Below are 57,671 nucleotides of genomic sequence, written 5' to 3'. Positions count from 1 at the left end.
GTCCCGGTCCGGCGGCACGTCGAACTTCCCGCCGAACAGATCGTCCGGAACCGGCTCCGGAGAGTGATCGTCCTCGGGTGGCGGCGGGGGCTCGTCCGCAGGGCCCCGCTGGGCCTGGAGGTCCGCCAGGAAGCTGTCGTCAAAGAGGCTGCTCATCGCTCTCCGAGTCTAGGGCGCCCCACTGACAGCCCGCCGCCGCCCTGAGAACATCGCCGGAATGACCCCCTCGTCACCCTGCACCCCCGCATGGTCACAGCCTGCTATGGCCGTCACAATTATGACGAAGTCGTGACCAACCCCCCTCCACCGATGCCTCTCGGCGACGCTCTCGGGTAAGGTCACGAAAATGTATCGGGCATATCGCCCATCAACCTTCACAAGGGCCACACGAGTTGGCTACCGTGCGGGCAGGCCGCACGACCCCCACCGGCGAACGTCGCCGGGCCGCGCGGCCTCCGCCGAGTCCGGTATGCCGTAGCGGCAGCCGGAGCCGGGGACCCAACCGAGAACTCTGGGGTGAATCGGCCCGACTCCCTTTGCGGAGACGGCCGTAGGGCAACCCTTCCGATGTACCCGCCCGAACCCGACAGCTAACCCGGTAGGCGGAGCACGGAAGGAGTCGCCTCCCTTGGCGTCGCACCGCAAGTCGCGTCCCGCAGGTACGCGCGTCGCAGGCATACGGACCCCCGCCCTCGCAACGGCGGCCCTCACGTCCGTGGCCCTGCTCTCCCAGTCGGCCAACGCAGCCCCCGAGGCCGACGGCAAGCCGAGCCTGGAGGAAGTCGAGAAGAAGGTCGACGACCTCTACCGCCAGGCAGAGTCGGCCACCGACAAGTACAACGCGGCCAAGGAGAAGACCGCGAAGCAGCGCAAGCGCGTCGACACCCTCCTCGACGGCGTCGCGCAGCGCACCCAGAAGCTCAACGAGGCGCGGGAGAAACTGGGTTCCTTCGCCGCCGCCCAGTACCGCACCGGCGCCTCCGTCCCGGACACGGCGACGTTCCTGCTCGCGGACACCCCGCAGGACTACTTCGACCGGACCCAGCTGATGGACCGGATGACCGGCCGTCAGAAGGAAGCGGTCGACGACTACGTCACCCAGCAGTCCGAGACGATGAAGGAGCGCCAGGAGGCCACCGAGAGCCTCGAGACGCTCAACGAGACTCAGGGCGACCTGAAGACGGCCAAGGCCACCGTCCAGCGCAAGCTCGCCGACGCGCGCGAACTGCTGTCGAAGCTGACCGCCGAGGAGAAGGCGCGGCTCGCGGCGATCGAGAGGGAGAAGCAGCAGGAGGCCGCCCGCAAGGCCGACGAGCTGGCCCGGCAGCAGGCCGCGCAGCAGCAGGCGCAGGAGGAGGAGGCCGCCCAGCAGCAGGACAGCGGTTCCTCGTCGGCGGGCTCCGGCTCGTCCACCTCGACGGCCCCGGCCGACTCCTCGTACGCCACCAAGGCCGAGAAGGCGCTCGCCTTCGCCCGCGCCCAGATCGGCAAGCCGTACGTCTGGGGCGCCGTCGGCCCCGGCTCCTACGACTGCTCCGGCCTCACCCAGGCCGCGTGGAAGGCCGCCGGGGTGACCCTGCCGCGCACGACCTACGACCAGGTCGACGCCGGCACCACGGTCCCCGTCTCCCAGGCCCAGCCCGGTGACCTGGTCTTCTTCTACGACGACATCACCCACGTCGGCATCTACATCGGCAACGGGATGATGATCCACGCCCCGAAGCCCGGCACCTATGTGCGCGAGGAGTCGATCTACTACGACGGCGAGTCGTCGATCCACAGCGTGGTGCGGCCGGCCTGAGGGCCCGTACGTCACCGAGGGCACGCACGCGTGGTGGTACTCGCGTGTTTTCGAGGCGCACGCGTGCGTGCCCCGCTCGTCACGCGCGCGGCGCCTCCTAGCCTTGGCCACATGCCCGGCCCCTCCCCCTCCACCGCCTGGTGGGCGCAGCGAGCGCCGTCCGCCAGTGCCGCCGTGCTGGCGACCGGCACCCTGTCGGTCGGTCTGGATCTGGCGGGGTACGACGTCCTCTCGCGCATCGCCATCGGTCTGGCCTGCGCGGCTTGGCTGATGCTCGCCGCGGACTTCACCCTGCGGCTGCTGCTCGCCGGCACCAGGTGGCGGGCGTACGCGGGGGTGCCGGGCCTCCTGGACACCGTGGCGACGGCCGCCCTCACCACCGTGGCGGCGACGGCCGTCCTGGGCGCCGGCTTCTCGGCGTCCGGCTCGCAGTCTCTGGCAGCCGCACTGCTGGTGCTGGCCGTACTGCTCTGGCCGCTGCCGCTCGCCCTCCCCGCGCAGGACGGGGAGCGGCGCGGGCCCGGGACGGTGTTCGCGCGCTGCATGGCCACCCAGGGCCTCGCCGTGCTCGCCGCCACGCTCGCCGCGGAGGAGTCGGCGGCCTGGCTCGCGCACGCGGCGCTGGTGCTGTTCTGGCTCGGGCTCGTGCTGTATGTCCTCGCCCTGGCCCGTTTCGATGTGCGGCAGGTGGCCGAGGGGCGCGGCGACCACTGGCTCGCGGGCGGGGCGCTCGCCATCTCGGCGCTGGCCGGGGCGCGGCTCATCAGCTCCGACAGCGCACGCCTGTACCTGTGGAACGACGACGACCGCGGCGTCCTGCGCCATGTGACCGCCGTGCTGCTCGTGCTCGCACTGGCCTGCTACGCCGTCCTGCTCGCCGCCGAGTTCCTACGGCCCCGGCCCCGCACCGACATCCGCCGCTGGGCGACCGTGTTCACCTGGGCCAAGACGGCGGCGGCCGCACTGGCCGTCGCCGCCACCTTCGACGTCTCCTGGCTCGACGGCCTCGGGGAGGTCCTGCTGTGGGTCGCGGTGGCCGCGTGGCTCGGGACCACCGCCTGGGCGGTCGCCTCGGCCCGGGCCTACGTCCTGCCCGGCCGGGTCAGGTCCAGAGAACGGCGATGAAGACGTTCGCCGTGGTCAGCGCCCCGACCAGGCCGAACAGACCCTTGTCCACCTTCTCGTCGTCCCGTTTCACGTAGACCAGACCGAGGATCACTATCAGCAGCGCCAGCTTCACGCCGATCTTGATGTTGTTCACGGACTGGTCGTCGGCCTGGTTGAGGCCGACCAGGATCACACCGGTGACCAGCATCGTCAGCGCGCCGTGCAGCATCGCGGGGGTGTAGCGGGCGGTGCCCTCGCCCATCGCCTTCATCTGGGTGAGGAAACCGCCCAGGAGGGATGCGATGCCGATGATGTGGAGGCCGACGAAGAGGTGGATGAGTACGTCCATGAGGCCGGAGCCTAATCAGGGGCTCCACACCCCCCCGGCACCGGCCCGTCGGATGCATATATGCGCCCCATAGCACCCGCCCGCCCTCCCGCGCCCGCGAATCGGCGCATTGGTCATCACGCTGAGTTAAGTCGACGGCGGCGAGACGAGATCACGGTCGCATACGGTCACCGTCGGTCCTCTCGGGACACTTCCGCGCACCCGCCCCCGGGCCGCCGCGGCGAGGCTTAGCGTCCTCCACCAGGTGCCCGGCTCCCACCGCCGCCCGGGCCAGGGGCGGCAGTCGGACACCACCGCCGAGAAGGTCCGGCGGCGGTCCGCTTCCCCTGTGCGGGCCGTCGCCGGACGCGCAGGCCGCCCGTCCGCCCCCCTGGCGGCCGTACGCACCCGTCGGCGGTCGCAGGAAAGGACGTGGCCCCCAGGTGGCAGCGCACCGCAAGCCCCGCCAGCGCTCCGTTAGCGGCAACAAGGCCCGTACGGCCGCCACGATCGCCCTCGCGGGCGCGGCGACCGCGACGGGCTTCGACGGCACCGGACACGCCGAACCTGAGCTCACCACCGGCCAGGTCAAGGCCAAGGTGGACGAGCTGTACCAGGAGGCGGAGGTCGCCACCGAGAAGTACAACGGCGCGAAGGAGAGGGCCGAGGCGGCCGGACAGCGGCTGAAGGACCTCCAGGACCAGGCGGCACGCAAGGAGGAACGGCTCAACTCCGCCCGCGAGGAACTGGGTGCGGTCGCCGCCGCCCAGTACCGCGGGGGCGGCCTCGACCCCGCGGTGCAGCTAGCCCTGTCCGACGATCCCGACCGGTACCTGAAGAACGCCGAGTTCGTCGAGCGGGCCGGAAACCGGCAGAACGCCGCCGTCACGCGCGTACGCAAGCAGCTGAGGGAGATCGAGCAGCTGCGGGGCGCCGCCCACATCGAGCTGACGTCCCTGAAGTCGCGGCAGACGGAACTGAAGCGGCACAAGAAGACCGTCACCGGCAAGCTGGGTTCCGCGCGGCAGCTGCTGTCCCGGCTCAGCGCGCAGGAACGTTCCGGGCTCGGCGAAGCGCCAGGCACGGACCGCGCCTCACGCTCTTCCACGGGCCCGCGCGGCACCCTGGCCGCCCCGGGATCCGCCGCCGCCCAGGCGCCCAACTCCCGCGCGGCCGCCGCCGTGTCCTACGCCTACCAGAAGCTCGGCAGCCCCTACGTCTGGGGCGCGACCGGCCCGAACGCCTTCGACTGCTCGGGCCTCGTCCAGGCCGCGTACCGCTCCGCGGGCGTCTCCCTGCCCCGCACGACGTACTCCCAGATCGACGCGGGCCGCCGCGTCTCCCGCTCCGAACTGCTCCCCGGTGACCTGGTGTTCTTCTACGCCGGCATCAGTCATGTCGGCATCTATGTGGGCAACGGCCGCATGATCCACGCCCCGAACCCCTCCGCCCCGGTCCGGGTCGCCCCGCTCGACGAGATGCCGTTCACGGGCGCCACCCGGGTGGTCTGACCGGGCGCGGCGTCACACCAGCCGGCGAGCCGTCGCCCACCGCGTCAGCTCGTGCCGGTTGGAGAGCTGGAGCTTGCGGAGGACCGCCGAGACATGCGATTCGACCGTCTTCACGGAGATGAACAGCTGCTTGGCGATCTCCTTGTACGCGTACCCCCGGGCGATGAGCCGCAGCACCTCGCGCTCGCGCTGGGTGAGGCGGTCCAGGTCCTCGTCGACCGGCGGCGCGTCCGTGGAGGCGAAGGCGTCGAGGACGAACCCGGCCAGCCGCGGGGAGAAGACCGCGTCGCCCTCCTGGACTCGGAAGACGGAGTCGACGAGGTCCGTGCCGGTGATCGTCTTGGTGACGTATCCGCGGGCCCCGCCGCGGATCACGCCGATCACGTCCTCCGCGGCGTCCGACACGGACAGCGCGAGGAAGCGGACGGGCTGCTCGGCGTCGGCCATCAACGGGGCGCAGCGGCGCAGCACTTCGACACCACCGCCACCCGGCAGGTGCACGTCGAGGAGGACGACCTCGGGCCGGGTCGCGGTGATGACCGTGACCGCCTGGTCGACGTCCGCTGCCTCGCCTACGACCTCGACACCGGTCTGCTCGGTCTGGCCGATCTCGGCCTGGACCCCCGTACGGAACATGCGGTGGTCGTCCACGAGGACCACGCGCACGCGACGCCCCGGGCCGCCGCCCGACTCCGCGGGCCCGGCCGCCTCCGCCGATCCCGCCGTACCGTTCGCCTCGGTCGGGTCGCTCATGACGTCTTCTCCGCCCTCTCCATCTCCAGCTCGACCTCCGTGCCGCCGTCCGGCACCGCGCGCAGCCGCGCCGTACCGCCGTTGCGCTCCATGCGGCCGATGATCGATTCTCTGACACCCATCCGGTCGGCGGGTATCGAGTCGAGGTCGAAGCCGGGGCCGCGGTCCCGAACGGACACGAAGACCGTCTTGCCCTCGACCTCGGCGTAGACCTGTACGGCGCCGCCCTCGCCACCGTACTTGGCGGCGTTCACCATTGCTTCGCGCGCGGCCTGCATCTGTGCGGCGATTCTCTCGTCGAGCGGGCAGTCGCCCACGACCACGACCTCGATGGGCACGCCGTGCTTGTCCTCCACCTCGGCCGCGTTGCGCCGCACGGCGTCGGCGAGCGTGGTGGGTTCGTCGGCCTCGTCCTTGCCGGTGCCCTCCGGCTTGTACAGCCAGGTGCGCAGGTCGCGCTCCTGGGCGCGGGCGAGGCGGCGCACCTCGCTGGCGTTCTCCGCGTTGCGCTGGATCAGGGTGAGGGTGTGCAGCACCGAGTCGTGCACATGCGCGGCGACCTCCGCGCGCTCCTGGGCGCGGATGCGCATCAGGCGCTCCTCGGAAAGGTCTTGCGTCATGCGCACCAGATACGGCCCGGCGAGAAGCGTTATCCCGACGAGGACCGCGAGCGCCGCCTGCAGGACGGAGCCGAGGTGGGCGGCGGAGCCCTGCAGGACGAAGATGCCGGAGACGCCGGCCGTCACCAGCAGCACACCGCCCACCGAGCGCAGCAGCGTGACCGTGCGCCGGCGGCGGCCGACCTCGACCCAGCGGGCCCGGCGGGCGTTGTCCGCCTGCCGCCAGACCAGGGCGACGCCCGCGCCGACGAGCACCGTCGGCCACAGATAGGCCCTGGCCCCACCGCTGAGGTTCACATTGCCCACGAACACCATGGCCACGACGACCATCAGGAGCAGGGCCACCATCTGGCCCTTGTCGGGCCTGCGGGCGACGAGTCTGCGGCGGCCGTCGGGAGACGTCTCCGAAGAGACCAGCGACGGCGGCTTCTGCGCCTCGACTCCGCCGACGCCGAGCGGGACGAAGAACCAGAACGCGGCGTACAGCAGCGCACCGAGGCCGTCGGCCATGAACAGGCCGACGAAGACGAGCCGTACCCAGATCACGGGCAGCCCGAGGTGCCCGGCGAGCCCCCGCGCCACACCACCGAGCCAGCGTCCGTCACTGCTGCGGTAGAGCTTGCGCGGCGGCCGCGGCTCGGCGAGTGGCGCTGCTGCGGCTTCCGACATGCCATTGATGGTCACACGGCCGGAAGGCCGGAGCATCAGGGTCGACCCCGGATACTCCCCTGATCTCCGGACCCCGGCCCTCGAACGCTTCCCGAGCCGTCCCTCAGGGCCGATATCAGGGTCCGGCCAGGGTCATTCCGACTGCCGCCGCACCGCCGCGCCCGTCACCATGGACCCATGACCGATCACGACCACGCCGCGACGGGTCCGGGACCCGGCTCCGGCCCGCGCCCCGCACCGGGCGCCGGGCCGCAGGATGCCGCGCCCGCCGCGGACGCCGCCCCCGCCGGCTCCCCCGCGCCCCCGGGCGCGCACGGGCACGCGGAAGCGGGAGAGCAGCGAGGAGGTTCGCCCGAGGCGACCGACCCGGCAGGGGAAGCCATCCCGCCCGGACCACCGCACAGATTCCGGCGCGACCGCCGCCACAAGGTCCTGGCCGGCGTCTGCGCCGGGCTCGGACGGCAGTGCGACATGGACCCGGTGATCTTCCGGATCACCCTCGCGGTGCTCTCCGCCACCGGCGGCATCGGCCTCCTCTTCTACGGCTTCGCCTGGCTCTTCGTCCCGTACGACGACGAGGACGAGAACGAGGTGCGCAAGCTGCTGACCGGCCGCGTCGACGGCCAGGCCCTGACGGCCGTGCTGTTCGCGCTGGTCGGCTGCGGAGTGTTCCTGACCATGCTGCGCAACGGCGGGGTGCTGACCTTCGCCGTCGTCCTGTCCCTCCTCCTCGCGGGCGCCGGTTACTGGTCGCGCCAGCGCGGCGCACCCAGCCCCGACCTTCTGGCCGCCCAGGCCGTCGCCGACGCACCGCCGGAGCCCCAGGCGCCGCCGGTCTTCCTCACGTTCCCCTCCTGGTGGCGCGACCCCATCGTCAAGGACGGCACCCACATCGGCGGCACGGGCTATCTCTGGGGCCCCCGCGACTCCCGCGACCTGGACGTCGAGGCAGCCATCAATATCAGCCTCGGCGTCCAGTCCCGCGACCGCGAGGACATACCCGCCCCCCACACCCGGCCGCCCGAGCCGCGCGGCCCCCGCTGGATCGGCGGCTGGGTCTTCCTGCTGGCCCTGCTGGCGGGTGCCCTGGGCACGAGCCTGACCTGGGACCGGCATCCGCTCGGCACGAGTCTCCAGACCGGTCTGTCCTGCGCGCTCGCCGTCCTGGGCCTGGGCATAGCGGTCAGCGCCTTCCTGGGGCGGACCGGCGCCGGCTCGATCCTCCTGGCGATCATCACGGCCGGCCTGCTCGCCGGCTCGGCGGCAGTGCCCAAGGACATCGGCACGCATTGGACCCGCACGACCTGGCAGCCCACCACGGCGGCGGACGTACGCCGGCAGTACGACCTGGGCACGGGCGTCGGCACGCTGGACCTGACGAGGCTGGAGGTGGACCGGGGCCAGACCGTCACTACACGCGCCGACGTCGGCGTGGGCCAGGTGAAGGTGCTCGTGCCCGAGGGCGTGACCGTGCGGCTGAACGTCGAGGTGGGGATCGGAGACCTCCAACTGCCGGGCGACGACAAGAAGGACGTGGACGTGGAACCGGGCCAGCACAAGGAGATAACCCTCTCCCCCGCCCAGGGCGTCAAGAGGTCGGGCACCGTCGACCTGGACCTCCAGGTCGGCATGGGACAGGCGGAGGTGGCCCGTGCTGCGTCATGAACTCCAACCCGGGAAGCTGGTCGCCGGCACCGTCCTCGTCCTGGCGGGCGTCCTCTATGCCGGTGACGCGGGCGGCGCCTGGCAGATCCCGTGGTTCGTGGCGATACCCCTCGTCACGGGCGGGTTGTGCCTGGCCGGCGTGGTGGGGTTCCTGACGGGCCGTATACGCCGACGCCGCACGTCGGGCCGTACCACCACCGACGAGCCCGGCCCGGACATGACCGCCTGACGACGCGCAACGCCCGCCGCTCAGCCCACTGTCGCTCGCTACCTGTAACCCCCTGCCCTCTCCCGTCGCCGTGACCGCAAGGCGGCATCCACGGAGAGCAGGGGAGCGCCCGCGAGCACGAGGGGGATCCAGGACATGAGGTAGGCGAGGTCGTTGCCGTAGTAGTACGGGTCGGAGGCCCAGCTCACGGTCAGCCACAGGCTGAGGGAGATCAGCGCGCCGCCGAGTGCGGCGAGACGGGCGAGCAGACCGAGCAGGGTGCCGATGCCGACGGCCAGTTCTCCGAAGGCGATGGCGTAGCCGAAGCCGACGGGGCTCTTCAGAGAGAGGTCGACCAGGGCGGGGATGGCGGAGGAGTCGCGGACGGCACGCATCATGTCGCCGACCGAGCCCGAACCGGCGTCCTTCATGAAGGCGCTGTCGGTGAGCTTGTCCAGGCCGGCGTAGATGAAGGTGACACCGAGGAAGACCCGTAGGGGAAGGAGGGCGTAACGGACGGCGGTGTCCCGCCAGTCTCCATCCCGACCGAAGTGGGGGGTGTGCGTGTCCGTTCTCATACCGTGAGTCATCGCTGCTAGCCGCCTCTCGCCCGCCGGTGCCGAGACCCCCTCAACAGACCATACGTATGACAAACCGGCCCGGCTCAATCCTGCGCGGCGGCTTTTGTTACCGGGGAGCCGGGCAACCGGCGTTTCCAGGTGCTCGGAGGTTGTGCTGGGGCCGGGTGGGTCCGCAGCCCGGCGGAAACAGGCTCAGGCAGCAGCAGACACAGCCGGGCCTCACTCCGTCACATCAACCGCGTACCGGTTCGTCTCCACCCCGGCCGCGGTCACCACCTGCACCTCAACCCGCCCCGGCTCCACATCCGCCGGCACCGGCACAGTCAGCAGCGTGTCCGTCGGGTTGCTGAAACCCCCGGGCACCGGCACCAACGGGACGTGCACATGCACGGCACCGACCCGGACGACCATGCGGGCCAGCCGGTCCGCCCCCTGCGCGCCCGGCGGCACGAACCCGGCACCCCGGATCTCGATGTCGTCACCCGTGCGGATCGGCCCGTCCAGGTCCCCCGCCTCCCGCGACCGTACGACGGAGAGGATGACCGGCCGGCCGCCCTCCGCGTACTTGCCGGCCAGGTACGTCGCCGCCGACACCAGGACCACCACCGCCAGCCCCCACGGCAGATCCGGCAACTGGTCCGGCCGCCTGGCCAGCCGTACCGCCGCGAAGACCAGGGCGACAGCGCTGATCACGACGTACTGGATGTCGGCGAAGGTGCCCCGGCCCGCGTCGTCGGTCAGCAGGTCGGCGGCTCGCGGCCGGTCGGCGGGCACCTTCTGGAGCCGCTGCCCCAGTACCCGCAGCCCGACCACCCGCCGCACGAGCACGGCGATCCCGCACACCACGGCGAGCACGGTCACGACCCCTGCTCCGCGGGCGAGTTCCAGCCCGGAGAGCAGCGCGTCCCGGTCGGCGTGCCGGGAGGCGCCGGCCAGCCGCCCGGCGAGCACGAGCACCGAGTAGGCCACGAAGAGCACCCACGCCCCGGCGACCGTACGGGAGGTGGACAGCCGGTTGTCCTCACCGATGACGGGCGCCAGCGCACCACCCTTCGCCCGGTGGAACCACGACGCCGCCGTCAGCGCCCCGGCGACCACCAGCGCGGCGGCCAGCCCGGCCGTACGGGCCGCCGTCCAGCCCGCGCCGACCGCGGTGAGGGACTGCCCGAGCAGCAACAGCACGACGGCCGCCCACACCACACCCGCCGTGCGGCGCCACAGGCCGGCCAGCCAGGCCTGGCCCTCGGCCCGGCCGCGCTCGGCGACGAGTTCCGCGGACTGCGCCAGTTCCTCCGAGACCCACTGGCGGGAAGCCGAGGCGGAGTGCGCCACCGCGGCCGGCAGCCCCTGCCCGGCCGCGAACTCGTCGCGCCTGCGCAGAAACGCGGCGACGGCCCGCCGGTGCCCCTCACGCGCCCCGTGCGGACAGTCCCCACAGGCGCACCCGCCTCCATGCACACCTCCGGGCGCACCCGCGTGCATGCCTCCGTGCACACCGCCGTGCCCGCCCGCATACCCACCGGCATACGCACCCGCGGCCCCACCGGTGTACCGCCCCGCATACGCACCCGCGTCCGCATACGCACTCGCGTCCGCGCCGCCCTGTCCCGTCTCGCGCACCGTCACGCCCGACGCCCGCCTTCCCGCGACCCAACCACCGTCGGTCTTCCGGACCCCGGAAACACCGCTGTACAACTCCCGTGCGACGACAGCGGATTATCCCTTCACCACCCGGTCCGCGTCCGCCCGGTCCGGTCAGCACGGGTGAATTTTGGCGCGCACTGTTGACCTGGCTGCGAGAATTCCCTTATGGCCGAGATCATCCAGCGTGACGGGACCTGGGCCTTCGACGGCAGCACGATCCGGATCACGCCCGGTCTGCACCGCTCCGTGCCGCTGTTCCGGCAGACGTACGGAGAGATCGCCGTGCCGCTGGAGGCGGTCTCGGGTGTCGTCCTCGAACCCGAACGCAAGCGCGGACGGCTCCGGTTGCGGTTGCGGGAGGGCGCAGATCCGCTGCTCCAGGCGACCGGCGGGCGGCTGCCGGACGCGGCCGATCCGTACCGGCTGGCGGTGGACGCCGACCGGACGGGGGTCGCCGAGTACGTCGCCGAGGAGATCCGCCGCGCGCTGCTTCTCGACCAGATCCCGAAGGAGCCGGCGAAGGCCTACCTGCTGCCCGGCCCGCCGGTTCCGGTATCGGTGCGCTCGTCCGACGGGACGGTCTCCTTCGACGGCACCCGGGTACGGATCGACTGGGCCGACACCTCCGAGCGGGTCAAACGCGCCACCGGCCCGCGCGTCATCAACCTGGGTGACCTGGTCCAGGTCGAGTGGCTGCCGAACTCCGGCCACGAGGACGGCTTCCTGCGTTTCGTCACCCGCGAGACGGTGTTCTCGAAACTGCCGCCGGAGAAGGACCCGTACGCCCTCGATCTGTGGGGCAGCGCCCGCCGCGACCTGCTGACCGCGCTCGTCGCGACGGCGGTCACCGCCCGGCTGCCGCACCCGTCCACCCGCGCCGCGGCCGACAGCCACGAGGCCGACGCGCACGGCCCCCGCCCGGCACCCGCCGTACCGCTAGCGGCCGACCACCACGACGTACTGCTGCGCCGCCTGCGCGAGTTGGGCGAGCTGCACCGGGACGGTGTGCTCACCGACGAGGAGTTCGCCATGACGAAGGCAGCAGTGCTCCGCGGCTTCTGACGGGCCGGCCGCTCAGCTCAGCAGATCCGGCTCACTCCGGCTGACCTCCTGCCACATCGGCTGGTAGTTGATCCACGCCACCAGGTCGCCCCCCAACTGCTCCCGCGTCGCCACCGCCATCCGGTGGTCGATGCGGACCGGCCGCCCGGCCGCCTGCGCCGTCAGCTGCACCTGGCAGGACCGTTCCATCGACACGAACCACCAGGCGGCCGCGTCCACCGAGTCGCCGACGGTCAGCAGCCCGTGGTTGCGCAGCACGAGCGCCTTGCGGGAGCCGAGCGTGGCCGCGATGCGCCGCCCCTCCTCGGCGTCGACGGCGACGCCGGTGTAGGCGTCGTAGAGGACGTGGTCCTCGTAGAAGGCGCAGCTCTCCTGGGTGATCGGCTCCAGCAGCTCGCCGAGGGCCGCGAGCGCCCGGCCGTGCACCGAGTGGCAGTGCGCGACGGCGACCACGTCGGGGCGGGCGGCGTGGACCTGGGCGTGCACGGTGAAGGCGGCCTGGTTGACGTGGTAGGCGCCGTCGACGACCTGACCGTCCTGGTTGGCGAGGACCAGGTCGCTCACGGTGACGTGCCGGAAGGGCATCCCGAACGGGTTGACCCAGAAGCAGTCGCTGTACTCGGGGTCGCGGGCGGTGATGTGCCCGGAGACGCCGTCCTCGTAGCCGAGCCGCCCGAAGATCCGCAGGGCGCCGGCGAGCCGTTCCTTGCGGTGCCGGCGCTCGTCCTCGACCGACTCGTGCATCGGCGGCATCGCGAACCGCAGCCGGTCGGTGGGCAGGGGCAGGGGCGGGGTGGGCCCGTGCATAGGTCCTCCAGCGCTGGTTCTACGTACGGGGCGGAAGCTACCGCCGGTCGGGCGGGGAAGAACAGAACCGTTTCGTGAAGATGAGACGAGTGCCCCGGCGAACGCCCCGTGAGCACCCATGCGCACCCGTGCGCACCCCTTTCGCCCCCGGTCTCCCCGATCCCACGAATAGCCGACAGAGGATGTCGGGTTTCGGCGCCAGACTCTGACGTATGACAGCGAACTGGGAGGCTTTCGCCACCGCCGAACCGGATCTGGCCGGCACCGTCGAGAAGCGCTTCGGCGCCTACACCCATCACATCCTCGCCACCCTCCGGAAGGACGGCTCGCCCCGCACCAGCGGCCTGGAGGTGCGGTTCCTGAACGGCGAACTGTGGCTAGGCATGATGCCCGACTCACTCAAGGCGCTCGACCTGCGCCGCGACCCGCGCTTCACGCTCCAGGCGAACCCCGGGGAGGGCACCGGCATGGGCGGCGGCGACGTCCGGATCAGCGGCCGGGCGATCGAGGTCGACGACGTGGAGACGAAGGCCGGATACGTCGAAGAGGTGGAACCGCCGGAGCCGTTCCACCTCTTTCGCACCGAGCTCACTCAGGTCGTACGGACCTACGTCGAGGACGACAAATACCTCGTCGTCCAGGTATGGAAGCCCGGCGAGCCCCTGCGCACGATCAAGCGCACGTAGGGGTCACTCCCACTCGATGGTCCCCGGCGGCTTCGAGGTCACGTCGAGGACGACGCGGTTGACGTCACGCACCTCGTTGGTGATCCGGGTCGAGATCCTCGCGAGGACGTCGTACGGCAGGCGCGACCAGTCGGCGGTCATCGCGTCCTCGGAGGAGACGGGCCGCAGGACGATCGGGTGGCCGTACGTACGGCCGTCGCCCTGGACGCCGACGCTGCGGACGTCCGCGAGCAGGACCACCGGGCACTGCCAGATGTCCCGGTCGAGGCCGGCCGCCGTGAGCTCCTCGCGGGCGATGGCGTCGGCCTCGCGCAGCAGGTCCAGGCGCTCCTTGGTGGCCTCGCCGACGATACGGATGCCGAGGCCGGGGCCGGGGAACGGCTGGCGCTGGACGATCTCGTCCGGCAGGCCGAGCTCCTGGCCGACCATGCGGACCTCGTCCTTGAAGAGCTTGCGCAGCGGCTCGATCAGCTTGAACTCGAGGTCCTCGGGCAGGCCGCCCACGTTGTGGTGGGACTTGATGTTGGCGGTGCCGGTGCCGCCGCCGGACTCCACCACGTCCGGGTAGAGGGTGCCCTGGACGAGGAACTCCACCGCCGGGCCCTCGTCGGCGATGATCTCGGCCTGGGCCTGCTCGAAGACGCGGATGAACTCGCGGCCGATGATCTTCCGCTTCTCCTCGGGGTCGGAGACCCCGGCGAGTGCCTTGAGGAACCGCTCCTCGGCGTCCACGACCTTCAGCTGCACGCCGGTCGCGGCGACGAAGTCCTTCTCGACCTGCTCGGTCTCGCCCTTGCGCATCAGGCCGTGGTCGACGTACACGCAGGTCAGCTGGGAGCCGATGGCCTTCTGCACGAGGGCGGCGGCGACGGCGGAGTCCACACCGCCGGACAGCCCGCAGATGGCGCGCCTGTCGCCGACCTGCTCACGGATCGCGGCGACCTGCTCCTCGATCACGCTGCCCGTGGTCCAGGACGGGGTCAGGCCCGCGCCCCGGTACAGGAAGTGCTCCAGCACCTGCTGCCCGTGCGTGGAGTGCATCACCTCGGGGTGGTACTGGACGCCGTACAGCTTCTTCTCGTCGTTCTCGAACGCGGCGACCGGCACGACGTCCGTGGAGGCCGTGACGGAGAAGCCCTCGGGGGCGGCGGAGCAGGCGTCGCCGTGCGACATCCAGACGGCCTGCTCGGCGGGGGTGCCCTCGAAGAGGGTGGAGGACGACTTGGAGACGTGCAGGTCGGTGCGGCCGTACTCGCGGGCTCCGGTGTTGTCGACGGTGCCGCCGAGGGTCCGCGCCATCAGCTGGAAGCCGTAGCACATGCCGAAGACGGGGACGCCGGCCTCGAAGATCTCGCGGTCCAGGCTCGGGGCGCCCTCCTCGTACACCGACGAGGGGCCGCCGGAGAGGATGATCGCCGCGGGGTTCCTGGCGAGCATCTCGGCGACCGGCATGGTGCTCGGCACGATCTCGCTGAAGACCCGCGCCTCGCGGACACGACGGGCGATGAGCTGGGCGTACTGCGCGCCGAAGTCGACGACCAGGACGGTGTCGGTGGCGCTGGCAGCGGGAGTCGCTGATGACACAGGGTGCCTTCCGGCGGTGGGGCGGGGGTCTTGTGCCACCTGATTCTACCGGGGTGCCGCCGGGCACCGTCCGGGCGCCGGGGACCGGGGCCGTCTCAGGATGCGAACCGTGTTGGACACCCCCGGGGAGCGGGGCATACTTGCCCCATGCTCCAGCACCAGACGTACGTCTTTACCTATGGCATCCGGCCCGCCGGCTGCCATGGTCGTGCTGCTTGAGCAACTGACAAGCGACTTCCCAGGCGCCCCGGGCCGACAAGGTCCGGGGCGCCTGTCGTCGTCCGGGCCTTGCCGCTCCGGGGCACCCCTCGACGACAAGGAGCCCCCATGAACGCCACCGACGTGACCGGTGCCCGTACTCCCGAGGCCGCCGGCGTGATCACCGGCGCGCGTGAGCGCATCGACGCGCTGGACGACCGGATCATCGGCCTGATCCAGGAACGGGCGGCCGTCTCCGCCGTCATCCAGGAGGCCCGGATCTCCTCCGGCGGCCGGCGCGTGAACCTCTCCCGCGAGATGGAGGTCCTCGGCCGCTACCGTCAGGCGCTGGGCAAGCCGGGCACGGCCCTCGCGATGACCCTGCTGGAGCTGTGCCGCGGCAGGATCTGAATCCCCGTTCCCGGTACAGACGTGCGCCCCCTTCTCACCCGTACGGCGCGTGACCGTCCCGCGCGCCGCTTCGTTGGTCCCGGTGCCCGTGCCAGCCAGGCGCGGGCCCGAGAGAACCACGCGTGGCTCGCTGGAGCGATGAGACGTACGGATCGTGCCGTGCGTCGTGGGACCTCGCTCCAGGGAAGTGACCGGACGGCAGGGGACAGCAGCCCGGTCACCCAAGAGAACGGTCGGCTCCGGGGACGCCCGGGGCCGACCGGCGGATCTTGCAAAAATGCACGAGGCTGGGTCAAACGGTTGCGGGCGCCGCGTTCATCCAGCACGATGCGTACACAGCCCAAGTCCCCCTCGCGGACACCCGCATGACCCGACTGCCAGAGGTCGAGACCAATGGCTCGGTCGGGTCCGGTCGAGACCAGCGGCGCAACCCCCCGGCGCCGCTTCCAGGCACCGGCGCCGCCCTGACGTCGGTGCTGACGAGAAGAAGGGCCCCGCGGCTCCACTCCGCGGGGCCCTTCGCTCTGTGTCGGCACCGGTCCCCAGGGGGTGCCCCCCAGGGCCGTATCAGGTGCGCGACACCGATCCGCACACGTCCACGTCGCGGTCGATGTCCTTGCTCCGGTCGTAGGGATCGGTCGTCGGGCCGCTCGGCGCCGCGCCCGTGGGCTCGCTCGAGGAGAACTCCGGGTGCAGGTAGCCGTCGTGGACGTCGCAGGAGGAATTGCCGATCTCCTGGTCGTACTCCATGAGCAGCAGCCGGCCCTGGGTGACCTCGTACCGCGCGGGGTCGGCGAGTTCGACGTCGAGCACCCGGCGCACGATGGTGCGGGTGACCTCGGTGGGACCGTCGGCCCGCACGACGGGGTAGACGAAGGTGTAGTCGGCGCGCACGGCCACGCCCCCGTGTGATCCCTTCTTGAACGTCATGTGCCCACGCGTCTTGATCACGTCCCCGACCGGACGCACCTCGTCGGGGTGGAAACGGCTGAACAGCGTCACGGGGTCGTGCGTCCTGCTCGGGGAACGCAGGGCGGTGTCGAGCTCGTCGAGGAGTTTCGGCTGCTTGGGGTCGAGCACGGAGAGCGCGGCCTCGGGGCGGGCGCCGCGCACTGTCTTCGGGTCGAGGTTGGCGCCCACCAGCAGCTTCTTCGTCAGCTTCAGCGCCTGTTCCACGCGGTCCTTGGAAACCGAACCGACGGCCTTGGCTTCGGGGAGCACGATGCCGGCCTCGCCGTCGGCCCAGCGCAGCGCCGGAGAGCCGGCGAACGGCTCGTCCAGAGTGGGGATTTCGGGGTCCGACGCCCCGGGCGCGGCGGTGGGGGCCGCTGTCTCGACGGGCAGCGGTGAGGCCTCGGCCCGCGTCTCGTCCGTGCCGAAGGGGTCGCCGGGCAGCAGCGACGGTTTCAGCGCCACCAAGGCCACGGCGACGGCGACGGGCACGCCGAGAACGGCCCACAGCTTGCCGCGGCGCGCCGCCCGGCCGTTCATCTCCTGCCGGACGGGGCCCGTTCGCCACCCCGCAGGCACCTCGCCCCGGGCCTCCTGCTGCCGCAGCCGCTCGGTCACCATGCGCGCCCGCGCGGAGGGTTCCTTCGGGGCGGAGGTGTGGATGTCCCGCTCGCTGTCGCGGGTGAACTGCTCCCAGACGTCGTCGGGGATCTCCGAGGCCGACGGCTGATCGTCGGACGGCTTTTCAGACACAAAGTCCAGATCTAAGCGGATGGGAAGCGCCTTCACAAGAAGGTCTTGGATGTGACTCAGCCCACATAAGAATTCTGTGAATGTCAACACAACCATTCACAGGCTTCATGGATCAAACCTGCCGAACCAAGGGCCACTCCCGCGCCCCACACGCGGAGGCCTCCCCCAACGTTCGTGCCGCACCTCGCGGTACGCCCGGACTCTCCGAGGTCTTCATGAAGCTTCGCCGCGCCATGGCAGCAGCGGCCGCCACGGCGGTCCTAGCCCCGGTCGCGCTGCTCGCGGCGCCGGCCGCGTACGCGACCGACGAACCGACGCCCACGCCGAGCACGTCCGTGAGCGAGTCCACCCCCGAGACGTCGACGTCGCCGTCGGCTCCCGAGTCCACGCCCGCCGAGCCGACGCCGACTCCGACTCCGAGCGCCTCCACGAGCGAGTCCGCTCCGCAGACGTCGACGTCGCCCTCGCCGAGCACGTCCGCGAGCCCGTCCTCCCCGGCGCCGTCCACCTCCGAGCCCGAGGAGTCCGAGTCCCCGGACCCCGACGCGGTGTGCGAGGACACCAAGGTCGACGTCAGCATCAGCGGCCTGCCCGGCAAGATCGCCGCGGGCAGCGGCTGGCACAAGTTCTCGCTGAACGTGCTGAACAACTCCGACTCCACGCTGAACGACCTCGACTTCTTCGCCGGGGCCTCCCCCGACAAGAACGGCGAGGAGCTGTTCTCCAGCAAGCAGGTCCAGCTCCAGGCCTGGGACCCCCAGGACAAGATCTGGTTCGACCTCAACGCGGGCGGCTACGCGGTCGGTTACGTCGGCTACACCGACGAGCTGAAGCCCGACTACCAGGTCAACATCCCGCTGCGCCTCAACGTCAGCAAGTCCGCCCCGGTCGGCGCCGGCTTCTCGCTCGGCGCGACGATCTACAGCGACAACGACGACGAGTGCGTCGGCTTCGGTGACGTGTCGTACAAGTTCCAGATCGTCTCGGCCGGTACGGACACCGATGGCACCAAGCCGCAGGAAGGCGGCAAGGCGCCCGTCACCGACGAGAAGCCGAGCGGCAACACGCCGGAGGTCACCGGCAGCCTCGCCGAGACCGGCTCCAGCTCCGCCCTGCCGATGATCAGCCTCGTCGGCGGTGCCGCGGTCGTCGCCGGTGCCGGTGCGATCTTCGTGGTGCGCCGCCGCAAGGCCGGTGCGCAGGCGTAAGACGTAGCGCCCCGCGAGGGGCGATGCCAAGCAGAGGAGGGACCTGCGCTCGGAGGGGGGCGCAGGTCCCTCTTCTGCTGTCCGCTGCCGGTCAGTTCTTCGGCGGCATGGCCGGCATGCCCAGGAACGGCAGCCGCAGCGCGCCGAACGCGTCCGCCGGGACCGCCGGGGACTTCGGCTCGACCGGCTGGAGACGCTCGTAGGCCGCGCCCTGCTTCGGCCGCGGGTCGGGCTCCCCCTTGTTGGGCCAGAACGACATCGCCCGCTCGGCCTGGGCGGTGATGGTCAGCGACGGGTTGACGCCCAGGTTGGCGGAGACCGCGGCGCCGTCGACCACCGAGATGCCGGAGTGGCCGTAGAGGCGGTGGTACGGGTCGATCACGCCGGTCTCGCGGGAGGCGCCGATCGGGCAGCCGCCCAGGAAGTGGGCGGTGAGCGGGGTGCCCATCAGTTCGCCGACGTTCGAGCCCGCGAAGCCGTTGATCTCGGCGGCGAGTGCCGACGCGCTCTCCGTGGCCGCCTTGATCTGCTTCGGGTTGGGCGCGCCGTGGCCCTGGCGGGCGGTGAGCAGGCCGCGGCCGACGCCCGACGGTTTCAGGTACGTCGTCAGGGAGTTGTCCAGCGACTGCATCACCAGGCCGATGATGGTGCGCTCCGACCAGCGGCGGTTGGACAGGGAGCGCAGCACCAGCAAAGGGTGCTTCGCCGCGTGGGCGAGGAATCCCAGGACCCGCGAGGTGCCCGAGTTGTTCCCGGTGTACGGGACCTGGAGGATCGACAGGCTGCCCATCGAGTTGGAGCCCTTGCCGTAGCGGACCGGCTCGATGTGGGTGTTCTCGTCCGGGTGGATCGAGGACGTGATGGCCACGCCCCGCGTGAAGTCGGCCTTCGGCGCGCCGTGCGCCTTGCGGTAGCGCCGGTCGTCGGTCTGGGCGCCGACCAGGGCCTCGGAGTTGGTGCGGGTCAGTCCACCCAGCTTGTCCGACAGGTACGGCAGCTGGCCGCCGGCCTTCATGCGGTGCAGCAGCGTCTGGGTGCCGTACGTGCCGGCGGCGAGGACGACCTGGCGGGCCCTGTAGGTCCGGCCCTTGGCCTTGCGGCGGTCGTCGGTGGGCAGGGTGGCGACCGCGTACCCGCCGCGCGAGTCGTCGGTGACCGAGACGACCGTCGTCAGGGGGTGCACGACCGCGCCGGCCTTCTCGGCGAGGTACAGGTAGTTCTCGTTGAGGGTGTTCTTCGCGCCGTGGCGGCAGCCGGTCATGCACTCGCCGCACTCCGCGCAGGCCCTGCGGGCCGGTCCCGCCCCGCCGAAGTACGGGTCGGGCACCTCCTGGCCCGGCTTCGCCTTCACCGTGCCGTCGGCGTCCTCGCCGTCGCCGAAGAAGACGCCGACCGGTGCGAGATGGAAGGAGTCGCCGCAGCCCATGCGCTCCGCGGCGGCCTTCAGGTGCACGTCGGACGGGGTCATGGTCGGGTTCAGCCGGACGCCGAGCATGCGCCGGGCCTGGTCGTAGTACGGCTTCAGCTCCTCCTGCCAGTTGGTGATGTCCCGCCACTGCGGGTCCTCGAAGAACGGCTTGGGCGGGACGTAGAGGGTGTTGGCGTAGTTGAGGGAGCCTCCGCCCACGCCCGCTCCCGCCAGGACCATGACGTTGCCCAGGAGGTGGATGCGCTGGATGCCGTACATGCCGAGTTTCGGCGCCCAGAGGTAGTTCTTGAGGTCCCAGGAGTTCTTCGGGAGGGACTCGCGGGTGAAGCGGCGGCCGGCCTCCAGGACGCCGACCTTGTAGCCCTTTTCCGTGAGGCGCAGGGCGGTCACCGAGCCGCCGAAGCCGGAGCCGACCACGATGACGTCGTAGTCGTAAGCGTCCTGAGGCACGTGTTCTCCTCGCTGAGTCACCGGAACCGGAACGCCTTCATCAGGCGGAGACTCCTGGTCATGAACTGGGCGTACTTCTCGTCGTCCATGCCCAGGGCGGGGGCCATCGGGAGCACGCGCTGGTGGGCGACCGTCTGGGCCTCGGTGTACTTGAGGATCCCCTCGGAGCCGTGGCGGCGGCCGAGGCCGGAGTCCTTCATGCCGCCCATCGGCGACTGGACGCTGCCGTAGGCGGGGGCGTAGCCCTCGTTGATGTTGACCGTGCCGGTACGCAGGCGGGCCGCGACCTCCTGGCCGCGTCGGCCGTTCCTCGTCCACACCGAGGAGTTCAGGCCGTACGCCGTGGCGTTGGCGCGCTCGATCACCTCGTCCTCGCTCTTGAAGCGGTAGACCGACACGACCGGGCCGAACGTCTCCTCCGCGCAGACGGACATGTCCGTGCCGACCCCGTCGAGGATCGTGGGCTCGAAGAAGTACGGGCCGATGTCCGGCCGGGCCACGCCGCCCGCGACGACCTTCGCGCCCTTGGCGACCGCCTCCTCCACGTGCCGCGTGACGGTCTCCAGCTGGCGTTCGCCGACCAGGGAACCCATGTCGGCGCCGTACGCCAGGGACGTGCCGAGGCGCATGGCCTTCGTGCGGGCGGCGAAGCGCTCCAGGAAGGCGTCCGCGATCGACTCGTGGACGTACAGCCGCTCGATGGAGATGCACAACTGACCGGCCGAGGAGAAGCAGGCGCGGACGGCGCCGGCCGCGGCCTTCTCGATGTCGGCGTCCTCCAGCACCAGCATGGCGTTCTTGCCGCCGAGTTCGAGGGAGACGCCGACCAGCCGGGCGGCGGCGCCCTGGGCGACCTCGCGGCCGGTGCGGGTGGAACCGGTGAAGGAGACGTAGTCGGCGTGCCGGACGACCTCCGGACCGACGACCGGGCCGTCGCCGAGGACGACCTGGAAGACGTCGGCGGGCAGGCCGGCCTCGATGAGCAGGTCACGGGCCCACAGGGCGGTGAGGCAGGTCTCCGTGTCCGGCTTCATGACGACCGCGTTGCCGGCGACGAAGGCCGGCAGCGCGTCGCCGACCGACAGTTCCAGGGGGTAGTTCCAGGGGGCTATCTGGCCGACGACGCCGCGCGGGTGGCGCAGTTCGGTGACCTTGGTGAGGGTCGGCATGGCGCCGGCGTGCCGCTTCGGGCGGAGGTAGGCGGAGGCCTTGCGGCCGTAGTGCCGGGCGGCGACCGCGACGGCCTGGACCTCCTCGTGGGCGTGCAGCCGGGCCTTGCCGGTCTCCAGCTGGATCAGGTCGAGCACCTCGGCCTGGCGCTCCAGCGCCAGGTCGTGGAAGCGCAGTAGGACGGCGGCGCGCTGCCGTACCGGGGTCTGCGCCCACACGGCCTGGGCGGCGCGGGCCAGTTCGAAGGCCTTCGCCACGTCCTCGGGCGTCGACTCGGGGAGGTCGGCCAGCTTCTCACCGTTGAACGGCGTGTGGTTGGCGGTCCGGCCGGAACCGGCCACGCCCTTGGTGAGCTGGGCGACCAGCTCGGGGGTGACCACGTCGGCGGCGGTGCGGGCGCCCTCCGGGGCGGGGGCGAGGGGATTCGTGCCGGTCTTCTCCGGGGCGTGCGCGTCCGTCATGTGGCGCAGGGTATGCCCCGGCGGAGCCTTTGGGTACCCGTCGGTAATACGGCTTCACCGAGTGCACACACGACGCCAGTGGCTGCTGGCAACGAACGCCCTGATCAGGGCGTTGAGGGATGACCGGTTGGTGTGATTCAGCCTTTTACGATCCCGAGCCGGTCCCGGGCGCCCTTGAACACCGAGGTGCCCTCCTTCTCCTCGGGCGTGCCCTTGGGCATGTCGACGCGCAGTTCGTACATGCGGTCGTCGTCGGTGCGGATCATCACCTGCATGACCCGCCTGGGGTCCTCGTCCAGGTTGTAGGTGGTGTCGGCGAGGGCGGCCTCGTAGCCCTGGACGCTGGTGCGGGTGTACTGCGTGTGCGCGTCCTCTTCGTCGCCGCCCCAGACGACCTGCGCCTTCCTGGCCTGGTCCATCGGGGAGCCCGGCGCCTTGTCCCAGAGGAGGAGGCGGACCTGGATCGAGCCGCCCCGCTCGCTGCCGTAGAGCGCCATGCGGGGCTGGTCGGTCGCGCTGCCGACCTTGTCGAGTTCGCGGTAGTCGCTCGGGAGGCGGAGTACGGCCGCCATGTCCTGCTCGCGGTGGGGGGTCCAGGAGTCGTCGGGGCTCGGGGCGGGGGTGCTGGGGGCCGGGGTTGCGCGGGAGGCCTCTTCGGTGGTGTCGCCGCTGTTGGGGTCCTTGTCGTCGGCGCCGCCGAGGTGGGTGGCGGCGCCTATGCCGCCGACGAGCAGCGCGCTCATCAGGGCGAGGGAGCCGGGGCGGAGAAGGCTGTGGCGCTTCGGTGGGACGGGGTCGTTCCGCGTCACGGGTCGGGGGCGGGGACGCTCCGGCGGTGAGTTCAGCGTCACGGGTCCGGGGCGGGGGCCCTCCGCCGGTGCGGCCGTGGCGTCTGCGAGCCGGAGCGTGCCGGCGTCCTCTTCCGCGGTCTCCCGTATGCCCGCGGCTTCCTGGGTCTCCTGCGGTATCTCCTCCGCCGCCGGCCACTGCCCGGCCGCCGCCTCCAGCGCCTTCGCGACCTCCTCGGCGTCCGGCCGCTGTTCGGGGTCCTGCACCAGCAGTCGCGCGATCAGCGGCCCGAGGGGGCCGGCCTGCTTCGGTTCGGGCGGCTCGGCGGCGAGGATCGCGGCGAGCGTGGCCTGAGGCGTGGTCCGGCGGAACGGGGACGCCCCCTCTACGGCGGCGTACAGCAGGACGCCCAGGGACCACAGGTCGCAGGCGGGCCCGGCGATGCGGCCGGACATCCGCTCGGGGGCGACGAACTCCAGCGAGCCGACGAACTCGCCGTCGGCCGTGAGCGACTCCTCGCCCTGCACATGCGCGATGCCGAAGTCGGTGAGGACGACGCGCTGGTGCGGGCCGAGCAGCACATTGGCCGGTTTCACGTCCCGGTGCACGATGCCGACGGAGTGCGCGGCGCGCAGGGCACCGAGGACGGCGACGCCGATCCGGGCGGCTTCACGCGCGTCGACCGGGCCGCGCCGGAGCACCTCGTGCAGGGACTCGCCCTGGACCAACTCCATGACGATCCAGGGGAGCCCGTCGAGCGCCGCGTCGACCGCGTTCAGCCCGTCGCGTCCGACCGGCCGGTGGCGATCGATCCGCCCGTCGCGCGTGTCCGGCTGCTGCTCCGGCTCGACGACCACGTCGTGGATGGTGACGGCGGCGGGGTGGTCGACGCGGGCGGCGGCGCGGGCCTCGCGGTAGAGCCGGTGGGCCGCACGCCGGTGGCTCTCGTCCTCCGGGTCGCCCGGCAACCGGGGCTGCTTGACGGCGACTTCACGCTGCACGAGCTCGTCGTAGGCTCGCCAGACGGTGCCCATTCCGCCGGAGCCGATGCGCTCGATCAGCCGGTACCGCCCACCGACCGACCGGCCCTGGGCGACCGTACCGCCCCCGTCGTTGCTCATGCCCCATCAGTACCCCGCGGGGCGGCCGCTTGTCGACGCGAGGCAGTGGCCGCACACCGGTTCACGTCCCGTCGATGTCCAGGTTCGTGATCGCCGTGTCGGCCACCTCACGACCGCGCTCCGTGAAGTCGCCCTTGCCCGGGTAGCTGACGGTGAGCTTGTACATGTCGCCGCCGGAGGCCTTGTAGTAGAAGATCCTGAGCTCGCGGGGACGGGGGTCGTCGCTGTCGTCCGTGTCGTAGGTGACGGTGTTCTCGGCGGCCTTCTTGCCCCTGTAGGTGGTCACCTTGGGGTCCGTCTTCGGGTTCTCCGGCATGTCCAGGCGGTAGCTGCCGCTGTCCTTGAACCCACTGTCGTCGTCGTACATCTCGGCGGCCGCGGAACCGGCGATGGTGTTGCCGGTGTCCTCCGCCTTCTTGTCGAGGGTCAGCCCGATCCAGATGCTGCCGCTCCAGTCGGTGTACGTGACCAGGTGCCCCTGGTCCGACTCCCGGTCGGGCACGGTCCGCTGGTAGTCGCCTGGGACGGCCAGCGATGCGGCGAGGCCCTTCTCCTGGCGGGTCTTCCACCCCTCGGGCAGCGGCCCGGCGAACGGGTTCGCGAGCACCAGGTACGCCGTCACCGCCGCCGCGACGACCGCCGCACCAAGCCCTGTCCACGCCTTGCGGCCGAGCCGGAGTCTTCGGCCCGCACCGCCCGCGACCTGGACGATCCGCGTGGGCTGGACGGCCTGAGGGCTCGCGGCGGCCTCCAGCAGGGCCCGCACCCGGGCGGCGTTCGGGCGGCGGGCCGGATCCTTGTGCAGCAGGCCCGTGATGGCCTCGGCGAGCGGGCCCTGGGCGGAGGCGGGCGGCGCGGGCGTGGCGTTGAGGACGGACTGGAGTGTGGCGGGGGTGTTGCTGCGGCGGAACGGCGAGACGCCCTCCGTCGCCGCGTACAGCACCACGCCCAGGGACCACAGGTCGCTGGCCGGACCCGGGCGCTGGCCCAGCACCCGCTCGGGCGCGATGTACTCGGGCGAGCCGACGAAGCCGCCGGTGTCGGTCAGATTGGTCTCGCCCTCGATCTGCGCGATGCCGAAGTCGGTGAGGACGACCCGGTCGTACCGGCCCAGCAGCACGTTGTCCGGTTTCACGTCCCGGTGCAGGATGCCCGCCGCGTGCGCGGCCTCCAGCGCCCCGAGCATCTCCAGGCCGATCCGGGCCGCCTCGCGCGCGGACAGGGTGCCCTCCTGGAGGGCGTCGCCCAGCGAACGCCCCCGCACGAGCTCCATCACGATCCACGGCTGTCCCTCCACGACCGCGACGTCGTGGACGCCGACCACCGCCGGGTGGTCGAGCCGGGCCGCGGCACGTGCCTCGCGGCGCATTCGCTCGAAGGCGTTGACACGTTCGCGTTCGGGAAGATGCTCCGGGACGCGGGGCTCCTTGACGGCGACCTCCCGGTCCACCGTCTCGTCCTTGGCGCGCCACACCGTTCCCATGCCGCCGTGCCCGAGCTTGGCGATCAGCCGGTAACGCCCTGCGATGAGCCGCCCGGCACCGGGCTCCTGGACCGCCGCCGCCGACTGGGGCGGCACGACCTGGGTAGGCGTCGCGTACGGGTTGCCCGGTACCGGCACCGGCTGTTGCGGCGGGTTGGGTGGTTGCAGAGCGAAACTCGTTGGCTCGTCGGCCCCGGATCGGGCTCCCCCGTTGTTGCTCATGGGTTCATCCATATCGCGCCAAGCGCTTGCGCATCCAGCACGGACGCGTCCCGGTCACAGACCCGTGACGCGGTTCGGGGCTTATCTCCTCTTCATGCCGGTACGGGGCTCATCGGCCGCACGCCGTGTCAGGGCGAGGGCGAGGTGGCGGCGGTGGTGGCGCTGGTGGCTGCGGGAGTGCTCGGAGCGCGCGTGCCGGTGGAGGACGGGCCGGCCGAAGGCGTCCTCGGCGCCGAACTCTTCGGCGTACGCCCGCCGTCCCCGCCGCCCTCGTCCATGAGCAGCGCCGCCGCCGACACACCCGCCCCGGCCATCGCGGCGACCAGCAGCGCGGCCACGAGCACCCGGCGCGTGGGCTGCCGGATCAACTGCTCGTGCTCCTGATCCGGTCCGGGCATGGCCAACGGCGGCACCGGCGGTTGCCGGTCGGCGTCGCCCTGCGGCCGGCCGTGTGAGGCATCCCGCACCGGCGGCGTGTACCCGGGCGGCGGCGCCTGCGGCGTCCTGCCCGTCTCGCGGAACGCCCGCAGCATCCGCTCCGCCCGGTCCGCGTCCAGCCGCCGGTCCGGATCGCGTTCCAGCAGTCCCTGTACGACGGGCAGGAGCGGCCCGGCCTGCGCGGGCGGGCATATGTCGCCAACGACGACCGCGTGCAGGACGCCGCCCAGCGAGTCGCGGTGGAACGGCGACTCTCCGCTGAGGGCCGCGCACAGCAGCGCGCCCAGCGACCACAGGTCGGACTCGGGGCCGGTCCTGACTCCGGACATCCGCTCGGGCGCGGTGTACTCGGGCGAGCCGACGAAGGAACCGTTCTCGGTGAGCGTGGGGGCGCCCGCGACCTGCGCGATGCCGAAGTCGGTGAGGACGACCCGGTCGGTACCGGCCTCCAGCAGTACGTTGTCGGGCTTGAGGTCGCGGTGCAGCACCCCGGCCGCGTGCGCGGCGCGCAGCGCGCCGAGCAGGGCGATGCCGATCCGCGCGGCCTCGTCGGCGTCGACCGGACCAAGGGTTGCGAGCCGGTCGGCGAGCGAGCCGCCCTCGATCAACTCCATGACGATGTAAGGGCGTTCGTCGTCCTCGACCACGTCGTGGACGACGATGATGTGCGGGTGGCTCAGCTGGGCGACGGCCCGCGCCTCGCGCAGCGTACGGTCCCGCTGCCGGCGCGCTTCGGCCGCGGAGAGCGACTCGTCGAAGGGGAGTTCCTTGACGGCCACGCCCCGGCCGAGCAGCTGGTCGGTCGCCCGCCAGACCACGCCCATGCCACCGCGTCCGAGCCTCGCCTCGAGCCGGTAACGGCCCGCGATGACACGCATGTTGTGCCCCTCGGTCCCCATGCGGCAATCATGCCCCACCGGAGGGACGGGCTCCGGGGCAGCGGCCTGCGGGTGGCCGAAACACATGGCCCTGTGTCAGGGGCCTGCCACGTCAGGGTGTCTTCTCCTGCCAGCCCTGCAACAGCGACGTGAACTGCTTGCGCGCCTTCGCCCAGTCCTGCGCGGGCGCCGACATGTAGAGCGCGTACTCGGTGCCGTCGCGGGCGACGTACGTCTCCTCGATGGCCCTGCGCGGACCGGGGAACTTGGTGTCCTTCGCCTGCGCGGTCCAGGTGTACTCCCACAGCGCGCCGCCCCGGTCACGGTAGACGTTGCGCTCCAGCTTCAGCCGCTTGTAGTCGACCAGATCCTGCAACTGCTGCTCCAGGTCGAGCTGGTGGGCGTAGGGGTCGGCGAAGTCCGGGGAGGTGTCGACGGCGATCCGGACGAAGTGCCGGCCGCCGTCGGGCGTGTAGTCGATCTGCTTGAGCTCGCCCTGCGGGCCGAAGGTCTTGCGCTTCCAGCCCTTGGGCAGGTAGAGGCTGAAACCCGCGGGGTCGTCGCGGCGGGTCCAGCCTGCGGGAACCGAACCCCCGGGCTGCTCCACTGCCGTGGGACCGACCGAGCCGGAGGCGCCCGGCGTCTGCCGGCTCTCGTTCCACTGCTGGAGCACCACCGCGGTGCCTCCGCCGATGATGGCCGCGAGCGCGACCACGAGGGCGAGGGTCCGAAGCCGGCGGCGTCGGCCCGAACCGGTCGGTTGCGGACCCGTCGTCATCGGGCCGACCGTGGTGGGACCGGTCGTCCCACGCCCGGTGGCAAAGGCCCCGGCTGCGGGAGTCCCGGCCTGGGCGGCACCGGCCGTCGGCGTCCCGGCCAATGGCGTCCCGGCCAGCGGCGGGAGCGGAGTCCGGGCGTGCGATCCCGAGCCGGTACCGGCCGTGCCCGTGCCGGACGTACCCGTGCCGGACGGGTTCGTGCCGGACGGGTTCGTGCCGGACGCGCCCGTGCCGCTGTGCACGTCCCGGTACGGCGACGACCCCCCGTACTGCGTCGGCACATACGCCTGCGCCCCGCTCGGCCGCCGTCCCTCCGCCGCCTCTGCGAGCATCTGTTCGACCGCGGCGAGTCCGGGCCGGGTGGCCGGATCCTTGCGCAGCAGGGCGGTGATGACGGGCGTGAGCGGACCCGCGTGCTGAAGCTCGGCGGCCTCCTCCTCGACCACGGCCTGCATGGTGGTCAGGGGTGTGGTGCGGCGGAACGGCGACCGGCCCTCCACCGCCGTGTAGAGCGTCGCGCCGAGCGCCCACAGGTCGGAGGACGGGCCGGGGTCGTGGCCGCGCACACGCTCGGGCGCCAGGTAGTCGACCGAGCCGACGACCTCTCCGGTGCGCGTGATGGTCGTGTCGCCCTCGATCTGCGCGATTCCGAAGTCGGTGAGCAGGACACGTCCGTCCCGGGCGAGGAGGACGTTGCCCGGCTTGACGTCGCGGTGCAGGACGCCGGCGGTGTGCGCGGCACGCAGGGCCCGCGACACCCACATGCCGATGCGCGCCGCCTCGCGCGGCTCGACGCGTCCCTCCTCCTTGACCGCGTCGGCCAGGGAGCGGCCCTCGACCAGCTCCATCACGATCCACGGGCGGCCGTCGTGCTCCAGCACGTCGTGCACCGTGACGACCGCGGAGTGATTGATCCGCGCGGCGGCCCTGGCCTCGGCCCGGGTGCGCGCCAGCAGGATGGCCTGCTCGCTCTCGGAGACGTAGAGGGCAGCCGTCAGCTCCTTGATGGCGACGGACCGGTGCAGCACCTCGTCATGTGCGCGCCATACCCGGCCCATACCGCCACTGCCGATGGAGTCGGCGAGCCGGTAGCGGCCCGCGACGAGCAGGCCCTGCATCTGATTCACGTTGCCCCGCAATGTTCTTGACAGGGTCAGCGTAAGGACCCGCCCTCCCCCAGGGAACAAGCGGGGTACCACGGTGACCGCACTGTGACGGTTGCAGCCGACTGGGACAGGAGGGAACCACGAGGTGAACGCCAGTGCACGGCAGTCGGGTCAGGAGATCATTTCGTCGCCCGGTACGTCGCCGCCGCCTGCTCGTACAGCCGCGTCACCTCGTCCCGTTCGGACTCCGGGCCGCGTACCTGGACCACGTGGTACCGCCCGTCGACCAGCATCGCGAGGTTGCGCACATACAGCTCGCCGCCGTCGTCGCCGGTCCAGGTGAACTGCCCCTCGGCCATGGTCCGCCCGCCCACCTCGATCGTCTTCAGTCCCGTGGAGGTGGCCCAGCTCGAGTCGCGGTACGGCTGCAACTCGCGCTCCTCCTCCCGCTGGTATGCCATCGGATCGCTGCCGTACTCCGACGCGCTGTCCCGGCCCGGCACGACGATGAGCTCGAAGTCGCCCTTGGCGTAGACGACCTGGCCGCTGCCGCCCCGCGCCGTGCGGTCCCAGCCCTCGGCGACGGCGACCTGGAAGCCCGCCGAGTCCTTGCGCAGGGTGAAGCCGTCGGCGACCTCGGGGCCGGTGGTCTGCGCCTGAGTGGAACCGGCCGACGTCGACGGACTCTTCTCCGGCTCGGGCGACGTCTGCTCGGGCCGGGGCTCGCCGCTGGCGTCCGGCTCGGGCGCCTGGCTGACCTCACCGGCGGCACCGGTACGGTCCGTGCCCTCCGCGCCGTCGGTCCCCGACTTGGGCATGAAGAGCATGGCGTAGGCGACCGCCGCGGCCATCGCGAGCAGGACGAGCAGGAGCAGCGTGCGGCCGAGACGGTGCGGCGACCGCGACTCCTTCTTGGCCCGCTTGTGCCGCCCGTGGTGCGCGGGCAGCCCGGCCCGCCGCCTGCGTACGAGCTCGCCCCGGCGCCGTACGACGGGCAGCCGGCTCGCGTCGACGGGCGGGGCCGCGACGACGTGCACACCGGCCTCCGGCTCGGGCGCCGAGCGCACGAGTGAGCGCAGCCAGCCGCGCAGTTCCTCGAAGTCGAGGCGCTCGGTCGGGTCCTGGCGCAGCAGCGACTCGACCACCGGCCTGAGCGGCCCGCACTCCTCGGCGTACGCGGGCGGTTCGGCGCACACCATCTGCACCAGCTCCGCCGTCGACTCCTCCGGGTAGGGCGCATGCCCCTGTACGGCCCGGAAGAGCAGGGCGCCGAGCGCCCACAGGTCGGTGGCCGGACCGATCGGCGCGGCCAACTGCCAGTTCTCGTGCACGGGTCCGGCCTGCTCCGGTGCCCAGCGCTCCGTCACGGGTCCCACCACGGCCATCCGCGCCTGCCGCGCCCGCTCGGCGGCCAGCGCCGTGGCCGGGCCACGCCGGGGTGCGGGGGTGTGGGCGACCAGGTCGTCCCACCGGGTGGGCTCGCTGTGGGCAGCGGGGTCCGGGGCCGGGGGGAGAGCCGTCTGCTCGTGTCCCTGCGCCGAGGGCGCGCCGCCGGTTCCACCGCGGGGTGTGGCGCCGTGCCAGGCGGTCGTGCGGGGGCCGCCGCCCATGCCGTAGGGGTCGGCTATCCGCCCTGGCGGGGCCGCACCGGGCCCCGTGCTCTGCCCGGGGACGTACGGCGAGCTGTGCGGCCCGGGCCCGCCGTCCGGGGCGGGCCGGGCGCCGGGCAGTGCCGCCCGGCCGTTCTGCTGCGTCTCCTGGACCCGGGCGGCGGCCCGGGCCCCCGCCCGGTAGGCCGCGATCGCCCCGGCTCGCGCCGCCCGCGGGTCCTCGCTGTCCTCCACGCTCCTGCGGGCGGGTACGGCCGAACCCCCGCTCCCCGTGTCGACTCCGGCCGTCGGCAGCCCGCGGGACTCCCGAGCCTCTATGGCGGCCCGCCGCGCGGCCTCGGGATCAGTCGCGCCACCGACGCCTCCTGGGCCGCCGGCACCACCCGGACCACCGCCGCCATCGACCGGCCCGGAACCGCCGGTCTCCTGGCCGGGCTCGTCGAAGGCCGGAGCCGGAACGGGGTCGTACCCGCACAGCGCCTCCTCCGCCGCACCCACCGCCAGCCCGGTCAGCATCACCCGGCCGTCGTCGCAGACGAGGACCGTGCGCGCGGTGACGTTCCGGTGCACCCAGCCGTGCGCGTGCAGCACGCGCAGCGCCATGAGGACGTCGGAGGCCACCTCGGCCGCCCGGTACGGCGTCAGCGGCTTCTCGGCGAGCAGCGCCGCCAGCGGACGCGCGGACACCAGCTCGCTGACGATCCACAGCGAACCGCCCTCGGCGAACACGTCGAAGACCTGGTCGAGTCGGGGGTGGTCGGGAATGGCCGCCGCGGCCTGCGCGGCCTCGACCGCCCGCCGTACCACCGGATCCGTGGGCCGCCGGGTACCCGGACGGGCGCCGGGCCTGCGCGCGCCGCCGTCACGTGCCGTGAAGCCGTCGGGCAGCCCCTCCGCGTCGAGGACCTCCGCCTCGACCACCTCCGGCAACGGCACCTGCCTGACCAGGACTTCCTGGCCGCTGTAGGTGTCGAAAGCCCGGGACTCGGTGAGTTCGTACTCGTCGGACGGCGGCAGCGGCAGGCGGTAGCGGTCGGCGAGCACCCGTCCCGCATAGTCGTCCACGTTGCCTCCCCCGGCAGCCTGGTCGGTCACATCCGTTCGCCCCACGGTCCGTTCCGGCTGCGTACGGTCCGCAAACATTCACGATACGTGCCGCAGACAACCCGCAATGTGGGGATGCCAGATCTCACTCCCCAAACCCGGGGCCGCTCATGCTCAGGACTTGGGTTCGAAGGTCTTCGTCAGTGTCCGCCAGGTCTGCTTGCGCAGCTCACCGTCCCAGTCGGCCGCCTTCGCCGTGTACATCAGCGCGTAGCCCTGCCGGTCGTCGACGACGAAACCGCGGTCGATGGTCCGGTACTTGGTGCCGCCGTCCATGTAGGTGAACTCCCAGTCGGCCGTGTTCCAGCTGCGGTAGTCCACCTGCTCTATTCGGATCTTCTTGTACTGCGCGCGCTGCATGTAGCGCTCCTGGCTCTTCCAGTCCGCCACCGGGTCGCCCTTGGGCGTGGACGTCCAGGCGATGAGCAGCTTCTGCCCGTCGGGCCCGGTGAACCGGTCGCCCGCGGCACCCGTGGACTGGTACTTCCACCCCTTCGGCAGTCCGATCGAGTACCCCTGACTGCCCTGGTGCGTCGACTCCGCGGCGGTGCCCTTGTCGCCGCCGGACGACCCGCTCGCCTGGTCGCCGGGCGTGCTGTTCGAGGCGGGCTTCGACGGCGCGGGCTGTGTCGCCGCGCCGTCGGTGCGCGTGCCGTCGCTCTCGTCGCCCTTGGTGTCGGCGCCGCTCGACGCGGTGGCGACGGTCTTGCCGCCGCTCTCGCCGGAGGCCCCCTTGGAGCCCTTGTCGTCTCCGCGGAGCGCGATGGCGAGCACGGTGCCGATCACGGCGAGCGCCACGACCACCGCGATGATCATCAGGGTCCGCCGCGGCACGACGTCGGTGAGCGGCGCCCTGGGCGGTGCGGGCCGCGGCGGCAGGTCCGGCGGCGTCATGACGGGCCACCCCGAACTCCGGCCTCCGGAGGCCGCCTTCGCCCCCTGCGCACCCCGCTCACCGGCCCCGGCCGCCGCCCTCGAGTCCGACGCCGAACCCGGCTTCGACACGGACGCACCCGCGTCCCCGGACCCGGCCTTCCCGCCCTCCGGCGCGGACGAGGCCGCAGCGCCCTCGGACTCGGTACTCCGGGCCGCGGCCGACGCCCCGGCCGTTCCCGCAGCGCCCTTGCGCACGGAACGCAGCGCCCCGCGCAACCGCTCCCCGGCTTCCTCGCCCCGCTTGCTCCCGGAACCCGCGGAACTCCCCTTGCGCGAGGACTTGTCCGGCTGCGCCGGCAGCGGCACGACCTTCGTCGCGTCCAGGGGCTCCGGCTCGGCCTTCTCGGGGGCGTGGATGACCGCGGTCAGCATCGCCCGGGCGCCCGCGTCGTCGAGCCGCTTGGCGGGATCCTTGGTGAGCAGTCCGTGGATGACGTCCTTCAGCGGGCCGGCGTTCTTCGGCTCCTCCAACGGCTCGGTCATCACGGCCGTGAGGGTCGCTATGGCCGATCCCTTGTCGTACGGCGGCGCGCCCTCCACCGCCGCGTACAGCAGCCCACCGAGCGACCACAGGTCGGCCGCCGGGCCCGGCTTGTGCCCGCGCGCCCGCTCCGGGGAGATGTAGGAGGGCGCGCCGACGAGCATGCCGGTCGAGGTGATGGACGGGTCACCCTCGACCTGGGCGATCCCGAAGTCCGTGAGCACGACCCGGCCGTCCTCGGCGATCAGCACGTTCGACGGCTTCACGTCGCGGTGCAGGATGCCCTCGCGGTGCGCGGACCGCAGCACGTCGAGGATCGCGAGCCCGACCTCCGCCGCACGCCTGGGCTCCAGCAGGCCGTCCTCCCGGATGACCTCGGCGAGCGACTTGCCCTCGACGAGCTCCATCACGATCCAGGGCCGGTCGTCCTCCTGGACCACGTCGAAGACCGTCACGGCGCTGTTGTTGCGGATCCGCGCGATCGCCTTGGCCTCGCGCAGCGTCCGCGTGATCAGCCGCCGCTTCTCCTCCTCGTCGATGTTCGACGGGAACCGCAGCTCCTTGACGGCGACCGTCCGCCCGAGGGTCTCGTCCTCGGCCCGCCACACCGTGCCCATGCCCCCGCGGCCGAGCACCTTGCCCAGCCGATAACGCCCCGCGAGGAGACGCTCCCTGTTGTCCTGACGAGTGTCCTGACGAGATGTGCCCGCCCGCTCCGCCTCCGACATGCGTCCCCTCATACAACCCGCCCTGACCGAGCCTCCATTGTCTCTCACCCGACAAGTGCCCGGCGCCCAGGGGCCCCCTGGCCAAACGCCCCCAGGGGCCGCCCACCCGGAACCCGGGTGCGGCACACCGGGCGCCGCCTTGCATGATGGGCCCCCGACGCCCCGACGCCCCGACGAGGGAGGAGCCCGCGTGCCGCCCTTTCGGGCCTTGCTGGCCCTGCCTGTGTCCGTCGCCCTCCTCGGCCTGCCTCCTTCCGACTCGTCGGCTCTGTCCGTTCCGCCCACGAACGCGGTGCTCCCGCTGCTGGTGACCCAGGGCAGAGCACCCGCCGCGGCCTTGCTGGCGCAGGAGGGAACGACCATCCGCTACGCCCATGCCGGGCATGGAATCGCCCGGTCGGACCACTTCCGCGCCGGCAGCGTCACGAAGACGTTCATCGCGACGGTCGTGCTGCAACTGGCCGCCGAGCACCGGCTGTCGCTGTCCGACACCGTGGAGCAGCACCTGCCGGGCCTGGTGCGGGGAGCGGGCAACGACGGCCGCGCGCTGACCCTGCGTGCCCTGCTCACCCACACGAGCGGCCTGTACGACTACACCGCGGCCACCGGCGGAACCGCACCCGTCACACCCCGTCAGGCCGTACGCATCGCACTCACTCACCCCCCGGCCGAACGCGGCCGCTTCTCCTACTCGAACACCAACTACGTCCTGCTCGGCCTGGTCGTCCAGCAGGTCACCGGCCACTCGTACGCCACCGAGGCCGAGCACCGCATCATCACTCCCCTGGATCTGACGGGCACCTCCTTCCCCGGATCCCGATCCTCGCTGCCCTCTCCGCACGGCCGCGCCTACGCCGCCGACGGAACCGACGTCACCGACCTCGACCCGCGGGTGGCCGGCGCCGCGGGCGAGTTGGTGACCACGCTCGCCGATCTGGACCGCTTCTACTCGGCCCTGCTCGGCGGGCGGCTGCTGCCCTCGCGCTGGCTGCGCGAGATGCTCGACACCCGTGCCGCACACGGCGCGTACGGCATGGGGCTGTTCCCAGAGAAACTTCCGTGCGGCACCACGGTGTGGGGGCACAACGGACACATATCCGGCAGCTACGTGCGCAGCGCGGCCACCGTCGACGGCCGGCGTGTCCTCACCTTCCGCGTGAACACGGACGCGATCGCAGATCCCGGTCTCGAACCCGCGGTGCTCACGGCCGAGTTCTGCCCCCGCACCCCGTAGAACGGACGGGCTCCGAACAGGGATCCCCGCTCACGACACTCGTTCGAGTGATGTCGGCAGCCTCGCTCCGTCCGCGGGAGCAGCCGCCTACAGCGGCACGATGTCCGGCGCCCCCAGCCGCGCCGCGTCCGCCGTCAGGTCGTCCGGCTGGCGCTGCGACTCCCGCTCCGCCTCCACCCGCTTCTCGTAGTGCTGGACCTCGCGCTCGATCTGGTCCTTGTCCCAGCCGAGGACCGGCGCCATCAGCTCGGCGGCGTCGCGAGCGCTTCGTGTGCCCCGGTCGAAGGTCTCGATGGAGATGCGCGTACGCCGGGTCAGCACGTCGTCCAGATGCCGCGCCCCCTCGTGCGAGGCCGCGTACACGATCTCGGCGCGCAGATAGTCGTCGGCCGCCGGCAGGGGCTCACCCAGCGACGGGTCCTCGGCGATGAGCGCGAGGAGTTCCTCGGCCATCGTCCCGTACCGGTTCAGCAGGTGCTCCACCCGCACCACATGCAGTCCGGTCCGCGCCGCGATCCGCGCCCGCGCGTTCCACAGCGCCCGGTAGCCCTCCGCGCCCAGCAGCGGCACGTCCTCGGTGACGCACTCGGCGACGCGCATGTCGAGCCCGTGCACCGCCGCGTCCACCGCGTCCTTGGCCATGACCCGGTAGGTGGTGTACTTGCCGCCCGCCACGACGACGAGCCCGGGCACGGGATGCGCGACGGTGTGCTCGCGCGACAGCTTGCTGGTGGCGGCCGACTCGCCCGCGAGGAGCGGCCGCAGGCCCGCGTACACGCCCTGGACGTCGTCCCTCGTGAGCGGCACCGCGAGCACCGAGTTCACATGGTCCAGCAGGTAGTCGATGTCCGCGCTGGACGCGGCCGGGTGGGCCTTGTCGAGGTCCCAGTCGGTGTCCGTGGTCCCGACGATCCAGTGCCGGCCCCAGGGGATGACGAACAGCACGGACTTCTCCGTGCGCAGGATCAGCCCCGTCGTGGAGTGGATCCGGTCGCGCGGTACGACCAGGTGGATGCCCTTGGACGCCCGTACGTGGAACTGGCCGCGCTCCCCGACCATCGCCTGGGTGTCGTCCGTCCACACGCCGGTCGCGTTGACGACCTGCTTGGCCCGGATCTCGTACTCGCCGCCCGCCTCGACATCCTGCACCTTCGCGCCGACGACCCGCTCGCCCTCACGCAGGAAGCCCGTCACACGGGCGCGGTTGGCGGCCTTCGCGCCGTACGCCACCGCCGTGCGCACCAGGGTCGCCACGTACCGGGCGTCGTCCATCTGGGCGTCGTAGTACTGAAGCGCCCCGACCAGCGCGTCCTTCTTCAAGCAGGGCGCCACGCGCAGGGCGTGAGAGCGGGTCAGGTGACGGTGCATGGGCAGGCCCCGGCCATGACCTCGGGCCATGGACATGGCGTCGTACATCGCGACGCCCGACCCGGCGTACAGGCGCTCCCAGCCCTTGTGCTGCAAGGGGTACAGAAACGGCACGGGTTTCACGAGGTGCGGCGCGAGCCGCTCCAGCAGCAGGCCGCGTTCCTTCAGGGCCTCCCGTACGAGCGTGAAGTCGAGCATCTCCAGATAGCGCAGGCCGCCGTGGATCAGCTTGCTGGACCGGCTGGAGGTGCCCGACGCCCAGTCACGCGCCTCCACCAGGCCCGTGGACAGGCCCCTGGTCGCGGCGTCGAGGGCGGTGCCCGCACCGACCACGCCTGCGCCCACCACCAGCACGTCCAGCTCGCGCTCGGCCATAGATGCGAGTGACTCGGCGCGTTGCGCCGGCCCGAGTGTCGCTGTCCTCACCGCTGCCTCCCGCTCATCGGTCGCGCCGGCCGCACCCTTCGGGTGAGACCCCGTCCGTATCCCCCATGCCCAAATTCTGACCGTGTTGCCCGACTTCAGCCACCACGGGCCGTCAGCCTGTGGACAACGCCCACGGAACACTCACCGAAACTCGGGCGAGCAATCCCGCATATCGGTCATATTTACTCCTAGTCTGACATTGCGCTCGCCCGTCCTGTCCACAGGGCTTGCGCACCTGTCCCACTTCGGCTATCGGGAAGGACGGCCACGCCATGCCCGCAGATCTCGCCGTCATCGGACTCGGCCCGTACGGCCTGCCCCTGGCCCAGGCCGCCGTCGCCGCCGGCGTCGCCACCATCGGCTACCGGACCGGCCCCGAGGCCGGCCTCCTCAGCCCAGCTGAACAGCGCCGGATGCTCTCGGGGGGCTTCCGGCCGACCACTAACGCCACCGAACTCGGCCGGGTGCGCACCGCGGTCATCTGCGTACCGATCCCGCGGGGCGCGGACGGCGGGCTCGACCTGAGCCAGGTGGAGGCGGCCGCCCGCACCCTGGCCGCGCACCTGCGCCCGCACACCACTGTGATCCTGGAGTCACCTGTGTACCCCGGGACGACAGAGGAATTCCTGCGTCCCCTCCTCGAAGAGGGATCGGGTCTGCGCGCGGGCCGCGACTTCCACCTCGCCTACTCCCCCAGCCGCGTCGACCCCGGCAACCGCGACTTCACCCCGGCCAACACCCCCAAGGTCATCGGCGGCCTCACCCCGGCCTGCACGGAGTCGGCCGCCGCCTTCTACGGACGGCTCACCGACAAGGTGGTACGCGCGCGTGGACCCCGCGAGGCGGAGACCGTACAGCTCCTGGAAACCAACTACCGGCACGTCAACATCGCCCTCGTCAACGAGATGGCCGTCCTCTGCCACGACCTGGGCGTCGACCTGTGGGACGTCGTCCGCTGCGCGGAGACCAAGCCGTTCGGCTTCCAGGCCTTCCGCCCCGGCCCCGGCGTCGGCGGCCACGCCGTCCCGCAGGACCTGACCGCCCACGGCGGCCGCACCCTGCGCATGGTGGAACTGGCCCAGCAGGTCAACAGCCGCATGCCCGGCTACGTCGTCCAGCGCGCCGCCACGCTCCTCAACGAGCACGGCAAGTCGGCCCGCGGCGCACGCGTGCTGCTCCTGGGCGTCACCTACAAGCCCGACCTCGCCGACCTGCACGGCACCCCAGCCCAGGAGATCGCCCTGCGCCTGATGGAACTGGGCGCCTCGGTCAGCTACCACGACCCGCACGTGCCCGCCTGGAGCGTCCTCGACCGCCCGATCCCCCGCGTGGACTCCCTCTACGAGGCGGTCGCCGACGCGGACCTGACCATCCTCCTCCAGCAGCACCGCACGTACGACCTGCAAGGCCTGTCGGTGAAGGCACAGCTGCTGCTGGACACGCGGGGGGCGGCGCCCACGGGGGCGGCGCATCGGTTGTGAAGAGGGGCGCGTGGGGGCGCTGAGCCCCCTGGGCTGGTGGCGCGGGACACCTCGCCGCCAGTACCTTGGGAGACGGTGGAGCCCACCGCAGAGGGTACTGCGGCAGGCTCCTGGATGGATCACGGAGTGTCCGCCCCTAGTCTTCTTGGGGGCGGCCGCTCACCGTCCGAAGCAAGGCGGAGCCCACCGCAGTGGCCGCTGCGGCAGGCTCCTGGATGGATCACGGAGTGTCCGCCCCTAGCTCTCTTGGGGGCGGCCGCTCACCATCCGAAAAGTCGCAAGATCCACCTCCTCCGGCACTGCACCATCCGAAGACGGAGTCGGTCCCAGCGGGTGGGCTTGCGGTGGCGTCCCATGGGCGCCCCCTTCCACGACGCCACCCATTGGCCCGGTAGGCAGCACGTCGGAATCGGGCCGGGCCCCGAGGGGCCGGGGTCCGGAACCGTGTCCTTGGAAGGGGGCACCCAGAAGAACCTGGGGCGCCGATCACGGACACTAGCGCCTCGAAACCGCCCTCCACCGAGCCATCCGCCCGAAGGCAACCACGCGCCCCCCATACGCCAACACGCGCCCCGCCAGGGCCAGTTGGAGACGCGAAAGGGCCCGGTCACTCACCCGAGTGACCAGGCCCTTCCTCGCCCTGGGGGCTACCGACTACCGCCGGTGCTGCGAGTCCGCCACCGTCACCTCGACCCGCTGGAACTCCTTCAGCTCGCTGTACCCGGTCGTGGCCATCGCCCGCCGCAGCGCGCCGAAGAGGTTCATCGAGCCGTCGGGGGTGTGGGACGGGCCCGTGAGGATCTCCTCGATGGTGCCGACCGTGCCGAGGTCGACCTTCTGGCCGCGCGGGAGCTCCTCGTTGACGGCCTCCATGCCCCAGTGGTTGCCCTTGCCCGGGCCGTCGGTGGCGCGTGCGAGCGGGGACCCCATCATGACCGCGTCGGCCCCGCAGGCGATCGCCTTGGGCAGGTCGCCGGACCAGCCGACACCGCCGTCCGCGATCACGTGCACGTACCGGCCGCCGGACTCGTCCATGTAGTCCCGGCGGGCCGCGGCCACGTCGGCGACCGCGCTCGCCATCGGGACCTGGATGCCCAGCACGTTGCGCGTGGTGTGCGCGGCCCCGCCGCCGAAGCCGACCAGTACGCCCGCCGCGCCTGTGCGCATCAGGTGCAGGGCCGCGGTGTACGTGGCGCAGCCGCCGACGATCACCGGGACGTCCAGCTCGTAGATGAACTGCTTCAGGTTCAGCGGCTCGTGCGAACCGGAGACGTGCTCGGCGGAGACCGTCGTACCGCGGATGACGAAGATGTCCACGCCCGCGTCGACGACGGCCTTGGAGAACTGGGCCGTGCGCTGCGGGGAGAGCGCGGCGGCCGTGACCACGCCGGAGTCGCGCACCTCCTTGATGCGCGCGCCGATCAGCTCCTCCTTGATGGGCGCGGCGTAGATCTCCTGGAGACGCCGGGTCGCCGCCTCGGCGGGCAGCTCGGCGATCTCGTCGAGCAGCGGCTGCGGGTCCTCGTACCGCGTCCACAGACCTTCGAGGTTCAGCACGCCCAGGCCGCCGAGCTCGCCGATGCGGATGGCGGTGGCCGGGGAGACGACCGAGTCCATGGGGGCGGCCAGGAACGGCAGCTCGAAGCGGTAGGCATCGATCTGCCAGGCGATCGAGACCTCCTTCGGGTCCCGCGTACGGCGGCTGGGGACGACGGCGATGTCGTCGAAGGCGTACGCCCGGCGGCCGCGCTTGCCGCGCCCGATCTCGATCTCAGTCACGTCTGTGGCCTTTCCCTGTTGCGTTTCAGCGTCTTCCAGTATCGCCGACGGGTACGGCAAGGGCGGCCCCGGATGCTTCCGGAGCCGCCCGCGTCAGGCCTGTCCGCTACTTGCGGCTGTAGTTCGGCGCCTCGACCGTCATCTGGATGTCGTGCGGGTGGCTCTCCTTGAGGCCCGCCGAGGTGATCCGGACGAAGCGGCCCTTGGTCTCCATCTCCTCGATGGTGGCGGCACCCACGTAGCCCATGGTCTGGCGCAGACCGCCGACGAGCTGGTGCAGCACGTTGGCCAGCGGGCCGCGGTAGGGCACCTGGCCCTCGATGCCCTCGGGCACGAGCTTGTCGTCGGTGGCCACCTCGGCCTGGAAGTAGCGGTCCTTCGAGTACGACCGGCCCTGGCCCCGGGACTGCATCGCGCCGAGCGAGCCCATCCCGCGGTAGGACTTGAACTGCTTGCCGTTGATGAACTGCAGCTCGCCGGGCGACTCCTCACAGCCGGCGAGGAGGCTGCCCAGCATCACCGTGTCGGCGCCGGCGGCCAGCGCCTTGCCGATGTCGCCGGAGTACTGCAGACCGCCGTCGCCGATCAGCGGCACGCCCGCCGGACGGGCCGCGAGGGACGCCTCGTAGATGGCGGTGACCTGGGGGACGCCGATGCCGGCGACCACCCGCGTGGTGCAGATCGAGCCGGGGCCCACGCCCACCTTGATGCCGTCGACGCCGGCGTCGATCAGTGCCTGGGCACCGTCACGGGTGGCGACGTTGCCGCCGATCACGTCGACACCGACGCTCGACTTGATCTTCGACATCCAGCTCAGGGCGTTGCTGTTGTGGCCGTGCGAGGTGTCGACGACCAGGAAGTCCACCCCGGCCTCGGCCAGCGCCTGGGCCCGCTCGAGCGCCTCGGGGCTGGCGCCCACGGCGGCACCGACGATCAGGCGGCCCTCGGCGTCCTTCGCGGCGTTGGGGTACTGCTCGGCCTTGACGAAGTCCTTGACCGTGATGAGGCCCTTGAGGACGCCCGCCTCGTCGACCAGGGGAAGCTTCTCGATCTTGTGGCGGCGCAGCAGCTCCATGGCGTCGGCGCCGGAGATGCCGACCTTGCCGGTGACCAGCGGCATCGGGGTCATGACCTCGCGCACCTGCCGGGAGCGGTCGGTCTCGAAGGCCATGTCGCGGTTGGTGACGATGCCGAGCAGCTTGCCGGCCGGGTCGGTGACCGGGACACCGCTGATGCGGAACTTGGCGCACAGGGCGTCGGCCTCGGCCAGCGTCGCGTCCGGGTGCACCGTGATGGGGTCGGTGACCATGCCCGACTCGGAGCGCTTGACCAGGTCGACCTGGTTGACCTGGTCCTCGACGGAGAGGTTGCGGTGCAGTACGCCGACGCCGCCCTGGCGGGCCATGGCGATCGCCATGCGGGACTCGGTGACCTTGTCCATCGCCGCGGAGAGCAGCGGGATGTTCACCCTGACGTTGCGAGAGATGCGGGACGAGGTGTCGACCGCGCCGGGGAGCACCTCGGATGCACCCGGCAGCAGCAGCACGTCGTCGTAGGTCAGCCCGAGTGTCGCGAATTTGTCGGGCACGCCGTCGACGTTGGCAGTCATGACACCTTCCCCAAATGGCCTTGATCGGTGCGGATGTCCATGCTAACGGGAAGCAGGGAGCCCGAATTCCAGTGTTCCGCCTGACCGGGGGCTTCGTATCTTCGTACGGAACCGGCGCATCCCGTGTTCAACGAAGGCACTACTGCTCGGCGAGCGCCCTCAGCCTGCTCAGTGCCCGGTGCTGGGCCACACGGACCGCGCCGGGTGACATTCCCAACATCTGACCCGTCTCCTCCGCCGTCAACCCCACCGCGATCCGCAGCAGCAGCAGCTCCCGCTGGTTCTCGGGCAGGTTGGCCAGGAGTTTCTTGGCCCATTCCGCGTCGCTGCTCAGCAGGGCACGCTCCTCCGGGCCCAGGGAGTCGTCGGGCCGCTCGGGCATCTCGTCCGAGGGGACGGCCGTCGAGCCCGGGTGCCGCATCGCCGCGCGCTGGAGGTCGGCGACCTTGTGCGCGGCAATGGCGAAGACGAACGCCTCGAAGGGACGCCCGGTGTCCCGGTAGCGGGGCAGCGCGAGAAGCACCGCCACGCAGACCTCCTGGGCGAGGTCCTCCACGAAGTGCCGGGCGTCGCCCGGGAGGCGGGACAGACGCGTACGGCAGTAGCGCAAGGCCAGAGGGTGGACATGGGCGAGCAGGTCGTGCGTGGCCTGCTCGTCCCCGTCGACGGCGCGGTGGACGAGCGCGCCGATCGCCCCTTGGGCATTGACCGCCTCGTCGTCGCGCATCGGTCCATGGTGCCTTGCGGCCGCCGGGTCCGTGGCACCGCGCCCGTTGTTGTGCACCGAAGCGTTATGAGCAGGTGCGCCGGAACTCATCCCCTGCGCCCTCCCCTTCCGCTCGACCGACTCGTCCCCGAGGAACTCCACACCCTCAAGGATGCGGCATCCGCGGCGAAACGAGCAGCGGGCACCCGGCGGACCCCCGGTCCGCCCCCGCCGACCTGGCTTTCCGTGCCCACATTGCGACCACCGCCACACCCGCGATCGCCCCTGGGGGGTGTCGTTCGGATCATCCCGGGGACGTGGGTCCTCGGACGCGCCCTTCCGGGCTCTCGACCTCGCCCGGGCAGGACGGGACCCCCACCGGCGTTGTCATCGGCCGCCGGCCTGCGCACGCGCTCGTGCGGCTTACGCGGGGGCGTCCGCACGCCCCCGCTCTGCGGCCGGCGCCGGACGCCGCGCGTGGAAGCCGGCCCGATCCGAAGGACACCCCCTAGGGGGTGTCCGTAAAGTCCCGTCGTCCGCCCGGAGGGCGGGCCCTGCGGCGTTCGGTGCGTGCTCTCGCCGTGCCGGGCGGACGCCCGCGTACTGCTTGTACGCGGGTGTTCGACCGGTGCGGCGAGTGGGGGTCCCCCCTGCTCGAAGAGCTTGGGGGAGCGTGCCGGGCGTCGCGGGGCAGGCGGGACTTTGCGGACACCCCCTAGCGCACGAGACCCCACCGGAAGCCGAGCGCCACGGCGTGGGCCCGGTCCGAGGCGCCGAGCTTCTTGAACAGGCGCCGGGCGTGCGTCTTGACGGTGTCCTCGGACAGGAACAGCTCGCGGCCGATCTCCGCGTTCGAGCGGCCGTGGCTCATGCCTTCGAGGACCTGGATCTCACGCGCCGTGAGCGTCGGCGCGGCGCCCATCTCGGCCGAGCGCAGCCGGCGCGGGGCAAGCCGCCAGGTCGGGTCGGCCAGGGCCTGCGTCACCGTCGCGCGGAGCTCCGCGCGGGAGGCGTCCTTGTGCAGATAGCCGCGGGCACCGGCGGCGACCGCGAGGGCAACACCGTCCAGGTCCTCGGCGACGGTGAGCATGATGATGCGCGCACCGGGGTCGGCGGACAGCAGCCGCCGGACCGTCTCGACGCCGCCCAGGCCGGGCATGCGTACGTCCATCAGAATCAGGTCCGAGCGGTCGGCCCCCCAGCGGCGGAGGACTTCCTCGCCGTTGGCCGCCGTCGTCACGCGCTCTACGCCGGGCACGGTTGCGACCGCGCGACGGAGCGCCTCTCGGGCAAGCGGGGAGTCGTCGCAGACGAGGACGGAAGTCATGGCCGCCCTCCGCAGCTGATGCGCGTCACCTTGAGCCTCCAGGCTGGTACGAAATCGTCACCTGTGCGGTCGACCGCCTCGGACGCCTGCCCGAGCGCTTGTTCCTTCAACCGCCTCGCACTCTCAACGACGGTCACTCGAAAGAGTTACGGGGGCGGCTGACATCTTCGGCACTCTACGTGAGGGACCGGACACGATGCAGACATGCGCAACAGACCCTCGAACTTTCATCACAACCTATGCCCCATTCAGACCCTTTTCTTCCGCTTTGCCAGTGTCTGGAGCTAGATTCGCAATGAGTCATATTTTCATCTCCTTAGATCGTAGTTGTACGGTCGTGGACACCAGATCCGCCCAGAACGGCTACAAGGGGTCACGCAATGGCAGATTTCTCCCGCCTTCCCGGACCGAACGCGGACCTGTGGGACTGGCAGTTGCTGGCTGCCTGTCGCGGGGTGGACAGCTCGCTCTTCTTCCATCCGGAGGGCGAGCGCGGTGCGGCCCGGAGCGCTCGCGAGAACTCGGCCAAAGAGGTCTGCATGAGATGCCCTGTGCGTGCAGAGTGCGCCGCCCACGCGCTGGCTGTGCGTGAGCCGTACGGCGTGTGGGGCGGGCTGACCGAGGACGAGCGCGAAGAGCTGATGGGGCGGGCGCGCAACCGGCTGGTGTCGGCGTCGACATCCGGCGGGCACGCCGCCTCGAACAATTGAAGGAACGTTTCTGCGGGACAGGCACGCGCACGCGTGCCGTTGGTTTTTGACGCCGTTGTGCTGTGGCTAGCGGTGGCCCGCCCGTGCCAGTTGGTCGAGCGTCGCCGCCACCGCCGGGACCTGTGCGAGGTCGGGCAGGGTGAGCGCGACGATCTCCCGGCGCACCGCCGGTTCCAGCGTCACGGCCCGTACCCCCCGCGGCCGTACGGACTCGACGGCCAGCTGGGGCAGCACAGCCACGCCGAGACCGGCGCCCACCAGGCCGGCGACCGCCGGGTAGTCGTCGGTCGCGAAGTCGATGCGCGGGGTGAAGCCGGCCGCCGCGCACACCTCGACCAGCTGGCCGCGGCAGCGCGGGCAGCCCGCGATCCACGGCTCCCGCGCGAGCTCGCCGATCGCGACGGACTGCGCGCCCGCGAGCCGGTGCCGCTCCGGCACGAGTGCGACGAGCCGGTCCGTCAGCAGCGGCCGTACGACGAGGTCCTCCCACTCCTCGGCGCCCGCCGCCCCCTCGTAGCGGAAGGCGAGCGCCACGTCGCAGTCGCCCTCGCGCAGCATGCCGACGGACGCGGGCGGTTCGGCCTCCTCCAGGAAGACCCGGGTGCCGGGGTGTGCGTCGCGCAGCGCGGCGAGGGCCGTCGGCACGAGGGTGGAGCTGCCGCTGGGGAAGGAGACGAGCCGGACCCTCCCGGCCCGCAGCCCGGCGATGGCGGCGACCTCCTCCTCCGCGGCCGTGAGCCCGGCGAGGATCCCGGCGGCGTGCCGCACCAGCGCCTCGCCGGCCTGGGTCAGGCGCATCTCGCGTCCCGTGCGGATCAGCAAAGGGGTGCCCACGGAGGCTTCCAGGGCCTTCATCTGCTGACTTACGGCGGGCTGGGTGCAGCCCAGTTCGCGCCCCGCCGCGGAGAAGGAGCCGGTGGCCGCGACGGCGCGCAGTACGCGGAGATGACGAGCTTCGATCACCCTTCGAGGATAAGCGACCCTTTGAAGTCGCTCCGAATAATGCGTCGACGCTTTGGGGCCGGGTCCCCTACCGTGCGGGCATGAAGCTTCTGTCTGTGAATCTGGGTCGCGCCAAGGCTGTGCCGTACACGGACAATCCGGAGGGTGTGACCGGAATCGACAAGCAGCCGGTGGACGGGCCCGTGCGGGTGTCGGCGCCCGGGCCCAAGGGCGTCGGTGGGAGCGGGCTGGCCGGGGACGCGGTGTGCAAGCTGGAGCACCACGGCGGCGACGACCAGGCGGTCTACGCGATGGCGCGCGAGGACTTGGACGCGTGGGAGCGCGAGCTGGGCCGGCCGCTCGCGCACGGGGCGTTCGGCGAGAACCTCACGACCGAGGGCCTCGACGTCTCCGGGGCGCGGATCGGCGAGCGCTGGCGCGTGGGGCACACGGTGGTGCTGGAGGTCACCTGCGGGCGGATCCCGTGCCGCACGTTCCAGGGCCATCTGGGCGAGGAGCACTGGGTGAAGCGGTTCACTCAGCGGGGCGCGCCCGGGGCGTATCTGCGGGTGATCGAGCCCGGTGAGATCCGGGCGGGCGACCCTGTCGAGATCGTGCACCGGCCGGAGCACGACGTGACCGTGGCCCTCCAGTTCCGGGCGGTGACCATCGAGCGGACGCTGCTGCCGCGGCTGCTGGCGGCGGGCGAGGCGCTGCACCCCGAGTCGCTGAGGCTGGCGCGGGAGTACGCGCAAAAGCACGGGGCCTGACGGCGGGCTCACCGTGCGGTCTCCACCGGCCCTTCACCGGTGAGGTCCCCGCACGGAAGCGGATGCACATGCTCCAGGTCACTAACCTTCTGCCATGACAACGGCTCTGATTACGGGATCGACGGCAGGCATCGGGGCCGCGTTCGCGCGGCGACTGGCGGCGGACGGGCACAACCTCGTGCTGGTGGCCCGCGACACCAAGCGGCTGAGGGAGCAGGCGACCGAGCTGCACGACCGGCACGGCATCGAGGCGGAGGTGCTGACGGCCGACCTCGCCGAGGACAAGGGCATCGAGTCGGTGGCCGACCGGCTGGGCGACCGCAAGAACCCCGTCGACCTGCTGGTCAACAACGCCGGCTTCGGCAACAAGGGCCGCTATCTCGACGTCCCCATGGCAGACGAGCTGCGGATGCTGAAGGTGCACTGCGAGGCGGTGCTGCGGCTGACGTCGGCGGCGACGGAGGCCATGCGGGAGCGCGGCCGCGGCGGTGTCGTGAACGTCGCGTCGGTGGCCGCGTTCGTCCCGCGGGGCACCTACGGCGCGTCCAAGGCCTGGGTCGTGCAGTTCTCCCAGGGCGCCGCGCGTGACCTGGCCGGCAGCGGCGTACGGCTGATGGCGCTGTGCCCCGGTTTCGTGCGCACCGAGTTCCACGAGCGGGCCGGCATGGGCACGGACAACATCCCGGGCTGGATGTGGCTCGACGCGGACAAGCTGGTCGCGGCGGCACTGCACGACCTGGCGCGCGGCAAGACCCTGTCCATTCCGGACCCGCGCTACAAGGCGCTGATGGGGGCGGCGAAGCTGGTGCCGCGGGGGGTGCTGGGGGCGGTTTCGTCCAGGACGGGGCGGAAGTACGGTCCGCAGTAGGTCCGGCTCGGCGTTCCCCGCCGGTCCTCGGCTGCCCTTCATACCGGAGCTCGGCCGGGAGGCGACGAGCAACTCTCGTTGGGACAATGGAGCTGTTCAGCCGAACCCAGGGGGGCCGGAGGCGAGAGCATGACGTTCGTACAGCTCATCGAATGCAGGACCAGTCGGCTCGACGAGATGAACCGGCTGATGGACAGATGGGTCGAACAGACCAAGGGAAAGCGGACCGCTACGCACAGTGTGGTGGCGAAGGACCGGGCCGACGCATCGCACATCGTCGAGATCGTGGAGTTCCCGTCGTACGAGGAGGCGATGCGGAACTCCGGGCTTCCGGAGACCGACCGGATCTTCCAGGAGATGGTGGCGCTCTGCGACGAGACGCCGACGTTCACGGACCTGGACGTGGTGCGGGACGAGCAGCTGAACTCGGCCACCGCGCGCAGGTTCTTCGAGCTGGCGCCCGGGCAGGGTGCGGCGCCCGCGTTCAACGACGTGTTCATCGAGGACTACCACGACCACGATCCCGCCAATGTGCAGGACGTCATCGGGCTCGACGCGGTGCGGCGCGAGGTGGAGGTCTGGCGGGGCGGGTTCGACTTCTCGTTCACGATCGAGGACCAGATCGCGCAGGGCGACCGGGTGTGCACCCGGTGGACCTTCCACGGCAGGCACAAGGGCGACTTCCTCGGGATCCCGCCGACCGGCAAGGACGTCACCATGACCGGGACGACCGTCCACCGGTGCACGCCGGACGGGAAGATCTCCGAGGGCTGGTGGCAGTACGACCGGCTGGGGCTGATGCAGCAGCTCGGGGCGCTGGATCCGCTGGAGTTGTGATCCGCGCGGGCAACACGGGAGCAGGCCACACGAGAGAAGCCCCCGTTCCGCACGAGGCGGGACGGGGGCTTCTGCTGCGAGGTCGGTGCCTCAGTGGGCGTGGCTGTGGCCGTGGCCCGCGGCGGCCGGCTCCTCCTCTTCCTTCTTCTCGACGACCAGGGTCTCGGTCGTGAGCAGGAGGGAGGCGATGGAGGCGGCGTTCTCCAGGGCGGAGCGGGTGACCTTCACCGGGTCGATGACGCCGGCCTTGATCAGGTCGCCGTACTCGCCGGTGGCGGCGTTGAAGCCCTGGCCCTTGTCGAGCTCGGCGACCTTGGAGGTGATGACGTAGCCCTCCAGGCCGGCGTTCTCGGCGATCCAGCGCAGCGGCTCGACGACCGCGCGGCGGACGACCGCGACGCCGGTGGCCTCGTCGCCGGTCTTGCCGAGGCTGCCCTCGAGTACCTTGGCGGCGTGCACCAGGGCGGAGCCACCACCGGAGACAATGCCCTCCTCGACCGCGGCGCGGGTCGCGGAGATGGCGTCCTCCAGACGGTGCTTGCGCTCCTTGAGCTCGACCTCGGTGGCGGCACCCACGCGGATGACGCACACGCCGCCGGCCAGCTTCGCGAGGCGCTCCTGGAGCTTCTCGCGGTCCCAGTCGGAGTCGGTGCTCTCGATCTCGGCCTTGATCTGGGCGACGCGGCCCTGGACGTCCTCGGACTTGCCGGCGCCGTCCACGACGGTCGTGTCGTCCTTGGTGACCGTGACGCGGCGGGCGGAGCCCAGCACCTCCAGGCCGACCTGGTCGAGCTTGAGGCCGACCTCCTCGGAGACGACCGTGGCGCCGGTGAGGACCGCCATGTCCTGCAGCATCGCCTTGCGACGGTCGCCGAAGCCCGGGGCCTTGACGGCGACGGCGTTGAAGGTGCCGCGGATCTTGTTCACGACCAGGGTCGAAAGGGCCTCGCCCTCGACGTCCTCGGCGATGATCAGCAGCGGCTTGGAGGAGTTGGACTGGATGACCTTCTCCAGCAGCGGCAGCAGGTCCGCGATGGAGGAGATCTTGCCCTGCGTGATGAGGATGTACGGGTCGTCCAGGACGGCCTCCATGCGCTCCTGGTCCGTCACGAAGTACGGCGACAGGTAGCCCTTGTCGAAGGCCATGCCCTCGGTGAAGTCCAGCTCCAGACCGAAGGTGTTGGACTCCTCGACGGTGATGACACCGTCCTTGCCGACCTTGTCCATCGCCTCGGCGATGAGCTCGCCGACCTGGCTGTCCTGGGCGGACAGCCCGGCGACGGCGGCGATGTCGGACTTCTCGTCGATCGGGCGCGCGGAGGACAGCAGGTCCTCGGAGATCGCGGCGACGGCGGCGTCGATGCCCTTCTTCAGGGCGGCCGGGGAGGCACCGGCGGCGACGTTCTTCAGGCCCTCGCGCACGAGCGCCTGGGCGAGCACGGTCGCGGTGGTCGTACCGTCACCCGCGATGTCGTTGGTCTTGGTCGCCACCTCCTTGACCAGCTGGGCACCGAGGTTCTCGTACGGGTCCTCGATCTCGACCTCGCGGGCGATCGTGACACCGTCGTTGGTGATGGTGGGGGCGCCGAACTTCTTGTCGATGACGACGTTGCGGCCCTTGGGGCCGATCGTCACCTTGACCGTGTCGGCAAGCTTGTTGACGCCGCGCTCGAGGGCGCGACGGGCGTCCTCGTCGAACTTCAGGATCTTCGCCATGGGAGCGTGAGCCCTCTTCCGGAATCTGGGTTAACGGCACTGCGCCCCGGGCGCCCGGCTTCTTATCGATCGCGGGGGGCCAGGGGCGCAGCTCAAAGCAATGTGCTTGGGGTGAATTACTTCTCGACGATCGCGAGCACGTCGCGGGCCGAGAGGACGAGGTACTCCTCGCCGTTGTACTTCACCTCGGTGCCGCCGTACTTGCTGTAGAGCACGACATCGCCGACGGAGACGTCGAGCGGAAGACGGTTGCCGTCCTCGAAGCGGCCCGGGCCCACGGCCAGGACGACGCCCTCCTGGGGCTTCTCCTTGGCGGTGTCCGGGATGACCAGGCCAGAGGCGGTGGTCTGCTCGGCGTCGAGCGGCTGGACCACGATGCGGTCCTCGAGCGGCTTGATGGCAACCTTGGAGCTGGTGGTCGTCACGATCCGACCTCCCCCTTCGGAGATCTCACGGGGTTAACTGTCTGAGGTGGCGACCAGGTGGATCCGTCGTCGCGGGTGCCGGACCTGCCCGTCGCTGTGTTGGCACTCTCCAGGGGGGAGTGCCAAGGCCGAGACTATGACTGCGATTAGCACTCGGTCAAGCGGAGTGCCAATTACCGGCGGCGCGTCGGCCAGGTCCCGAGGTCGCCGTACGTTTGTGCAGGTGTCCGGCGTCGGCCTCCTGGCCGAACGAAACCGCCGACCGGGACGTCAGAGGTGGTCCTCCAGCCGCCCCACCCGCAGCCCCTTGCCCTCGATCTCCCGCAGCAGCCGCACCGTCCGTTCCGTCAGGGTCAGGGACGCCGGCTCGCCCGACGGCACCGAAATGATGTCGCCGGGGCGCAGGCCGGGCCTGCCTCGGGTGTACGTCAGTTCGCCGTCGGTGCCCAGGGACGCCCGCCAGAGGACGACCGACGTGATGCCGCAGTCGGCGGCCGCGCGCAGGGTCGTCGTGTCGTACGTGCCGTAGGGCGGGCGGAAGAGGCGGGGGCGGATGCCGAAGCGGGAGCGGAGTTTGTGCTGCTGGCCGCAGATCTCGGCGCGCTGGCCGGCATAGGGCAGACCGCGCAGGGCGGGGTGGTCGAGGGTGTGGTTCTGGATGGACGCGCCGACCGCGCGCAGGCGGGCGAAGTGGCCGTAGCCGGGCCCTACGACGCTGTCCGTGAGGAACATGCTGACCGGAAGCCGCCGTTCGCGGACGAGGCCGACGAAGCGGGGGTCGCGCTCGGCGCCGTCGTCGTAGGTCAGGAAGACCACCCGGTCGCGGGTGCGGACGTGGTCCACGACGGGCGGGAGACCGCCTCGGGCCGGCCCGCGGACGTCGCTCGAGGCGTGCGCCGGCGACTGGCCCCGGCCGTCCGTCCCCGTCCGCTCCCGCGCGGCCCCGGCGCAGCCGGCCAGCAGGATCACCGCCGCGCACACCACGGCGGCCGGCGACCGCCGCCTCACAGGTAGTCCTCCAGCCGCCCCACCGCGTATCCCTCGGCCGTGACCTCGTCCAGGAAGCGGCGGATCATGTCGGGCATCGTGCCCGGCCACTGGCCGCGGCCGCGGAAGTGGGTGAGGACGATGTCGCCCGGGTGCAGTTTCCGGTCCCACTCGCGGTACTCCCAGCGGTCGGCGAAGACCTCCTCGTTCCAGAGGGGGACGTACTCGATGCCGCAGGCCTTGGCGGCGCGCAGGGTCGCCCTGTTGTAACTGCCGAAGGGCGGGCGGAAGAGGGTCGGGAGCTTGCCGTAGCGCCTCTCGATGAGGCGCTGCATGCCGCAGATCTCCCGCTTCTGCGCCCGGTAGGACAGGCCCGGCATATGGCGGTGGCGGAGGGTGTGGTTGTTCAGGACCACACCCGTGTCCTGCATCTTCTCGAAGTAGCGGTAGTCGTCCTTGATCAGGTAGCCGCTGAGGAAGGCGCTGTAGGGGACCTCCAGCTCGCTCATCATCCGCAGGAACGCCGGGTCCTTCTCGGCGCCGTCGTCGATGGTGAGGAAGACGACCTTGTCCCGGGTGGGGATCGTGGTGAAGACGGGCGGCAGGTTCAGGCTGCGGTGGCCGTCCACCTCGAAGCCCTCGCGGGTCCTGATCCTCGGCTTCTTCGCGGGGGCCGGCGGGGCGGTCAGCGGGACCCTTCTCAGTCCCCAGCGCTGCGTCGCGACGATCCGGGCGGCGTGCGCGGCGCGCAGCCTGGAGGCGTAGGAGTCGAGCGCGCGGGCCGGGGGCGCGTCGAGGGGCTGCTGGCCGCCGGCCGGGGTGATCCGGCCGCCGTCGCCCTGCGCGCAGCCCGAGGCGATGGCTGCGAGGGCGAGCACCGCGATGCCGATCCGCACACCGCCAGATGCCCGGCTTTTGTCATTTTGTACGACTGCTCGCATGACGCGGGATCCTCGCAGCCGGCGTTCCCGGATCGGCCTCGACACCGCGACCGGCGGCGCACCATCCACCGACTGGCCCACACATGGTCCGACTCCTCGGGCACGCGGACGGACCACCGTCGGCCCACCCGGACCGGGGCCGCACTTCCGGCGCGCACACAGACGGACCACGGCCCGCCGCCCAGCCCCGGGCCGGCCTCCGCACGACGGACCACCGGGCCGGCCGCCCTGTTCCGGCGGCGCCGCAGGATGCCGGAGCCGGCGGCGCGCCCGGAGCCGCCGGAGCGGCGGACGTGCGCGGAGTCAGGAGCCCGTCGCCCGCCGCTCGGCCCCAAACCGACCCGGGTCCCGGGCCCAGACCGATCCGGGTCCCGGGCGCGGACCGACCCGCGCCCCACACCCCGACCGGCCCGCGGCCCAGCCCAGACCACGCCACCGCCCACCCCGCCCCGTGGCCGACAATGATCCGGTGAACGACCTCGCCCTCCTCCTCACGCCCGAAGGCCACGCCCTCCTCGACGAGGTGCGGGACACCGATCCGGCGCGGGAGCTGGCCGTCGCGACCCGGCTGCGTCGCGAGCACCCCGCCGAACTGGTGTCGGCGGCGCTGGGCCAGGCGCGGCTGCGGCAGCGGGCGGTGGTGAAGTTCGGGGCCGAGGACGCGGGGCGGATGTTCTTCACGCCGAACGGGGTGGAGCAGTCGACCCGGGCGAGTGTGGCGGCCTACCGGGCGCGGCGGCTCGCGGAGTCGGGCGTGACCTCGGTCGCCGACCTGTGCTGCGGCATCGGCGGTGACGCGATCGCGCTGGCCCGGGCCGGGATCCGGGTCCTGGCCGTCGACCGGGACCCGGCGACGGCCGCGGCGGCGCGGGCGAACGCCGAGGCGCTGGGGCTGGCCGGCCTGATCGAGGTGCGGGAGGCGGATGTCACGGAGGTGGACACGGCCGGGTACGACGCCGTGTTCGTCGACCCGGCCAGGCGCGGCGGCCGGGGCCGGATCTTCGACCCCGAGGCGTACTCGCCGCCCCTGTCGTGGGCGGTCTCCGCCGCCCGCCGAGCCCCTCGCGTCGCCGCGCTGAAGATCGCCCCCGGCATCCCGCACGAGGCGGTCCCGGAGGACGCCGAGGCCGAGTGGATCTCCGACGGCGGCGACGTGAAGGAAGCGGTGCTGTGGTTCGGCACCGAGCCCGGCGCGGTACGGGCCACCCTGCTGCCGGGCCCCCGCACGCTGCTCTCCCGCGGCCTGCCCGACCCGGCAGTCCGCCCGCCCGGCCGTTACCTGTACGAGCCCGACGGCGCCGTCATCCGGGCCCACCTGGTCGCCGAGGTGGCCGACGAGGTCGGTGGCGGACTGCTCGACGCGACCATCGCGTACGTCACGGCCGACGCGCTGCGCCCGACCCCGTACGCCACCGCCTACGAGATCACCGACCATCTCCCCTTCAACGTCAAGAAGCTGAAGGCCCTGCTGCGGGAGCGGCAGGTCGGCAACCTCACGGTGAAGAAGCGGGGCTCGGCGGTCGAGCCGGAGGAGCTCCGCAGGAAGGTCAAGCCCCAAGGGCCCCACTCGGCCACGGTGTTCCTGACCCGCATCGCGGGGGCACCGGCGATGCTCATCGGGCATCCCGCCTAGGCAGGAGCCGTCAGGACTGCTCCGCCGCCCGCCGCGACAACAGCTCCCTCTCACGCTCGTTGCGCGTCAGCGACGCCGCCCGTTCGAACTCCGCCCGGGCCTCCTCCGTGCGGCCGAGGCGGGACAGCAGGTCGCCGCGCACGCTGGGCAGCAGGTGGTAGTCCCGCAGGGCGGGGTCGGCCAGCAGGGAGTCGACGATGGCCAGGGCGGGGGCCGGGCCCTCGGCCATCGAGACGGCCACCGCGCGGTTCAGTTCCACGACCGGGGACGGGGAGCGGGCGGCCAGCAGGCCGTACAGGGTGGCGATGCGGGACCAGTCGGTCTCCTCGTACGTGTACGCGTACGCGTGGCAGGCGGCGATGGCGGCCTGGAGGAGGTACGGGCCCGGAGCGCCGGAGGAGGTGGCCTCGGCCCTGCCCAGCGCGGCGATGCCGCGGGCGATGAGCATGCGGTTCCACCGGGCGCGGTTCTGGTCCTTGAGGAGGACGGGTTCGCCGCAGGGGCCCGTGCGGGCCGCCGTGCGGGACGCCTGGAGCTCCAGGAGCGCGGTCAGGCCGTGCACCTCGGGTTCCTTCGGCATGAGGGCCGAGAGCACCCGGGCCAGGCGCAGGGCGTCCTCGCACAGGGACGGGCGGAGCCAGTCGTCGCCGGCCGTGGCGGCGTAACCCTCGTTGAAGACGAGGTAGATGACGTCGAGGACCGAGCCGAGGCGGGCCTCGCGGTCGGGGCCGTAGGGCACCTCGAAGGCGATGTTCCGCGTCGCCAGGGTGCGTTTGGCGCGGACGATGCGCTGGGCGATGGTCGGTTCCGGGACCAGGAAGGCGCGGGCGATCTCGGCCGTGGTGAGGCCGCCCAGCATGCGCAGGGTGAGGGCGGTGCGGGCCTCGGTGGACAGGACCGGGTGGCAGGCGGTGAAGACCAGGCGGAGCAGGTCGTCGTCGATGTCGTCCGGGTCGGCGGGCTCCTCCGGGGCAGACACCGTCGACAGGTCCCGGCCGATCTCCGCCAGCTTGCGGGCGTAGTTCTCGCGGCGGCGGACCAGGTCGACGGCGCGGTTGCGGGCGGTGGCCATGAGCCAGGCGCCCGGGTTGTCGGGCACCCCGTCCCGCGGCCACCGCTCCAGCGCGGCGACCAGCGCGTCCTGGGCGAGTTCCTCGGCGATGCCGACGTCCCGGACGACCCGGGCGACGCCGGCGATGATGCGGGGCGACTCGATGCGGAAGACTGTCTCGATGGCGGTGTTGGTGCCGCTCGGATCAGAGGTGGTACCGCTCGGATCGGCGGTGGTACCGCCCGGGTCGGCGGTGGGCTGCGGGGTCACAGCCCACCATCAGACACCCCTGGCGCCTCCCCGCCAAGGCGAACCGGTCAGCCCTCGGCGATCTGCCGGACCTCCGCGGTGATCGTCCAGTAGTCGTCGTGCAGGGACAGGAACCGCTTGGCCCACTCGATCGCCTCGGCCTTGTCCTTGCACTGGCTGATCGAGTAGCCGCCGATGACCTCCTTGGACTCGGTGAACGGCCCGTCGGTGACGGACAGCTTCCCGTCCTCCCAGTGCACCCGGGTGCCGTCCGCGGTCGGGGTGAGCCCGGCCGTGTCGAGCATGACCCCGGCCTTGGTGATCTCCTCCAGGAGCTTGCCCATCCGCTCCTGGAGTTCGGGGCTCGGGCCCTCGGCGGGGGCGTTCTTCTCGTCGATGCGGATCAGGGTGAGAAAACGCGGCATGGTGACTCCTCGGGGCTCTGCGGAGCGAGGCCTTTCCTCGCTCTCACCCCTGCGTCGATCGGGAGATGTCCGGATCGACACCCGCCACGGATTTCTTCGATGATTTTTTCCCGACTGACGTTTCCGCAGGCAGCGGCCTTCTCCCGGACAGCAGCCCGGCCGCCACGGCCGCCACCGCCAGCAGTCCCGCCGACACCCAGTACGCCGCCGTGAACCCGGCGGCGCCGAGCAGCCCGCCCGCCACCAGCAGGGCGCCGGGGCCGACCCGGCCGAACGTACGGGTGGCGATCACCGAGCCGGCCACGACACCGACGCAGAACGGCAGGAAGGCGCTGTCGGCGGCCGTCGGCCCGTAGCCGAGCACCTGCTGCATGTAGAGGGAAGGTGAAGTAGAACGCGGCGAACTGCCCGGCCGGCATCAGGCGGTGGCGAGCAGCGCGCCGACCGCGTCCAGCCGGGGCCGCGGACCGCCCGCGGGCCGGTCGTCGGCGGGCACGGCGGGCCGTACGGCGGCGAGGGCGGCGGCCACGACGGGCACGTTGCCCAGCATCACCGACCGCCAGCCGGTCCAGTCGGTGAGCACTCCGCCGGCCAGTACACCGACCGCACCGCCGGCCGCGCCCGCGGCCCCCCACAGCCCCAAGGCGCGCGAACGGGGCGCCCCTTGCGGGTGGTCGACCGTGATGAGGGCGAGCGCGACGGGCGCGAGCGCGGCGGCCCCGACGCCCTGCGCGGCACGTGCCGCGATCAACTGCCCGGGCGTCTGGGCGAGTCCGCCGAGCAGGCTCGCCACGCCGAACACGACGAACCCGGCCACCAGCACCCGGCGCCGCCCGGCCACGTCCGCGAGCCGCCCGCCGAGCAGGAGCAGCCCGCCGAAGGTGAGGGCGACTGCCGCGCCTCGCCGCCCTGTCGGAGCAGTGGGAGGAGATCACCGGCGACTACGACGTGGCCGCACAGCTGGCGGCCGTGGTGGACGGTCTGCTCGGACACCGGTAGGGCACGCCGTCACGGCACACCGTCAGCGCAGCGACTCCCACAGTTCCCTCGCCTCCGGCTCCTCGGCCACCACCCGGTTGGGATCCGACGGCGCCCGCACCACCGGCATCGTCACCGTCCGCACCGTGCTCGCCGACAGGCCCTCAAGGCTCTGCCCGAGCCGGGTCAGTTCGCCGAGGGAGTCCAGGCCGGTGTCGGTGGTGAGGCCGGCGGTCATCGCGTCCGCGACCCGGTACAGCTTCGCCGGGTCGGTGAGCAGGTCCTGCGCGGCGATCTGTTCCAGCAGTGCCTTCACCAGCTTCTGCTGGAGGCCTATGCGGCCCAGGTCGCTGCCGTCGCCTATGCCGTGCCGGGTGCGGGCCAGGGCGAGGGCCTGCGTGCCGTCCAGGTGGTGGGTGCCCGCCTCGAGATGCAGATGGCTGTCGTCGTCGGCGATGTCCTTCTCCGTGGTGACGATGACGCCGCCGAGCGCGTCGACGAGCTTCGCGAAGCCGGAGAAGTCGATCTCGATGTAGTGGTCCATGCGGACGCCGGTGACCGCCTCGGCCGTCTTGACCGCGCAGACCGGACCGCCCACCGCGTAGGCGCTGTTGAACATGGACTCGTAGGCGACGGCCGTCGACCCGCCGGACGGGCGCGGGCAGGAGGGGCGGGTGACCAGGGTGTCGCGCGGGATGCTCACCACCGTCGCGCTGGTGCGCCCGGCGTCGAGGTGGACGACCATCGCCGTGTCGGAGCGGGCACCGGAGCTGTCGCCGCCGCCGAGCCTCCGGTTCTCCTCGCCGCTGCGCGAGTCGGAGCCCAGGACCAGGATGTTGAGGGCCCCGCTGGGCGGGGCCGGCGCGGAAGGGGACGGTGCGACCGCCGGTTTCCGCGGGCGGTTGTCGCCCAGCGCGTTGTTGATGTCGACGCTGGTGATGTTGTTGTTGAGGTGCCAGTAGGCCCAGCCCGCCGCCCCGATGCCCAGCACCAGCGCACCCGCCAGGGCGAGGCCGGCGATCCGCAGCGCTCTCGACCGCCGGCCCACCGCTCTGCCCGCGTCCCCGTTCCCGTCGCGTCCCGTCACGGGCAGGAACGTAAGTCCGAATTGTTACGAGCAGGACCCCCAGGGCGATTTTCTTCGGAAATTCTCAGACTTGCCGGTCCGGTCTCATCCCAGGGTCACCGCAGGCACCGGGTTGCTCCCGCTCCACGAGCCGTTGAAGCCGAACGTGACCGAACCGCCGTCCGGCACCGACCCGTTGTACGAGGCGTTCGTGCAACTCACGGCCGCCCCCGACTGCGTGCAGTTCGCGTTCCAGGCCTGCGCGATCCGCTGCCCGGCGGCGAACGTCCAGTCCGCCTTCCACGACGACAGCGAGGCCCCGGAGCAGGCGATCCGCACCTGGCCCGTGTAGCCCGTGCTCCACTGACTGGTGACGCCGTACGTCGCCGAGCAGGCGCCCGTGGGCGGCGG

The 57,671-nt window shown here is 71.9% G+C and carries 47 protein-coding genes, 1 pseudogene and 1 riboswitch (2 of these 49 running past the window's edge); of the genes and pseudogenes, 16 read left to right on the top strand and 32 right to left on the bottom strand.

Annotation, left to right across the window (positions count from 1 at the left end; genetic code table 11):
- Window positions 1-156: the beginning of a DNA helicase PcrA gene (gene pcrA / locus ACIBNA_RS00855; RefSeq protein WP_399163139.1), read on the bottom strand. The gene continues 2,325 nt to the left of window position 1, outside the view; 156 of the gene's 2,481 nt are visible here — the first part of the coding sequence; its start codon is at window positions 154-156; its stop codon lies beyond the left edge, outside the window.
- Window positions 157-446: 290 nt separating this feature from the next.
- A riboswitch (cyclic di-AMP (ydaO/yuaA leader) is annotated at window positions 447-620 on the top strand.
- Window positions 621-628: 8 nt separating this feature from the next.
- Between pcrA and ACIBNA_RS00850 the strand changes: the two genes are divergently transcribed.
- Entirely contained in the window at window positions 629-1,801 is a 1,173-nt protein-coding gene (locus ACIBNA_RS00850) for an NlpC/P60 family protein (protein WP_399163138.1), read from the top strand.
- A 111-nt stretch (window positions 1,802-1,912) separates the two neighbouring features.
- A complete protein-coding gene (locus tag ACIBNA_RS00845) occupies window positions 1,913-2,926 on the top strand; it encodes a hypothetical protein (protein WP_399163137.1) in 1,014 nt (337 codons plus the stop codon).
- Here the strand turns inward: ACIBNA_RS00845 and ACIBNA_RS00840 are convergent.
- A complete protein-coding gene (locus ACIBNA_RS00840; protein ID WP_010036449.1) occupies window positions 2,904-3,257 on the bottom strand; it encodes a hypothetical protein in 354 nt (117 codons plus the stop codon). The two genes, ACIBNA_RS00845 and ACIBNA_RS00840, sit on opposite strands and share 23 nt — an antisense overlap.
- A 422-nt stretch (window positions 3,258-3,679) precedes the next feature.
- Here ACIBNA_RS00840 and ACIBNA_RS00835 point away from each other — a divergent pair, with 422 nt between their 5' ends.
- Window positions 3,680-4,747 (top strand): NlpC/P60 family protein, encoded by a 1,068-nt coding sequence (locus ACIBNA_RS00835; protein ID WP_399163136.1) that lies wholly within the window; start codon window positions 3,680-3,682, stop codon window positions 4,745-4,747.
- Between the two features lie 12 nt (window positions 4,748-4,759).
- Here the strand turns inward: ACIBNA_RS00835 and ACIBNA_RS00830 are convergent, their stop codons facing one another.
- Window positions 4,760-5,500: a LuxR C-terminal-related transcriptional regulator gene (locus ACIBNA_RS00830; protein WP_399163135.1), complete on the bottom strand. Its 741-nt coding sequence runs from the start codon at window positions 5,498-5,500 to the stop codon at window positions 4,760-4,762.
- The gene (locus tag ACIBNA_RS00825; protein WP_399163134.1) at window positions 5,497-6,789 is read right to left on the bottom strand and encodes a PspC domain-containing protein; all 1,293 of its coding nucleotides are present in this window, start codon (window positions 6,787-6,789) and stop codon (window positions 5,497-5,499) included. Before ACIBNA_RS00825 ends, ACIBNA_RS00830 begins: the two co-directional genes overlap by 4 nt.
- A gap of 177 nt (window positions 6,790-6,966) precedes the next feature.
- Between ACIBNA_RS00825 and ACIBNA_RS00820 the strand changes: the two genes are divergently transcribed.
- A complete protein-coding gene (locus ACIBNA_RS00820; RefSeq protein WP_399163133.1) occupies window positions 6,967-8,454 on the top strand; it encodes a PspC domain-containing protein in 1,488 nt (495 codons plus the stop codon).
- Window positions 8,441-8,683: a hypothetical protein gene (locus ACIBNA_RS00815; RefSeq protein WP_399163132.1), complete on the top strand. Its 243-nt coding sequence runs from the start codon at window positions 8,441-8,443 to the stop codon at window positions 8,681-8,683. Before ACIBNA_RS00820 ends, ACIBNA_RS00815 begins: the two co-directional genes overlap by 14 nt.
- 38 nt (window positions 8,684-8,721) lie before the next feature.
- Here the strand turns inward: ACIBNA_RS00815 and ACIBNA_RS00810 are convergent, their stop codons facing one another.
- Window positions 8,722-9,252: a DoxX family membrane protein gene (locus tag ACIBNA_RS00810; protein WP_399163131.1), complete on the bottom strand. Its 531-nt coding sequence runs from the start codon at window positions 9,250-9,252 to the stop codon at window positions 8,722-8,724.
- Between the two features lie 210 nt (window positions 9,253-9,462).
- Complete coding sequence (locus ACIBNA_RS00805) at window positions 9,463-10,725, bottom strand: hypothetical protein (RefSeq protein ID WP_399163479.1); 1,263 nt, start codon at window positions 10,723-10,725, stop codon at window positions 9,463-9,465.
- A gap of 327 nt (window positions 10,726-11,052) precedes the next feature.
- Between ACIBNA_RS00805 and ACIBNA_RS00800 the strand changes: the two genes are divergently transcribed.
- Window positions 11,053-11,949: a DUF4429 domain-containing protein gene (locus tag ACIBNA_RS00800; protein ID WP_399163130.1), complete on the top strand. Its 897-nt coding sequence runs from the start codon at window positions 11,053-11,055 to the stop codon at window positions 11,947-11,949.
- A 12-nt stretch (window positions 11,950-11,961) separates the two neighbouring features.
- On the opposite strand, the gene ACIBNA_RS00795 is transcribed toward ACIBNA_RS00800, so the two are convergent.
- Window positions 11,962-12,756, bottom strand: coding sequence for a class II aldolase/adducin family protein (locus tag ACIBNA_RS00795; RefSeq protein WP_399163129.1), 795 nt, complete (start codon window positions 12,754-12,756; stop codon window positions 11,962-11,964).
- Window positions 12,757-12,968: 212 nt separating this feature from the next.
- Here ACIBNA_RS00795 and ACIBNA_RS00790 point away from each other — a divergent pair, with 212 nt between their 5' ends.
- Complete coding sequence (locus ACIBNA_RS00790; protein WP_399163128.1) at window positions 12,969-13,442, top strand: pyridoxamine 5'-phosphate oxidase family protein; 474 nt, start codon at window positions 12,969-12,971, stop codon at window positions 13,440-13,442.
- A 3-nt stretch (window positions 13,443-13,445) separates the two neighbouring features.
- Here ACIBNA_RS00790 and guaA read toward each other — a convergent pair whose 3' ends face one another.
- Window positions 13,446-15,026 (bottom strand): glutamine-hydrolyzing GMP synthase, encoded by a 1,581-nt coding sequence (gene guaA, locus ACIBNA_RS00785; protein ID WP_399163127.1) that lies wholly within the window; start codon window positions 15,024-15,026, stop codon window positions 13,446-13,448.
- Between the two features lie 288 nt (window positions 15,027-15,314).
- Between guaA and ACIBNA_RS00780 the strand changes: the two genes are divergently transcribed.
- On the top strand, window positions 15,315-15,635 hold the full coding sequence (locus ACIBNA_RS00780; RefSeq protein WP_399163126.1) for a chorismate mutase: 321 nt from the start codon (window positions 15,315-15,317) through the stop codon (window positions 15,633-15,635).
- Between the two features lie 567 nt (window positions 15,636-16,202).
- On the opposite strand, the gene ACIBNA_RS00775 is transcribed toward ACIBNA_RS00780, so the two are convergent.
- On the bottom strand, window positions 16,203-17,339 hold the full coding sequence (locus tag ACIBNA_RS00775) for a hypothetical protein (RefSeq protein ID WP_399163125.1): 1,137 nt from the start codon (window positions 17,337-17,339) through the stop codon (window positions 16,203-16,205).
- Between the two features lie 233 nt (window positions 17,340-17,572).
- On the opposite strand from ACIBNA_RS00775, the gene ACIBNA_RS00770 reads away from it, so the two are divergent.
- Window positions 17,573-18,547 carry an LAETG motif-containing sortase-dependent surface protein gene (locus ACIBNA_RS00770; protein WP_399163124.1) on the top strand — a complete coding sequence of 325 codons (975 nt, stop codon included), beginning with the start codon at window positions 17,573-17,575 and terminating at the stop codon, window positions 18,545-18,547.
- A gap of 91 nt (window positions 18,548-18,638) precedes the next feature.
- On the opposite strand, the gene ACIBNA_RS00765 is transcribed toward ACIBNA_RS00770, so the two are convergent.
- The 8 genes from ACIBNA_RS00765 to ACIBNA_RS00730 all read right to left on the bottom strand — a co-directional run bounded on the left by ACIBNA_RS00765 (window position 18,639) and on the right by ACIBNA_RS00730 (window position 33,732).
- Complete coding sequence (locus ACIBNA_RS00765) at window positions 18,639-20,426, bottom strand: GMC family oxidoreductase N-terminal domain-containing protein (RefSeq protein WP_399163123.1); 1,788 nt, start codon at window positions 20,424-20,426, stop codon at window positions 18,639-18,641.
- Between the two features lie 17 nt (window positions 20,427-20,443).
- Entirely contained in the window at window positions 20,444-22,057 is a 1,614-nt protein-coding gene (locus ACIBNA_RS00760; protein WP_399163122.1) for a succinic semialdehyde dehydrogenase, read from the bottom strand.
- Window positions 22,058-22,194: 137 nt separating this feature from the next.
- Window positions 22,195-23,967, bottom strand: a complete 1,773-nt coding sequence (locus ACIBNA_RS00755; protein WP_399163121.1) for a serine/threonine-protein kinase — start codon at window positions 23,965-23,967, stop codon at window positions 22,195-22,197.
- Window positions 23,968-24,028: 61 nt separating this feature from the next.
- Window positions 24,029-25,672, bottom strand: a complete 1,644-nt coding sequence (locus ACIBNA_RS00750) for a serine/threonine-protein kinase (protein ID WP_399163120.1) — start codon at window positions 25,670-25,672, stop codon at window positions 24,029-24,031.
- A 128-nt stretch (window positions 25,673-25,800) separates the two neighbouring features.
- Entirely contained in the window at window positions 25,801-27,009 is a 1,209-nt protein-coding gene (locus ACIBNA_RS00745; RefSeq protein WP_399163119.1) for a serine/threonine-protein kinase, read from the bottom strand.
- A gap of 91 nt (window positions 27,010-27,100) precedes the next feature.
- Window positions 27,101-28,885, bottom strand: coding sequence for a serine/threonine-protein kinase (locus ACIBNA_RS00740; RefSeq protein ID WP_399163478.1), 1,785 nt, complete (start codon window positions 28,883-28,885; stop codon window positions 27,101-27,103).
- 167 nt (window positions 28,886-29,052) lie between these two features.
- Entirely contained in the window at window positions 29,053-31,548 is a 2,496-nt protein-coding gene (locus ACIBNA_RS00735) for a protein kinase (RefSeq protein WP_399163118.1), read from the bottom strand.
- 153 nt (window positions 31,549-31,701) lie between these two features.
- Entirely contained in the window at window positions 31,702-33,732 is a 2,031-nt protein-coding gene (locus tag ACIBNA_RS00730; protein WP_399163117.1) for a serine/threonine-protein kinase, read from the bottom strand.
- A gap of 190 nt (window positions 33,733-33,922) precedes the next feature.
- Between ACIBNA_RS00730 and ACIBNA_RS00725 the strand changes: the two genes are divergently transcribed.
- The gene (locus ACIBNA_RS00725) at window positions 33,923-34,966 is read left to right on the top strand and encodes a serine hydrolase domain-containing protein (protein ID WP_399163116.1); all 1,044 of its coding nucleotides are present in this window, start codon (window positions 33,923-33,925) and stop codon (window positions 34,964-34,966) included.
- An 87-nt stretch (window positions 34,967-35,053) separates the two neighbouring features.
- Here ACIBNA_RS00725 and ACIBNA_RS00720 read toward each other — a convergent pair whose 3' ends face one another.
- Entirely contained in the window at window positions 35,054-36,760 is a 1,707-nt protein-coding gene (locus ACIBNA_RS00720; protein ID WP_399163115.1) for a glycerol-3-phosphate dehydrogenase/oxidase, read from the bottom strand.
- Window positions 36,761-37,032: 272 nt separating this feature from the next.
- Here ACIBNA_RS00720 and ACIBNA_RS00715 point away from each other — a divergent pair, with 272 nt between their 5' ends.
- Window positions 37,033-38,241, top strand: coding sequence for a nucleotide sugar dehydrogenase (locus ACIBNA_RS00715; protein ID WP_399163114.1), 1,209 nt, complete (start codon window positions 37,033-37,035; stop codon window positions 38,239-38,241).
- Between the two features lie 654 nt (window positions 38,242-38,895).
- Here the strand turns inward: ACIBNA_RS00715 and ACIBNA_RS00710 are convergent.
- From ACIBNA_RS00710 to ACIBNA_RS00695, 4 genes are all read right to left on the bottom strand, one after another.
- Window positions 38,896-40,020 (bottom strand): GuaB3 family IMP dehydrogenase-related protein, encoded by a 1,125-nt coding sequence (locus tag ACIBNA_RS00710; RefSeq protein WP_399163113.1) that lies wholly within the window; start codon window positions 40,018-40,020, stop codon window positions 38,896-38,898.
- Between the two features lie 106 nt (window positions 40,021-40,126).
- Window positions 40,127-41,629, bottom strand: a complete 1,503-nt coding sequence (gene guaB / locus ACIBNA_RS00705) for an IMP dehydrogenase (protein ID WP_399163112.1) — start codon at window positions 41,627-41,629, stop codon at window positions 40,127-40,129.
- A 139-nt stretch (window positions 41,630-41,768) separates the two neighbouring features.
- Window positions 41,769-42,356 (bottom strand): sigma-70 family RNA polymerase sigma factor, encoded by a 588-nt coding sequence (locus ACIBNA_RS00700; RefSeq protein ID WP_010036508.1) that lies wholly within the window; start codon window positions 42,354-42,356, stop codon window positions 41,769-41,771.
- Window positions 42,357-43,050: 694 nt separating this feature from the next.
- Entirely contained in the window at window positions 43,051-43,662 is a 612-nt protein-coding gene (locus tag ACIBNA_RS00695) for a response regulator transcription factor (protein ID WP_003948568.1), read from the bottom strand.
- Window positions 43,663-44,042: 380 nt separating this feature from the next.
- Between ACIBNA_RS00695 and ACIBNA_RS00690 the strand changes: the two genes are divergently transcribed.
- The gene (locus ACIBNA_RS00690) at window positions 44,043-44,372 is read left to right on the top strand and encodes a WhiB family transcriptional regulator (RefSeq protein ID WP_031119978.1); all 330 of its coding nucleotides are present in this window, start codon (window positions 44,043-44,045) and stop codon (window positions 44,370-44,372) included.
- Between the two features lie 66 nt (window positions 44,373-44,438).
- Here the strand turns inward: ACIBNA_RS00690 and ACIBNA_RS00685 are convergent, their stop codons facing one another.
- Window positions 44,439-45,335: a LysR family transcriptional regulator gene (locus ACIBNA_RS00685; RefSeq protein ID WP_399163111.1), complete on the bottom strand. Its 897-nt coding sequence runs from the start codon at window positions 45,333-45,335 to the stop codon at window positions 44,439-44,441.
- 80 nt (window positions 45,336-45,415) lie between these two features.
- Between ACIBNA_RS00685 and ACIBNA_RS00680 the strand changes: the two genes are divergently transcribed.
- The 3 genes from ACIBNA_RS00680 to ACIBNA_RS00670 all read left to right on the top strand — a co-directional run bounded on the left by ACIBNA_RS00680 (window position 45,416) and on the right by ACIBNA_RS00670 (window position 47,789).
- Window positions 45,416-46,084: an MOSC domain-containing protein gene (locus tag ACIBNA_RS00680; protein ID WP_399163110.1), complete on the top strand. Its 669-nt coding sequence runs from the start codon at window positions 45,416-45,418 to the stop codon at window positions 46,082-46,084.
- 94 nt (window positions 46,085-46,178) lie between these two features.
- Window positions 46,179-46,952, top strand: coding sequence for an SDR family oxidoreductase (locus ACIBNA_RS00675; protein WP_274818571.1), 774 nt, complete (start codon window positions 46,179-46,181; stop codon window positions 46,950-46,952).
- 129 nt (window positions 46,953-47,081) lie between these two features.
- Window positions 47,082-47,789 carry an ester cyclase gene (locus ACIBNA_RS00670; RefSeq protein WP_399163109.1) on the top strand — a complete coding sequence of 236 codons (708 nt, stop codon included), beginning with the start codon at window positions 47,082-47,084 and terminating at the stop codon, window positions 47,787-47,789.
- A 90-nt stretch (window positions 47,790-47,879) separates the two neighbouring features.
- Here ACIBNA_RS00670 and groL read toward each other — a convergent pair whose 3' ends face one another.
- The 4 genes from groL to ACIBNA_RS00650 all read right to left on the bottom strand — a co-directional run bounded on the left by groL (window position 47,880) and on the right by ACIBNA_RS00650 (window position 51,858).
- Window positions 47,880-49,505 carry a chaperonin GroEL gene (groL, locus tag ACIBNA_RS00665; protein WP_399163108.1) on the bottom strand — a complete coding sequence of 542 codons (1,626 nt, stop codon included), beginning with the start codon at window positions 49,503-49,505 and terminating at the stop codon, window positions 47,880-47,882.
- A 116-nt stretch (window positions 49,506-49,621) separates the two neighbouring features.
- Window positions 49,622-49,930 carry a co-chaperone GroES gene (gene groES, locus ACIBNA_RS00660; RefSeq protein ID WP_003974211.1) on the bottom strand — a complete coding sequence of 103 codons (309 nt, stop codon included), beginning with the start codon at window positions 49,928-49,930 and terminating at the stop codon, window positions 49,622-49,624.
- Between the two features lie 270 nt (window positions 49,931-50,200).
- Entirely contained in the window at window positions 50,201-50,938 is a 738-nt protein-coding gene (locus ACIBNA_RS00655; protein ID WP_399163107.1) for a polysaccharide deacetylase family protein, read from the bottom strand.
- Entirely contained in the window at window positions 50,935-51,858 is a 924-nt protein-coding gene (locus ACIBNA_RS00650; protein WP_399163106.1) for a polysaccharide deacetylase family protein, read from the bottom strand. Before ACIBNA_RS00650 ends, ACIBNA_RS00655 begins: the two co-directional genes overlap by 4 nt.
- Before the next feature lie 469 nt (window positions 51,859-52,327).
- Between ACIBNA_RS00650 and ACIBNA_RS00645 the strand changes: the two genes are divergently transcribed.
- A complete protein-coding gene (locus ACIBNA_RS00645) occupies window positions 52,328-53,491 on the top strand; it encodes a methyltransferase domain-containing protein (RefSeq protein WP_399163105.1) in 1,164 nt (387 codons plus the stop codon).
- Between the two features lie 10 nt (window positions 53,492-53,501).
- On the opposite strand, the gene ACIBNA_RS00640 is transcribed toward ACIBNA_RS00645, so the two are convergent.
- From ACIBNA_RS00640 to ACIBNA_RS00620, 5 genes and pseudogenes are all read right to left on the bottom strand, one after another.
- A complete protein-coding gene (locus ACIBNA_RS00640) occupies window positions 53,502-54,812 on the bottom strand; it encodes an RNA polymerase sigma factor (RefSeq protein ID WP_399163104.1) in 1,311 nt (436 codons plus the stop codon).
- 47 nt (window positions 54,813-54,859) lie between these two features.
- On the bottom strand, window positions 54,860-55,216 hold the full coding sequence (locus ACIBNA_RS00635) for a YciI family protein (RefSeq protein ID WP_399163103.1): 357 nt from the start codon (window positions 55,214-55,216) through the stop codon (window positions 54,860-54,862).
- Between the two features lie 43 nt (window positions 55,217-55,259).
- Window positions 55,260-56,111: pseudogene (locus ACIBNA_RS00630) on the bottom strand (MFS transporter); the annotation flags it as partial.
- Window positions 56,112-56,237: 126 nt separating this feature from the next.
- Window positions 56,238-57,281, bottom strand: coding sequence for an LCP family protein (locus tag ACIBNA_RS00625; protein WP_399163102.1), 1,044 nt, complete (start codon window positions 57,279-57,281; stop codon window positions 56,238-56,240).
- Window positions 57,282-57,365: 84 nt separating this feature from the next.
- On the bottom strand, window positions 57,366-57,671 hold the 3' portion of the coding sequence (locus tag ACIBNA_RS00620; RefSeq protein WP_399163101.1) for an endo-1,4-beta-xylanase. Its footprint extends 1,047 nt past the window's final position; only the last 306 of its 1,353 coding nucleotides appear in the window; its start codon lies off the right edge, out of view; the stop codon is at window positions 57,366-57,368.

The sequence above is a fragment of the Streptomyces sp. NPDC050164 genome, assembly GCF_044459945.1.
Classification (GTDB): Bacteria; Actinomycetota; Actinomycetes; order Streptomycetales; family Streptomycetaceae; genus Streptomyces; species Streptomyces coeruleorubidus_A.
Note: the sequence above shows the minus strand (reverse complement) of the source record. Positions and strands in the feature narration are given on the sequence as shown.

Coding starts and splice junctions, on each gene's coding strand:
- ACIBNA_RS00635 (WP_399163103.1), bottom strand. CDS start 55,216: ATGCCGCGTTTTCTCACCCTGATCCGCATCGACGAGAAGAACGCCCCC.
- ACIBNA_RS00830 (WP_399163135.1), bottom strand. CDS start 5,500: ATGAGCGACCCGACCGAGGCGAACGGTACGGCGGGATCGGCGGAGGCG.
- ACIBNA_RS00795 (WP_399163129.1), bottom strand. CDS start 12,756: ATGCACGGGCCCACCCCGCCCCTGCCCCTGCCCACCGACCGGCTGCGG.
- ACIBNA_RS00790 (WP_399163128.1), top strand. CDS start 12,969: ATGACAGCGAACTGGGAGGCTTTCGCCACCGCCGAACCGGATCTGGCC.
- ACIBNA_RS00740 (WP_399163478.1), bottom strand. CDS start 28,885: ATGCAGGGCCTGCTCGTCGCGGGCCGCTACCGGCTCGCCGACTCCATC.
- ACIBNA_RS00755 (WP_399163121.1), bottom strand. CDS start 23,967: ATGAGCAACGACGGGGGCGGTACGGTCGCCCAGGGCCGGTCGGTCGGT.
- guaB (WP_399163112.1), bottom strand. CDS start 41,629: ATGACTGCCAACGTCGACGGCGTGCCCGACAAATTCGCGACACTCGGG.
- ACIBNA_RS00810 (WP_399163131.1), bottom strand. CDS start 9,252: ATGACTCACGGTATGAGAACGGACACGCACACCCCCCACTTCGGTCGG.
- ACIBNA_RS00770 (WP_399163124.1), top strand. CDS start 17,573: ATGGCAGCAGCGGCCGCCACGGCGGTCCTAGCCCCGGTCGCGCTGCTC.
- ACIBNA_RS00690 (WP_031119978.1), top strand. CDS start 44,043: ATGGCAGATTTCTCCCGCCTTCCCGGACCGAACGCGGACCTGTGGGAC.
- ACIBNA_RS00675 (WP_274818571.1), top strand. CDS start 46,179: ATGACAACGGCTCTGATTACGGGATCGACGGCAGGCATCGGGGCCGCG.
- ACIBNA_RS00700 (WP_010036508.1), bottom strand. CDS start 42,356: ATGCGCGACGACGAGGCGGTCAATGCCCAAGGGGCGATCGGCGCGCTC.
- ACIBNA_RS00670 (WP_399163109.1), top strand. CDS start 47,082: ATGACGTTCGTACAGCTCATCGAATGCAGGACCAGTCGGCTCGACGAG.
- ACIBNA_RS00730 (WP_399163117.1), bottom strand. CDS start 33,732: ATGTCGGAGGCGGAGCGGGCGGGCACATCTCGTCAGGACACTCGTCAG.
- groL (WP_399163108.1), bottom strand. CDS start 49,505: ATGGCGAAGATCCTGAAGTTCGACGAGGACGCCCGTCGCGCCCTCGAG.
- ACIBNA_RS00805 (WP_399163479.1), bottom strand. CDS start 10,725: ATGCACGCGGGTGCGCCCGGAGGTGTGCATGGAGGCGGGTGCGCCTGT.
- ACIBNA_RS00650 (WP_399163106.1), bottom strand. CDS start 51,858: ATGCGAGCAGTCGTACAAAATGACAAAAGCCGGGCATCTGGCGGTGTG.
- ACIBNA_RS00750 (WP_399163120.1), bottom strand. CDS start 25,672: ATGAGCAACAACGGGGGAGCCCGATCCGGGGCCGACGAGCCAACGAGT.
- ACIBNA_RS00840 (WP_010036449.1), bottom strand. CDS start 3,257: ATGGACGTACTCATCCACCTCTTCGTCGGCCTCCACATCATCGGCATC.
- ACIBNA_RS00800 (WP_399163130.1), top strand. CDS start 11,053: ATGGCCGAGATCATCCAGCGTGACGGGACCTGGGCCTTCGACGGCAGC.
- ACIBNA_RS00845 (WP_399163137.1), top strand. CDS start 1,913: ATGCCCGGCCCCTCCCCCTCCACCGCCTGGTGGGCGCAGCGAGCGCCG.
- ACIBNA_RS00715 (WP_399163114.1), top strand. CDS start 37,033: ATGCCCGCAGATCTCGCCGTCATCGGACTCGGCCCGTACGGCCTGCCC.
- ACIBNA_RS00745 (WP_399163119.1), bottom strand. CDS start 27,009: ATGGGGACCGAGGGGCACAACATGCGTGTCATCGCGGGCCGTTACCGG.
- ACIBNA_RS00695 (WP_003948568.1), bottom strand. CDS start 43,662: ATGACTTCCGTCCTCGTCTGCGACGACTCCCCGCTTGCCCGAGAGGCG.
- ACIBNA_RS00825 (WP_399163134.1), bottom strand. CDS start 6,789: ATGTCGGAAGCCGCAGCAGCGCCACTCGCCGAGCCGCGGCCGCCGCGC.
- ACIBNA_RS00680 (WP_399163110.1), top strand. CDS start 45,416: ATGAAGCTTCTGTCTGTGAATCTGGGTCGCGCCAAGGCTGTGCCGTAC.
- ACIBNA_RS00760 (WP_399163122.1), bottom strand. CDS start 22,057: ATGACGGACGCGCACGCCCCGGAGAAGACCGGCACGAATCCCCTCGCC.
- ACIBNA_RS00820 (WP_399163133.1), top strand. CDS start 6,967: ATGACCGATCACGACCACGCCGCGACGGGTCCGGGACCCGGCTCCGGC.